The 55697-nt window shown below is 64.3% G+C and carries 53 protein-coding genes and 1 tRNA gene (1 of these 54 running past the window's edge); 27 read left to right on the top strand and 27 right to left on the bottom strand.

The window, feature by feature from the left end; translation table 11 throughout:
* The 4 genes in view from NTCA1_RS10380 to ispH are tightly spaced (at most 15 nt apart) and all read right to left on the bottom strand, a layout consistent with a single transcriptional unit that may run on beyond the window.
* Positions 1 to 341, bottom strand: the beginning of a protein-coding gene (locus tag NTCA1_RS10380; protein ID WP_236549222.1) for an FUSC family protein. Its footprint begins 832 nt before the window's first position; 341 of the gene's 1173 nt are visible here — the first part of the coding sequence; its start codon is at positions 339 to 341; its stop codon lies beyond the left edge, outside the window.
* Positions 316 to 753, bottom strand: coding sequence for a ribonuclease HI (rnhA, locus tag NTCA1_RS10375; protein ID WP_086492765.1), 438 nt, complete (start codon positions 751 to 753; stop codon positions 316 to 318). The genes NTCA1_RS10380 and rnhA overlap by 26 nt, the downstream gene beginning before the upstream one ends.
* Positions 750 to 1739, bottom strand: a complete 990-nt coding sequence (gene thrB / locus NTCA1_RS10370; RefSeq protein WP_159830411.1) for a homoserine kinase — start codon at positions 1737 to 1739, stop codon at positions 750 to 752. The genes rnhA and thrB overlap by 4 nt, the downstream gene beginning before the upstream one ends.
* A gap of 15 nt (positions 1740 to 1754) precedes the next feature.
* Positions 1755 to 2744 (bottom strand): 4-hydroxy-3-methylbut-2-enyl diphosphate reductase, encoded by a 990-nt coding sequence (gene ispH / locus NTCA1_RS10365; protein WP_159830410.1) that lies wholly within the window; start codon positions 2742 to 2744, stop codon positions 1755 to 1757.
* A 67-nt stretch (positions 2745 to 2811) separates the two neighbouring features.
* Between ispH and NTCA1_RS10360 the strand changes: the two genes are divergently transcribed.
* The gene (locus NTCA1_RS10360; RefSeq protein WP_086492768.1) at positions 2812 to 3474 is read left to right on the top strand and encodes a hypothetical protein; all 663 of its coding nucleotides are present in this window, start codon (positions 2812 to 2814) and stop codon (positions 3472 to 3474) included.
* A gap of 55 nt (positions 3475 to 3529) precedes the next feature.
* Here NTCA1_RS10360 and NTCA1_RS10355 read toward each other — a convergent pair whose 3' ends face one another.
* From NTCA1_RS10355 to NTCA1_RS10330, 6 genes are all read right to left on the bottom strand, one after another.
* The gene (locus tag NTCA1_RS10355) at positions 3530 to 4297 is read right to left on the bottom strand and encodes a 1-acyl-sn-glycerol-3-phosphate acyltransferase (protein ID WP_236549221.1); all 768 of its coding nucleotides are present in this window, start codon (positions 4295 to 4297) and stop codon (positions 3530 to 3532) included.
* Positions 4298 to 4326: 29 nt separating this feature from the next.
* Positions 4327 to 4764 carry a Fur family transcriptional regulator gene (locus NTCA1_RS10350; RefSeq protein WP_086492770.1) on the bottom strand — a complete coding sequence of 146 codons (438 nt, stop codon included), beginning with the start codon at positions 4762 to 4764 and terminating at the stop codon, positions 4327 to 4329.
* Between the two features lie 121 nt (positions 4765 to 4885).
* Complete coding sequence (locus NTCA1_RS10345; RefSeq protein ID WP_086492771.1) at positions 4886 to 5332, bottom strand: MucR family transcriptional regulator; 447 nt, start codon at positions 5330 to 5332, stop codon at positions 4886 to 4888.
* 185 nt (positions 5333 to 5517) lie between these two features.
* Positions 5518 to 5976, bottom strand: coding sequence for a GNAT family N-acetyltransferase (locus NTCA1_RS10340; RefSeq protein WP_086492841.1), 459 nt, complete (start codon positions 5974 to 5976; stop codon positions 5518 to 5520).
* 7 nt (positions 5977 to 5983) lie between these two features.
* Positions 5984 to 6646 carry a tRNA (adenosine(37)-N6)-threonylcarbamoyltransferase complex dimerization subunit type 1 TsaB gene (tsaB, locus tag NTCA1_RS10335; RefSeq protein WP_086492772.1) on the bottom strand — a complete coding sequence of 221 codons (663 nt, stop codon included), beginning with the start codon at positions 6644 to 6646 and terminating at the stop codon, positions 5984 to 5986.
* Between the two features lie 7 nt (positions 6647 to 6653).
* Positions 6654 to 7232, bottom strand: coding sequence for a NifU family protein (locus tag NTCA1_RS10330; RefSeq protein WP_086492773.1), 579 nt, complete (start codon positions 7230 to 7232; stop codon positions 6654 to 6656).
* Positions 7233 to 7579: 347 nt separating this feature from the next.
* On the opposite strand from NTCA1_RS10330, the gene NTCA1_RS10325 reads away from it, so the two are divergent.
* Both NTCA1_RS10325 and NTCA1_RS10320 read left to right on the top strand, forming a co-directional pair.
* Positions 7580 to 10510: a pitrilysin family protein gene (locus tag NTCA1_RS10325; protein WP_159830408.1), complete on the top strand. Its 2931-nt coding sequence runs from the start codon at positions 7580 to 7582 to the stop codon at positions 10508 to 10510.
* A 238-nt stretch (positions 10511 to 10748) separates the two neighbouring features.
* On the top strand, positions 10749 to 12122 hold the full coding sequence (locus NTCA1_RS10320; protein WP_159830407.1) for a class II 3-deoxy-7-phosphoheptulonate synthase: 1374 nt from the start codon (positions 10749 to 10751) through the stop codon (positions 12120 to 12122).
* 73 nt (positions 12123 to 12195) lie between these two features.
* Here the strand turns inward: NTCA1_RS10320 and NTCA1_RS10315 are convergent, their stop codons facing one another.
* Complete coding sequence (locus NTCA1_RS10315; RefSeq protein WP_159830406.1) at positions 12196 to 12390, bottom strand: hypothetical protein; 195 nt, start codon at positions 12388 to 12390, stop codon at positions 12196 to 12198.
* A 202-nt stretch (positions 12391 to 12592) separates the two neighbouring features.
* Between NTCA1_RS10315 and NTCA1_RS10310 the strand changes: the two genes are divergently transcribed.
* From NTCA1_RS10310 to NTCA1_RS10300, 3 genes are all read left to right on the top strand, one after another.
* Positions 12593 to 12865: a hypothetical protein gene (locus NTCA1_RS10310; protein ID WP_159830405.1), complete on the top strand. Its 273-nt coding sequence runs from the start codon at positions 12593 to 12595 to the stop codon at positions 12863 to 12865.
* Positions 12866 to 12940: 75 nt separating this feature from the next.
* A complete protein-coding gene (locus NTCA1_RS10305; protein WP_159830404.1) occupies positions 12941 to 14467 on the top strand; it encodes a class I SAM-dependent methyltransferase in 1527 nt (508 codons plus the stop codon).
* Between the two features lie 84 nt (positions 14468 to 14551).
* A complete protein-coding gene (locus NTCA1_RS10300; RefSeq protein ID WP_159830403.1) occupies positions 14552 to 16474 on the top strand; it encodes a CocE/NonD family hydrolase in 1923 nt (640 codons plus the stop codon).
* 206 nt (positions 16475 to 16680) lie between these two features.
* Here NTCA1_RS10300 and NTCA1_RS10295 read toward each other — a convergent pair whose 3' ends face one another.
* The 3 genes from NTCA1_RS10295 to NTCA1_RS10285 all read right to left on the bottom strand — a co-directional run bounded on the left by NTCA1_RS10295 (position 16681) and on the right by NTCA1_RS10285 (position 19955).
* The gene (locus NTCA1_RS10295; RefSeq protein ID WP_159830402.1) at positions 16681 to 18435 is read right to left on the bottom strand and encodes a chloride channel protein; all 1755 of its coding nucleotides are present in this window, start codon (positions 18433 to 18435) and stop codon (positions 16681 to 16683) included.
* Between the two features lie 74 nt (positions 18436 to 18509).
* A complete protein-coding gene (locus NTCA1_RS10290) occupies positions 18510 to 19088 on the bottom strand; it encodes an HD family hydrolase (protein ID WP_159830401.1) in 579 nt (192 codons plus the stop codon).
* A 72-nt stretch (positions 19089 to 19160) separates the two neighbouring features.
* Positions 19161 to 19955, bottom strand: a complete 795-nt coding sequence (locus tag NTCA1_RS10285; RefSeq protein WP_159830400.1) for an SDR family oxidoreductase — start codon at positions 19953 to 19955, stop codon at positions 19161 to 19163.
* A 238-nt stretch (positions 19956 to 20193) separates the two neighbouring features.
* On the opposite strand from NTCA1_RS10285, the gene NTCA1_RS10280 reads away from it, so the two are divergent.
* The gene (locus tag NTCA1_RS10280) at positions 20194 to 21372 is read left to right on the top strand and encodes a MaoC family dehydratase N-terminal domain-containing protein (RefSeq protein WP_159830399.1); all 1179 of its coding nucleotides are present in this window, start codon (positions 20194 to 20196) and stop codon (positions 21370 to 21372) included.
* 72 nt (positions 21373 to 21444) lie between these two features.
* On the opposite strand, the gene NTCA1_RS10275 is transcribed toward NTCA1_RS10280, so the two are convergent.
* The 5 genes from NTCA1_RS10275 to NTCA1_RS10255 all read right to left on the bottom strand — a co-directional run bounded on the left by NTCA1_RS10275 (position 21445) and on the right by NTCA1_RS10255 (position 28396).
* Positions 21445 to 22872, bottom strand: coding sequence for a globin-coupled sensor protein (locus NTCA1_RS10275; RefSeq protein ID WP_159830398.1), 1428 nt, complete (start codon positions 22870 to 22872; stop codon positions 21445 to 21447).
* 138 nt (positions 22873 to 23010) lie between these two features.
* Entirely contained in the window at positions 23011 to 23445 is a 435-nt protein-coding gene (locus NTCA1_RS10270; protein WP_159830397.1) for a response regulator, read from the bottom strand.
* Between the two features lie 40 nt (positions 23446 to 23485).
* Positions 23486 to 24622, bottom strand: coding sequence for an ATP-binding protein (locus NTCA1_RS10265; RefSeq protein ID WP_201282453.1), 1137 nt, complete (start codon positions 24620 to 24622; stop codon positions 23486 to 23488).
* The gene (locus tag NTCA1_RS10260) at positions 24615 to 25493 is read right to left on the bottom strand and encodes a protein-glutamate O-methyltransferase CheR (protein WP_159830396.1); all 879 of its coding nucleotides are present in this window, start codon (positions 25491 to 25493) and stop codon (positions 24615 to 24617) included. The genes NTCA1_RS10265 and NTCA1_RS10260 overlap by 8 nt, the downstream gene beginning before the upstream one ends.
* Entirely contained in the window at positions 25490 to 28396 is a 2907-nt protein-coding gene (locus tag NTCA1_RS10255) for a response regulator (RefSeq protein WP_159830394.1), read from the bottom strand. The genes NTCA1_RS10260 and NTCA1_RS10255 overlap by 4 nt, the downstream gene beginning before the upstream one ends.
* A gap of 144 nt (positions 28397 to 28540) precedes the next feature.
* Between NTCA1_RS10255 and NTCA1_RS10250 the strand changes: the two genes are divergently transcribed.
* The 3 genes from NTCA1_RS10250 to NTCA1_RS10240 all read left to right on the top strand — a co-directional run bounded on the left by NTCA1_RS10250 (position 28541) and on the right by NTCA1_RS10240 (position 32307).
* A complete protein-coding gene (locus NTCA1_RS10250; RefSeq protein WP_159830392.1) occupies positions 28541 to 30628 on the top strand; it encodes an AsmA family protein in 2088 nt (695 codons plus the stop codon).
* Positions 30629 to 30847: 219 nt separating this feature from the next.
* A complete protein-coding gene (locus tag NTCA1_RS10245) occupies positions 30848 to 31324 on the top strand; it encodes a hypothetical protein (RefSeq protein WP_236549220.1) in 477 nt (158 codons plus the stop codon).
* 56 nt (positions 31325 to 31380) lie between these two features.
* Complete coding sequence (locus NTCA1_RS10240) at positions 31381 to 32307, top strand: HAD family phosphatase (protein WP_159830390.1); 927 nt, start codon at positions 31381 to 31383, stop codon at positions 32305 to 32307.
* A gap of 32 nt (positions 32308 to 32339) precedes the next feature.
* On the opposite strand, the gene NTCA1_RS10235 is transcribed toward NTCA1_RS10240, so the two are convergent.
* A tRNA-Gln gene (locus NTCA1_RS10235) sits at positions 32340 to 32414 on the bottom strand.
* 86 nt (positions 32415 to 32500) lie between these two features.
* The gene (yghU, locus tag NTCA1_RS10230; protein WP_159830388.1) at positions 32501 to 33349 is read right to left on the bottom strand and encodes a glutathione-dependent disulfide-bond oxidoreductase; all 849 of its coding nucleotides are present in this window, start codon (positions 33347 to 33349) and stop codon (positions 32501 to 32503) included.
* Positions 33350 to 33553: 204 nt separating this feature from the next.
* Here yghU and NTCA1_RS10225 point away from each other — a divergent pair, with 204 nt between their 5' ends.
* The 3 genes from NTCA1_RS10225 to NTCA1_RS10215 all read left to right on the top strand — a co-directional run bounded on the left by NTCA1_RS10225 (position 33554) and on the right by NTCA1_RS10215 (position 35790).
* Positions 33554 to 34180, top strand: a complete 627-nt coding sequence (locus tag NTCA1_RS10225; RefSeq protein ID WP_236549219.1) for a TetR/AcrR family transcriptional regulator — start codon at positions 33554 to 33556, stop codon at positions 34178 to 34180.
* A 75-nt stretch (positions 34181 to 34255) separates the two neighbouring features.
* Entirely contained in the window at positions 34256 to 35455 is a 1200-nt protein-coding gene (locus NTCA1_RS10220) for an aromatic ring-hydroxylating dioxygenase subunit alpha (RefSeq protein ID WP_159830386.1), read from the top strand.
* On the top strand, positions 35452 to 35790 hold the full coding sequence (locus NTCA1_RS10215) for a hypothetical protein (RefSeq protein WP_159830384.1): 339 nt from the start codon (positions 35452 to 35454) through the stop codon (positions 35788 to 35790). Before NTCA1_RS10220 ends, NTCA1_RS10215 begins: the two co-directional genes overlap by 4 nt.
* Before the next feature lie 54 nt (positions 35791 to 35844).
* On the opposite strand, the gene NTCA1_RS10210 is transcribed toward NTCA1_RS10215, so the two are convergent.
* Both NTCA1_RS10210 and NTCA1_RS10205 read right to left on the bottom strand, forming a co-directional pair.
* A complete protein-coding gene (locus NTCA1_RS10210) occupies positions 35845 to 36945 on the bottom strand; it encodes a branched-chain amino acid aminotransferase (RefSeq protein WP_086492805.1) in 1101 nt (366 codons plus the stop codon).
* Positions 36946 to 37777: 832 nt separating this feature from the next.
* Complete coding sequence (locus NTCA1_RS10205; protein WP_159830382.1) at positions 37778 to 38338, bottom strand: hypothetical protein; 561 nt, start codon at positions 38336 to 38338, stop codon at positions 37778 to 37780.
* Positions 38339 to 38386: 48 nt separating this feature from the next.
* On the opposite strand from NTCA1_RS10205, the gene NTCA1_RS10200 reads away from it, so the two are divergent.
* From NTCA1_RS10200 to NTCA1_RS10165, 8 genes are all read left to right on the top strand, one after another.
* On the top strand, positions 38387 to 39178 hold the full coding sequence (locus NTCA1_RS10200) for a TlyA family RNA methyltransferase (RefSeq protein WP_374705173.1): 792 nt from the start codon (positions 38387 to 38389) through the stop codon (positions 39176 to 39178).
* A gap of 92 nt (positions 39179 to 39270) precedes the next feature.
* Positions 39271 to 39825 carry a TspO/MBR family protein gene (locus tag NTCA1_RS10195; protein WP_159830380.1) on the top strand — a complete coding sequence of 185 codons (555 nt, stop codon included), beginning with the start codon at positions 39271 to 39273 and terminating at the stop codon, positions 39823 to 39825.
* 56 nt (positions 39826 to 39881) lie between these two features.
* Entirely contained in the window at positions 39882 to 40130 is a 249-nt protein-coding gene (locus tag NTCA1_RS10190) for an accessory factor UbiK family protein (RefSeq protein WP_086492807.1), read from the top strand.
* A gap of 84 nt (positions 40131 to 40214) precedes the next feature.
* Positions 40215 to 40820 carry a DNA repair protein RecO gene (locus NTCA1_RS10185; protein ID WP_159830378.1) on the top strand — a complete coding sequence of 202 codons (606 nt, stop codon included), beginning with the start codon at positions 40215 to 40217 and terminating at the stop codon, positions 40818 to 40820.
* A gap of 19 nt (positions 40821 to 40839) precedes the next feature.
* Positions 40840 to 41883, top strand: coding sequence for a 3-isopropylmalate dehydrogenase (leuB, locus tag NTCA1_RS10180; RefSeq protein ID WP_159830441.1), 1044 nt, complete (start codon positions 40840 to 40842; stop codon positions 41881 to 41883).
* Between the two features lie 77 nt (positions 41884 to 41960).
* Complete coding sequence (locus NTCA1_RS10175; RefSeq protein ID WP_086492810.1) at positions 41961 to 43151, top strand: glycosyltransferase family 2 protein; 1191 nt, start codon at positions 41961 to 41963, stop codon at positions 43149 to 43151.
* A 4-nt stretch (positions 43152 to 43155) separates the two neighbouring features.
* Complete coding sequence (locus NTCA1_RS10170) at positions 43156 to 43785, top strand: DUF2238 domain-containing protein (RefSeq protein ID WP_159830376.1); 630 nt, start codon at positions 43156 to 43158, stop codon at positions 43783 to 43785.
* Positions 43786 to 43885: 100 nt separating this feature from the next.
* Positions 43886 to 44260: a hypothetical protein gene (locus NTCA1_RS10165; protein ID WP_159830374.1), complete on the top strand. Its 375-nt coding sequence runs from the start codon at positions 43886 to 43888 to the stop codon at positions 44258 to 44260.
* Between the two features lie 12 nt (positions 44261 to 44272).
* On the opposite strand, the gene NTCA1_RS10160 is transcribed toward NTCA1_RS10165, so the two are convergent.
* Entirely contained in the window at positions 44273 to 45505 is a 1233-nt protein-coding gene (locus NTCA1_RS10160; protein ID WP_236549218.1) for a phospholipid carrier-dependent glycosyltransferase, read from the bottom strand.
* Positions 45506 to 45699: 194 nt separating this feature from the next.
* Here NTCA1_RS10160 and NTCA1_RS10155 point away from each other — a divergent pair, with 194 nt between their 5' ends.
* The 4 genes from NTCA1_RS10155 to NTCA1_RS10140 all read left to right on the top strand — a co-directional run bounded on the left by NTCA1_RS10155 (position 45700) and on the right by NTCA1_RS10140 (position 49270).
* Positions 45700 to 46908 (top strand): PLP-dependent aspartate aminotransferase family protein, encoded by a 1209-nt coding sequence (locus NTCA1_RS10155; RefSeq protein WP_159830370.1) that lies wholly within the window; start codon positions 45700 to 45702, stop codon positions 46906 to 46908.
* A 168-nt stretch (positions 46909 to 47076) separates the two neighbouring features.
* The gene (gene apaG, locus NTCA1_RS10150) at positions 47077 to 47475 is read left to right on the top strand and encodes a Co2+/Mg2+ efflux protein ApaG (protein WP_159830368.1); all 399 of its coding nucleotides are present in this window, start codon (positions 47077 to 47079) and stop codon (positions 47473 to 47475) included.
* Positions 47476 to 47577: 102 nt separating this feature from the next.
* Positions 47578 to 48405: a LysR family transcriptional regulator gene (locus NTCA1_RS10145; RefSeq protein ID WP_159830366.1), complete on the top strand. Its 828-nt coding sequence runs from the start codon at positions 47578 to 47580 to the stop codon at positions 48403 to 48405.
* 103 nt (positions 48406 to 48508) lie between these two features.
* Positions 48509 to 49270, top strand: coding sequence for a carbonic anhydrase (locus NTCA1_RS10140; RefSeq protein WP_159830364.1), 762 nt, complete (start codon positions 48509 to 48511; stop codon positions 49268 to 49270).
* Between the two features lie 42 nt (positions 49271 to 49312).
* Here NTCA1_RS10140 and NTCA1_RS10135 read toward each other — a convergent pair whose 3' ends face one another.
* Both NTCA1_RS10135 and htpX read right to left on the bottom strand, forming a co-directional pair.
* Positions 49313 to 50728, bottom strand: coding sequence for an SRPBCC family protein (locus NTCA1_RS10135; protein ID WP_236549217.1), 1416 nt, complete (start codon positions 50726 to 50728; stop codon positions 49313 to 49315).
* 120 nt (positions 50729 to 50848) lie between these two features.
* Entirely contained in the window at positions 50849 to 51715 is an 867-nt protein-coding gene (gene htpX / locus NTCA1_RS10130) for a zinc metalloprotease HtpX (protein ID WP_236549216.1), read from the bottom strand.
* 161 nt (positions 51716 to 51876) lie between these two features.
* On the opposite strand from htpX, the gene NTCA1_RS10125 reads away from it, so the two are divergent.
* Together NTCA1_RS10125 and NTCA1_RS10120 are read left to right on the top strand one after the other, a co-directional pair.
* On the top strand, positions 51877 to 52857 hold the full coding sequence (locus NTCA1_RS10125) for a nitronate monooxygenase family protein (protein ID WP_159830360.1): 981 nt from the start codon (positions 51877 to 51879) through the stop codon (positions 52855 to 52857).
* Positions 52858 to 53183: 326 nt separating this feature from the next.
* The gene (locus NTCA1_RS10120; RefSeq protein WP_159830358.1) at positions 53184 to 54356 is read left to right on the top strand and encodes a hypothetical protein; all 1173 of its coding nucleotides are present in this window, start codon (positions 53184 to 53186) and stop codon (positions 54354 to 54356) included.
* A 79-nt stretch (positions 54357 to 54435) separates the two neighbouring features.
* On the opposite strand, the gene NTCA1_RS10115 is transcribed toward NTCA1_RS10120, so the two are convergent.
* Positions 54436 to 55686, bottom strand: coding sequence for a CaiB/BaiF CoA-transferase family protein (locus tag NTCA1_RS10115; RefSeq protein ID WP_159830356.1), 1251 nt, complete (start codon positions 55684 to 55686; stop codon positions 54436 to 54438).
* Between the last annotated feature and the right edge of the window lie 11 nt (positions 55687 to 55697).

The raw sequence follows: 55697 nt of genomic DNA, 5'->3' as shown, positions 1-55697 counted from the left end.
GCGGCGTAAGGCACGATCGCCAGGGCCAGCAGCGAGCCGATCGCGGTTCCGGCAATGCGCAGCACGCCGCGCAGGAACGTCTCTGCCGTCTCGCTCTTGAGCAGGACGAAGGCGGTGAATGCCGCCCAGGCCACCATCTGCGCGCCGATCCAGTGGGCGATCAGGATGGCCAGCATGACCGAGGCGACGCAGGCCCATTCGTCGGCCATGCGCGGGCCGGGTGTGATCAGCGCGCGGGCTTCCTCGCGCAGGCGGCTGCGGATGACGGAGAGGGGCGGCAGGCGCGGTTCGGAAGCGGGCAGGATCGCGCTCCCCTTACTTGCCGGCGGCGACCGCCGCATCGCTGGCGAGCTTGTCCACGCGCTCGTTCTCGACATGGCCGGAGTGGCCGCGCACCCATTCCCAGTGGACCTTGTGGCGGGCGACTGCCTCGATCAGGTCGTGCCAGAGATCGGCATTGCGCACCGGCTGCTTGCTGGCGTTGACCCAGCCCTTCTTCTTCCAGCCGTGGACCCACTTGGTGATCCCGTCGATCACGTACTTGCTGTCGGTCTGGAGCGTGATCTCGCAAGGCTCGGTCAGGGCATTGAGCCCCTTGATGACGGCGGTCATCTCCATGCGGTTGTTGGTGGTGTCCGGCTCACCGCCCGACATTTCCTTCTCGTGGACGCCCATGCGCAGCAGCACGCCCCAGCCGCCGGGGCCGGGATTGCCCTTGCAGGCGCCGTCGGTGAAGATTTCTACCTGTTTCATGCCGCGAATATGCCGGAATTGGCCGGATCGGCATAGAATTCGAGACGGCGGACGAAGGCCATCGGGTCTTTCGGCGTGACGAGTGCGTCTTCCGGCGTGTTGAGCCAGTCGTAGGCGCGGGTCGCCAGGAAGCGGATCGCGGCGCCGCGCGCGAGCAGCGGCAGGGCGGCGCGTTCGGCCTCGGAAAGCGGGCGCACGGCCTCGTAACCCTCGATCAGGGCGCGCGACAGATCGGGCAGGAAGCGTGTGCCGTCATTGCTGAAGCACCAGGCGGTGTGGGTCACGACGACGTCGTAGGCCAGAAGATCGGTGCAGGCGAAGTAGAAGTCGATCAGGCCGGTGACCTCACTGCCCAGCATCAGCACGTTGTCGGTGAAGAGATCGGCATGGATCACGCCGCTGGGCAGGTCGGACGGCCATTGACCGGCGAGGCCGGCCAGTTCGCGCTCGACCAGGGCGCCGAGATCGGAATCGATCGATTCCAGTCCTTCGCGCGTGCAGTCTCCCAGCAGCTTCTGCCATGCCGGAAGATCGAGCGAATTGACGCGCGACTTTCCGAAATCGGCCGAGGCGAGATGGATCTGCGCCAGCGCTGCACCCACGGCGCGGGTCTGCTGCGGGGTCGGCTCGGACACGGAAACGCCGGGCAGGAACTCGATCAGCGCGAGGGCCTTGCGGTTCTCGCCCTCGCCGATGAAGCGGTGGCTGGCGCCCTCGCGGTCATGCATGGTGCGCGGCACCGGGCAGTCGCGGGCGGCAAGATGGTCCAGCAGGTCCAGAAAGAACGGCAGGTCGGAAACGTCCGTCCGGCTCTCGTAGACGGTGAGGATGAAGCGGCGCGCTTCGTCGCCCTGCCGGGTTTCGATCAGCCAGTTGCTGTTGGACACGCCCTCGGCAATGCCCTTGGCCGAAACCAGGGTGCCGACGTCGAAAGTCTCGATGATCGCGGACATCTCTTCCGCGCCGAGCCGGGTATAGACTGCCATGACGGAGTGAAATCCTTAACGGGCGAGCTGGCGCGGCAGCTTGAAGGTGATCTTTTCCTCGGCGGTCACCCGCTCCTCGGATTCGACTTCACGCAGTTCCTTGATCCGCGCGATCACCTCGTTGACAAGTTCCTCGGGCGCCGAGGCCCCGGCAGTAAGGCCCAGCGTGGCGATGTCCGCCAGCCACTGCGGATCGATATCGGTGGCGCGCTGGATCATCTGCCCGCGCGAACCGGCGCGCTCGGCCACTTCGACGAGGCGCAACGAATTGGAGCTCTTGGGCGAGCCGATCACCAGCACCAGGTCGCAGTCCGGCGCGATCTGCTTTACCGCGCCTTGCCGGTTGGACGTGGCGTAGCAGATGTCTTCCTGCTTGGGCGCGACGACCGTGGGGAAGCGCGCGATGATCGCGTCGATGATCGCGGCGGTATCGTCCACCGAGAGGGTGGTCTGCGAAAGATAGGCGAGTTCGCGGTCTGCCGGGACATCGATCGCGGCGACGTCTTCGACGGTCTCGATCAGGGTCATGTTGCCTTCGGGGACCTGTCCGAAAGTGCCGATCACTTCCGGGTGCCCGGCATGGCCGATAAACAGGATGTGGCGTCCGTCCGCGATCTGGCGTTCGGCCTGGCGGTGGACTTTGCTGACCAGCGGGCAGGTCGCGTCCAGCCATTCGAGGCCCCGCGCGGTGGCCTTGGCCGGAACCGCCTTGGGCACGCCGTGGGCCGAAAAGATCACCGGCACGCCGTCCGGCACCTGGTCCACGCTTTCCACGAAGACCGCGCCCTTGGCCTTCAGGTTGTCTACCACGAACTTGTTGTGAACGATCTCGTGCCGCACGTAGACCGGCGCGCCGTAGAGTTCGAGCGCGCGCTCGACGATCTCGATGGCACGGTCCACCCCGGCGCAGAAGCCGCGCGGGGCTGCGATCAGGAGACGCAGGGGGGGCTTGCCGGAAGAGGGACCGGAAGCCGGCGGGTTCGGAGACGGAAAGGGCGCGTTCATGAATGGGCCTCTAGCGCTTTGCCGCTTGCGCCGCTAGGGCAAGCCGACGTCTTCGAGGAACCTCACGATGAATGCACGCCGCCTGACTGCCACTGTCCTCTGCTCCGCCGCTGCGGTGACCGCGCTGAGCGGCTGCGCCAAGAAGGGAGAGATCGTGGTCGATTCGGGCGTGGGTATCACCGCCGTGCGTTCGGCCTGCCCGGCCGTGGGTATCCCCGACTATACCGGCGACATGACTCTGTTCCGCGCGCCGAACGATCGCACGGCCGCCAATATCGACATGGAAGCGGCAATGACCAACGTGCGCACCGTCTGCAACGAGCAGGGCGGCGACAAGGTCTTCGCCAAAGTGGAATTCGACGTTCTCGCCCGCCGCAACGACAAGCAGGGCGCCCGCCAGGTGACGCTGCCGTTCTTCGTTTCCGTGCTTCAGGGCGGGACCGCAGTGGTTTCCAAGCGCGTCGGCCGCGTCACGCTCAATTTCGCGGACGGTCAGGATCGTGCGCAGGCCCATGCCACCGGCTCGGCCTTCATCGATCGCGCGGCGGCGACGCTGCCTGCCGATATTCGCGAGAAGATCACCCGCAAGCGCAAGGCCGGCGATGCCGATGCCGCTGTCGATCCGCTGTCGGATCCGGCGGTGAAGGCTGCCGTGGCGCGCTCCAGCTTCGAAGTGCTGGTCGGCTTCCAGCTCGACGAGGCGCAGCTGGCCTACAACGCCACGCGTTGATCGGTTTCGGGATCGGCAGCCGGAGAAAGCGCCGCTGCCGATCGCTGGCGGGCGGCTATGCCCTACTGTTTTCCATGGCGCCAGTTTCCATGGCATGCCGGATCGCCGCCTGCGCGCCGCGTGCCAGAGCCTTGCGATCGCGGCGGTCCTCGCCGGTCAGCGGGGCCAGGAAATGCACAGTGACCCGCACCGGCTTCGTCCGGGCGAGAATGCGCAAGGCATTGTCGAGGCCGGGCTCTTCGCCCACCCAGGCTATTTCCGCCGCATCGCTTCCATAATCGACCCAGACGGGCTGGGCGGCGACAGTATCGTCGTCGGTGCTGATGGCGGATAACAGGGACGACTTGAAAGGCAGCAGATCCGTTCCATCGGAAGTCGTGCCTTCGGGAAAGATCGTCAGCGCGCCGGTGTCTCGCAACGCGCTTCGAACTTGTTCCACTTGCTCGGAAACAGTGCTGCGGCGGTTGCGGGCGACGAAAACGGTATCGTTGAGCGTGCAGAGCCAGCGCAGCGGCGCAAAGTCGGCCAGGCCGGCATGCGCGATGAAGGCTGTTCCAGAGGCATGCGAAAGCGCCGGTACATCGAGCCAGCTGACATGATTGGCCAGAAAGAACGTGTCCGGCGCGGGGCTTGAGCCGCGCATGGTGACGCGAAGGCCCGAAATCCTGCCCACCGACGTCAGGAAGAAACGCGGCGCCGGGTTGCGGCGGGTGAGGGGCGCGAGCAGATAATAGGCAGGCACGCAGGCCAGCAGCAGGACGAGTAACGCGAAAAGGCGGATCGCGACCAAGGGCCAGGCCCAGGGCGCGATCCGCCTTTTCACGTCTGAAGCCTTGGCCGCAGCCCCGGCGTTCACTTGCGCTTTTCGCCTTCCTCGCGGTCGATCCGCACGCCAAACAGCTCCATGCGGTGATCGACGAGACGGAAGCCCAGCTTCTCCGCGATCTGGCGCTGGAGGGATTCGAGCTCCGGGTCGACGAATTCGATGACCTGACCGGATTCGACATCAATCATGTGGTCATGATGCGCTTCCGGCGCCGCTTCGTAGCGCGCGCGGCCATCGCCGAAGTCGTGACGGTCCAGGATACCGGCTTCCTCGAAGAGGCGCACGGTGCGGTAGACGGTGGCGATCGAGATGCCCGGATCGAGCGCGGTGGCGCGTTCGTGGAGCTTCTCGACGTCAGGATGGTCGGTACTCTCGGAAAGCACTCGGGCAATGATGCGGCGTTGTTCGGTGATCCGAAGGCCGCGTTCGGCGCAGAGAGCTTCGAGGTCGATAGGTTGATGCACGTTTGACCCGTATCAATGAAAAGGCACGGCAACCTAGATAGGCCGCCGTGCCCATAATCACAACCGCGGAACGTCGATTACGATAATCGGTGTCCCCGCTTGGTTGCCAGTTATCGTTGCCTCAGGCGGCGACGGTCTTGGGCTTGCGGCCGCGGCGCGCGTTGGGCTTGCGACCGAGGCCGATCTTCTTGGCCAGCTCGCGGCGCTTTTCGGCGTAGTTGGGGGCGACCATCGGATAGTCGGCGGGCAGGTTCCAGCGCGCGCGATACTCTTCCGGGGTCATGTTGTAGTGCGTCATCAGGTGGCGCTTCAGCATCTTGAGCTTCTTGCCGTCTTCAAGGCAGACGATGTAGTCCGGCTTTACGGAAGCGCGAACCGAAACGGCGGGTTCCGGCTTTTCTTCTTCGACGACGGGTGCGCCGCCAAGTCCGGCGAGGGCGCCGTAGACATTGGTGATGAGCGCGGGAAGATCTTCTACGCCGACGCTGTTGTTGCTGACATGCGCTGCGACGATGTCCGAAGTGAGCGTGATCAACGTCTCGTTGGCATCAGCCTGGATGTTTTCCATTATTTTACGACCTCTTTATTGCGACCATTTTTTGGAATCGGCGGCCATTTAAAGCCTGCTCATTGGCTGTGGACCATTTTGACCTCAAATTCAAGGTCGATTAAAAGTCGTCCCTAATTGCGACACTTGTAACATTACAAGATAATACAATTAGTCCGAGTACCTCTTAGCCCACGGAGAAACTCTTAACCAATGTCGCAAGCAAAGGTCAGGGCGTCGATCCTGTCTCCACAAGGCGTACGGTAGTATTCCTTGCGCTCACCGATCTGATAGAAGCCAAAGCTGGAATAGAGCGTTTGGGCCGGGTTGCCTCTTCTCATTTCAAGTAAAAGGCGTTTAGCGCCTCTGCCCGAAGCCGCAAGTTTAAGCGCATCCAGTATGGACCGGCCCAGTCCCAACCGGCGAAATTCGGGGTCCACTGCCAGAAGCAGCAGTTCTTCTTCTTCATATCCGGTGCGGGAGAGTGAAAAACCGGCGGCGCTTTCATCATCCGCGACCGGCTTTCCCTGCGCGGAAACGAGATAATAGTGACAGGAATCGAATGACAGCGCGTCTTCGACTTGGCGGCGGTTCCAGGCTTCGCCCCAGGCGGGGTCGAACGAACTGGCCATCACGGCCATGATCCTGTCAATATCGTCGATCATCGCGCGTTCAACCTTGCGGTCCGGGCAGGCCGCCCGGCAGGCGGGCATCGGGCGCACGGCCGTAGAGCGGCCGGGTATCGGCGGACAGCGCCGCCTGCGGCAGGAGAGGGAAGGCACGGGCGTCAGGCCAGAGGGCGAGCGCGGTTCCATCGGCCCGCAAGCCGACGAGCGCCTGGGCCTGGGTTCCCGCCACAACCTCTTCGATCATCCTCGCCGCCGCGTCGTCAGGCCGCATCGAGGCAAGCGGGCGGCTGGTGCTGCCGTCGGCGGCGAAGCCTTCGGTGAACCACTCGCCGTGGCCGCCGGTCATCGCCACGCCGACGGGAACGGCGCCGGCCTGGTCGCGCGCGATCGCGGCGATCATTGCCAAGGTGGAATAGCCAAGGACATTCGAGCCCCAGGCGAGGGCCAGAGCACGCGCCGCGGCGAGGCCCACGCGCACGCCCGTGAAGCTGCCTGGTCCAAGGGCGGCGACGATGCGCGGCGCGCGGCCGCGATCGGGCAGGGCGGCGATCATCGGCACCAAGGCTTCGGCATGGCCGCGGCCCAGCATGCGGAAATCCCCTGCAAGCAGGGTATCCCCATCGAAAAGCGCGACCGAGCAGGCCTCGGTCGCGCTATCGATCACCAGTGTCCGGCCGCTGAACGGCTCTGCAGTCGTCTCCGTCATGCGGCGGTCAGGCGGCGCGGACTTCGGTAACTTCGGGAACGTAGTGCTTCAGCAGGCTTTCGATGCCGTGCTTCAGCGTGGCGCTGGACGAAGGGCAGCCCGAGCAGGCACCCTGCATGGCGAGATAGACCACGCCGTCGCGGTAGCCGCGATAGACGATGTCGCCGCCGTCGTTGGCAACGGCCGGGCGCACGCGGGTTTCGATCAGGTCCTTGATCTGCTCCACGATGTCGGCATCGGCGGGATCGTCGCCGTAATCGGCATCGTCCTCGAGCGGGACGGAGAAGCCGCTGGCATCGCTTCCCGCGAAAAGCGGTGCTTCCGAAACGAAGTGGTCGAGCAGGATCGAGACGACCTGCGGCTTGAGATCGGACCATTCCACGCCGGGCGCGGCGGTTACCGAAACGAAGCCCTGGCCGAAGAACACGCCGGTGACATCGCCCAGATCGAACAGGGCCTGCGCCAGCGGAGAGACTTCCGCTTCTTCGGGCGAGGTGAATTCGCGGGTGCCGGCCGCCATGACCTGCCGTCCGGGCAGGAACTTGAGCGTGGCGGGATTGGGCGTGGCTTCGGTTTCGATGTACATGATCCAGGCGATTTAGGTGTTGCTCAGGTGGGGTCAAGTCCACAAGGCGCAATTGACTTTGCGCGAGGCGGGAACAAGGCTGCGCTCCGGCTCTTTTTACGCCGCGACTTTGCATGACCTCAGAGTCTGTTTGAAAATTCGCGGAATGCGAATTTTGCGGCACCGGCCCACGCCCCCACCCTACCACCCAACGGTAGTATCCTGCGGGTGGTAGGGTGGGGGCGTGGGCCGGTGCCGCAGTGAAAATGCCGATTTCGGCATTTTCCAAACAGACTCTAAACTCCCGCTCGCCATCCATCGGCGCTATTCACTGGCCCTTAATCGAACCGGAACCTATACCCCTCCCGATGACGAAATCTCCGCGCGCCGCCCGCTCGCTCGCCTGCCTGCTCCTGCTGGCTCCTCTTCCGGTTCAGTCCGTTCTTGCCCAGGTGCCGAACGCCCCGGCTCCGGCGGCGGAAACGCTGCCCGGCGATCGGGATCCCTGGCTCTATCGCGGCAGCGACATCCCGCGCGACCCGGAATGGCATTTCGGTGAGCTTTCCAACGGGTTGAAATATGCGGTGCGCCGCAACGGCGTGCCGCCGGGGCAGGTCTCGATCCGCATTCGCGTCGATGCCGGTTCACTTTACGAGACCGATTCGGAACGCGGCTATGCGCACTTGCTGGAGCACATGCTGTTCCGCCAGTCCAAGTACATCCCCGAGGGCACGGCCATCGCCGCGTTCCAACGCCTGGGTGCCACGTTCGGCAGCGACACCAATGCCGTGACCTCGACCACGCAGACCGTGTTCAAGCTCGACCTGCCCAATGCCACGCCGACCTCGCTGGACGAGACGTTCAAGCTCATGAGCGGCATGGTGACGGCGCCGACGCTCTCGGCCTCCAACCTCAAGTCCGACCTGCCGATCGTCCTGGCCGAAATGCGCGAGCGCGGCGGTGCCGCCAAGCGGGTGCAGGACGCCATGCAGAAGACACTCTATGCCGGGCAGCCGCTGTCCGTGCGCGAGCCGATCGGCACGGTCGAATCGCTGACGTCGGCGACGCCGAATTCGGTGCGCGCCTTCTATTCGCGCTGGTATCGGCCGGATAACGTCGCGGTGATCGTGGCAGGCGATGCCGATCCGGCGACGCTCGAAAGCTATGTGAAGAAGTGGTTTTCCGACTGGAAGGCCAGCGGCAAGCTGAGCCAGGCGCCCAGCTTCGGCGATCCGGTGGCGCCGCAGGGTGCCGATCCGAAGAATCCGGTGGGCGAAACCAAGGTTCTGGTCGAGCCCGACCTGCCGCCCTCGCTGATGTATGCGATCCTGCGCCCGTGGCGGCAGGTGACCGACAATATCGTCTACAACCAGGGCCTGATGGTCGATTCGATCGCGCAAGCCGTGATCAACCGCCGCTTGGAATCGAAGGCGCGGGCGGGCGGCAGCTTCCTCTCGGCCTCGGTCAACCAGGACGACGTCTCGCGTTCGGCGGACGCCACGTTCGTGTCGGTCACGCCTTTGGGTGACGACTGGCAGGCCGCCCTGCGCGACGTGCGCGGTGTGATCGCCGATGCCATGACCAAGCCGCCGACGCAGGCCGAGATCGACCGGGAGGTTGCCGAACTCGACGTCGCGTTCCAGGTGCCGGTCGAGCAGCAGCGCATCCTGCCGGGCTCGAAGCTGGCGGACGACATGGTCAATGCGCTCGATATCCGGGAAACGGTTGCCGCGCCGAACGACGTGCTGCGCATCTTCCGCGAGTCGAAGCACCTGTTCACCCCGGCCGATGTGCTGAAGCACACCCAGCAGCTGTTCAGCGGCACGGTAACGCGCGCGCTCTTCACCACCCAGAAGCAGGGCGGTGCAACCGACGAGGCGCTGCGCACGGCGCTGATCCAGCCGATCAAGCCCGACGCCTCGATCCGCACGGCGGGGAACGAGAAGCCCGTGTCCTTCGAGAAACTGCCCGCGATCGGCGCGCCTCACAAGGCGAGCGCGCAGACCCCCACCGGGCTGCTCGATATCGAACAGCTTATTTTCGCGAACGGCGTGAAGGCGATGCTCTGGCCGGTTCAGGAAGAGCCGGGCCGTGTCACCGTGAAGGTTCGCTTCGGCGGCGGCAAGCGTTCGATCGCGCCGCAGGATGCGCCCTATATCGCGCTGGGCGAATTCGCGCTGGTCGGTTCCGGGTTGGCCACTCTGGGCCAGGAAGACCTCGACCGGATCTCGACGGGCCGCAAGATGGGCTTCGATTTCGAGGTCCAGGACGCCAGCTTCCAGTTCCAGGCGGAAACACGCCCGCAGGACCTGGCCGATCAGCTCTACCTCTTCGCTGCCAAGCTGGACCTGCCGCGCTGGGATCCGCAGCCGCTGGTCCGTGCCAAGGCGGCGGCGAAGATCCAGTACGCGACCTATTCCACCTCGCCGCAGGGCGTGCTGAGCCGCGATCTGGAGTTCTACCAGCGCGGCAAGGATCCCCGTTTCGCGACGCCCACGCCTGAAGCGATCGAGAAGACCACGCCTGCCGGCTTCAAGAAAGTCTGGAGCAAGGCGCTGGCGAGCGGCCCGGTGGAAGTCCAGATCTACGGCGATTTCGACAAGGCATCGACGATCGCCGCGCTGGAAAAGACTTTCGGCGCGCTCAAGGCTCGCACGCCTGCGCCCTCCACCGCCAATGTCGCGGACGTGACCGTGCCGAAGCCGTCGGACACGCCGATCGTGCTCCAGCATCACGGCGATCCCGACCAGGCCGCCGCGGTCATCTCGTGGCCCACCGGCGGCGGTTCCATGGGCATCCGGGAATCGCGCCAGCTTGAGATCCTGACGCAGCTTTTCACCAATCGCCTGCTTGATGCGGTCCGCGAGAAACTGGGCGTGTCCTATGCGCCTTACGTCTATTCGCAGTGGCCGGTGGACATGGCGGCGGGCGGTTCGATCACCGCGATGGCGCAGCTTGACCCCAAGTCGACCACGGTGTTCTTCCAGACCGCCGACGAGATCGCCCAGAACCTGATCCAGAATCCGCCGACGGCGCAGGAGCTTGCTCTGGTGACCGAACCGATGCGCCAGCAGGTGACCCGCGCGGCTTCGAGCACCTCGTTCTTCATGGGCCAGCTCGAAGGCGCCACTTACGATCCTTCGCGGATCGGCACCGTTCGCACGATCCTTTACGATTACACCGCCACTACGCCGCAGCAGATGCAGGCGCTGGCTGCCCGCTATCTGGGCAAGAACAATTCGTGGCGGCTTGAGGTCATGCCGGAAGGCAAGGCCGTGGGAGCCGTCGCGGCCAAGTAGCAGCAGCAAGTCGAAGGGCGAAGTTGTTCGCAAGTTGCGCGCACGGCTTCGCTTGGGACACCATCTTTCGCATTGCCGGATCGCTGCGGCGCAATCGATCACGCTGATCGGCTAAACCGGCTTTGCAAAAATTGCTTCGAGAGGCTATGGCGCGCCCCTTGTTTGCGGTTCTTGCCGGTTTGGCCCCGCGCACTCGGTGCGGGGAGAGAAGGCGAAGGAACCGCCAGGAGTACGTAACGTGGCTAGCAATTGGACCCCGGAAAGCTGGAAGGCTCAGGAAGCCCGCCATCTTCCGGTATATGGCGATGCGGAGAAGCTGGGCGAGGTCGAGGCCACGCTTGCGAAGTTTCCGCCGCTGGTCTTTGCGGGCGAGGCGCGTGCTCTGAAGGCGGATCTCGCCGAAGTCGCCGCCGGTCGCGGTTTCCTGCTCCAGGGCGGGGACTGCGCGGAAAGCTTCGCCGAATTCAGCGCCGACAACATTCGCGATACCTTCCGCGTACTGCTGCAGATGGCGGTCGTGCTGACTTTCGCCAGCAAGCAGCCGGTGGTGAAGCTGGGCCGCATGGCGGGCCAGTTCGCCAAGCCGCGCTCGGCGCCGACCGAGATGGTGGGCGGCGTGGAGATGCCCAGCTACTTCGGTGACATCATCAACGGTATCGAGGGCAACGCCGATGCGCGTCGCAACGATCCCGAGCGCATGCTGCGCGCCTATACGCAGTCTTCCGCCACTCTGAACCTGCTGCGCGCTTTCGCGCATGGCGGTTATGCGAACCTGCGCCAGGTCCACCAGTGGACGATGGAGCATATCGGCCGCAGCCCCTGGGGCGAGAAGTTCGCGCAGATGGCCGACCGTATCGGCGAGGCGCTGGACTTCATGGCTGCCTGCGGCGTGGACCCAAGCTCGGTTCCGCAGCTTCAGGGCACGGAGTTCTACACCAGCCACGAAGCGCTGCTGCTCCCTTACGAACAGGCCCTCACGCGCCGCGATTCGCTGACCGGCGACTGGTACGACTGTTCGGCCCACATGCTGTGGATCGGCGATCGCACCCGCTTCGAAGGCTCCGCCCATGTCGAGTACCTGCGCGGCGTGGATAACCCGATCGGCATGAAGTGCGGGCCCAGCCTTGAGCCCGACGCGCTGCTGCGCATGCTCGACACGCTCAATCCGGGCCGCGAGCCGGGCCGCATGACCCTGATCAGCCGCTACGGCTACGACAAGGTCGAAGCGGGCCTGCCCAAGCTGGTGCGCGCGGTGAAGGCGGAAGGCCATCCGGTCGTGTGGTCGTGCGATCCGATGCACGGCAATGTCATCAAGACCGAGACCGGCTTCAAGACCCGTCCCTACGACCGCATCCTCGCCGAAGTGCGCGGCTTCTTCGCCGTTCACCGCGCCGAGGGCACCCATGCGGGCGGCATCCATATCGAGATGACCGGCCAGGACGTGACCGAATGCACCGGCGGTGCCATCGCCATCACCGACGAGGCGCTGAAGGACCGCTACCACACCCACTGCGACCCCCGTCTCAACGGTGCGCAGTCGATCGAGCTGGCGTTCGAACTGGCGGACCTGCTCAATCTGGAAGCGACCGAAAGGCAGAAGCAGGCGGCCTGATCCGCAGCTTCGAAAGGCAAACGAAACGGGCGGGGAAGCGAAGGCTTTCCTGCCCGTTTTGCGTTGAAGTCCGTCAGGTAAGCTGCCGGGGTGTTCCGGTGGCAAGGCGGGCGCGCTGCAGGGCTTCTATCTCGGCAGCCTGACGGCGGATTACGGCGGCAGCCTGAAACATGGCGGAGCCCCTCGTCGGCGCCTGCGGTTCGCAGCGGTCCAGCGCAGCCCACATCTCGAGCATCTGCGCCAGAGCCTCGACCTCCGCTTTGTCCACCGTCCTCTCCCCGTTGCCGCGGCGCCAATCTTCTAAAATCAAGTCTTCTAAAATGGATTGCAGCGCTGGCGGCCTCTCTTTTGCGGCCCGGTTTATCGATGCAATATCTACGAAATGCCGATAGGATCGGACGAACGACATTTCGTGTAATCGCGTTGTCCAGCCGGGCGGCGACTGTTCGGCAATCTATCGGAGGGGCAGCATGAAGAAGGTACTGTGGTTGGCCCTTTCTGCGGGACTTGTGTTTAGTGGCCCTGCACAGGCGAAGGAACCGCCGACGAATAGTCAAAGCGGTGCAGGCAGGCCAGGTATCGACCAGTCCGATCCGGTCGAGTGCCGCAAGTTTCAGGAAATCGGTTCGCGCCTGAAGATCAAGCGGGTCTGCCTCACCAAAAGCCAGTGGGAGGCGCAGGCCCGTGATGACCGGATGAATATCGAGCGTTCCCAGGTCGCCCGCGGGATCGGCCCCAACTGACCCATGGCGCACGCATGACTGTCACGGGAATGACGCAATTCCCGTCGAGATCCGTAGCTGCGACGGAACAGGCACATGCGGGGTTTTGTGATGGGCGACGGCCTTGGCGGCGAAACGCACGGTTACGATGTCTCTACGGGTTATACTTACGGGTTCTGCCGGGAAATGGCGCCGGGCTGGCTGGACTTCGCAGCGCGCGTTTCCGGTAAAGCCGTACCGATCGCGCGAGACGGTCGGCGGCTCCGTTTTCTCGAACTCGGTTGCGGACAGGGGCAGGGGCTTTGCCTGCTGGCAGCGGCGAACCCGCATATCGACTTCGTCGGCGTCGATTTCATGCCCGAACATGTCGCCCATGCCCGCAAAGTGGCGCAGGCGGCGGCGCTGACCAACCTGCGGATGGAGCGGGCGGACTTCGTCGCGCTTGCAGAGGCATGGCCTGACCATTTCGGCGCGTTCGACTATGTGGCGCTCCACGGCGTCTATAGCTGGGTCATCCCGCAAGTTCGCGAAGCGCTGGTGACATGCCTTGCCCATGCCACGGTGCCGGGCAGCCTTGTCTACATCGGCTACAACGGCCAGCCCGGCTGGGTGGCAAGCGGGCCGTTTCGCCACTTCGCGCAGCTTATCAAGCAGACCAGCGAACTGTCCGGGCTTGCCACCATCGATCATACGGCTGACCTGTTCGGTCGTCTGCAAAGCGCCGGGGCGGCAACCTTCAAGCTGCTGCCGGGCCTGGCGGCGAGCGTGAACGCCATGAAGACCCGAAATCGCGGCTATCTGGTCCACGAATATCTTCACGATAGCTGGCAGGCGATGTGGCATTCCGAGGTCGCGCAGGATCTGGCGCGGGCGGATCTGAGCTTCACCGGCACGGCAACCCTGGTGGAAGCGCTGTTGCCCGAACTCCTGCCGCCGCCCTTGCGCGATACCATTCTCGCGCAGGTCGATCCCCGCCTGCGCGCGGACGTGCAGGACTTCGTGATCAACCAGGCCTATCGGCGCGACCTTTTCGTGCGCGGAGAGGCCGTCGGCGGCGATGTCGCCGAAACGCGGGTGGCGCTCCTGGCGGCGCCGGGTGCGCGCGAAACGCTCAACGTGCGGACCACGTTCGGAGAGATGGCGCTGCAACCGCCCGCCCATGCCCCGATCTCCGCCGCGCTTTCGGGCGGCAGCCGGAGCGTCAGGGAACTGGCAGCCGCGCAGAACCGTCCGGTCGGGGAGACCGTGAAGCTGCTTCTGATGCTCATGCATGCGGGCACGCTTTTCCCGCTCGCAGCGAATGGAACGGATTCGGAAGGCGCGCACCGCCTCAACGCCGTCATTGCGCGCGGGGCAGCGGAGGGCATGCCTTACGATCACCTTGCTGCGCCCGTGATCGGGGCCGCGCTGCCGGTGACCGGGACTGACCTGCTGCTGCTGGACTGCTGGCTGCTTTCGGGCGAGCACGGCGACGTGGACAGCCTCGCGGAAGGGCTGCTCCAGCGCCTCGACAGGCTGGGTCGAAAGCCGGCGGAGGATCCCGACCGGGAAGCGAAGAAATGCGCCGGGATTTTCCTGGGGCAGAGGCTTGCCGAATGGCGCAGGCTCGGCGCAATCGGTTGAATTGCGGTTGGCTCCCCGACGCGGTGAAGATCGGCGTCACTTGGCGCTTGACCGCCGAAAATGCACGGGCCACCAATCGCGCCCATGAAAAGAAACATTCGGGCAAAGTCCCTTCGGATCGCCGCCAGCGTCGCCGTCGCGCCGCTCGCTCTTGCCGCAGCCTCGCAGCTTTCCGCGCGGGACGCGGCCACGCCTACCGATACGATGGCGAACGAGCAGGTCGCCGCCTATGACTGGGTGCGCCCGCAGGCGGACTATATCCGCCGCGAAGTGATGGTGCCGATGCGTGACGGCAAGAAGCTGTTCACCGTGATCGTCATGCGCAAGGGCACGAAGGACGCGCCGATCCTGCTCAGCCGCACGCCCTATAACGCGGGCGGCATGACCAGCCGCAACCGCAGCCAGAAGATCGAGGAAATCCTGCCCGTCATGGACGCGGATTTCGTCAACGACGGCTATATCCGCGTCTATCAGGACGTGCGCGGGCTGGATGGGTCCGAGGGCGATTACGTGATGAACCGGCCGCTGCGCGGGCCGCTCAACAAGACCAAGGTCGATCACGCTACCGACGCTTACGACACCATCGACTGGCTGGTGAAGAACCTGAAGGAAAGCAACGGCAAGGTCGGCATCACCGGCTCGTCCTACCTCGGCTTCACCTCGCTGATGGCGCTGATCGATCCGCATCCCGCGCTCAAGGCCGCCGTGCCGCAGAGCCCGATGGTCGACGGCTGGATGGGCGACGACTGGTTCCATAACGGCGCCTTCCGCATGTTCGGCTTCGATTACGATCTCGGGCAGACCGTGAAGAAGGGTGGCGGCGCCGTGCCCAAGGGGACGGGCGACGAGTACCAGTCCTATCTCGAAGCCGGTTCCGCCATGGAATATGCCAAGGCTTACGGCCTCCTCGACCTGCCGGTCGTGCGCAAGGTGCTGGAGCATCCGAGCTACGATGCCTGGTGGCAGGGGCAGGCCGTGGACAAGCTGCTGGGGCAACGCAAGCTGACCGTGCCGACGATGCTCGTCGTCGGACAATGGGACCAGGAGGACAGCTACGGCGCCCCCGCGGTCTATCAGGCGCTCAAGGCGAACGGCACGCCCAGCGACATGGTGAGCCTTGCCATCGGTCCCTGGCGCCATTCCCAGGTCAACTACGAGGCGCGCGAACTCGGCCCGCTCAAGTGGGAAGGCGATACCGGCGCGCAATTCCGCCGTGGCTACATGAAGCCCTTCCTCGACTGCCACCTCAAGACCGTCGCGCCGAAATGCGACACGCCGCCCGTGCTGACTTACGCGACCGGCGAGAACCGCTGGGAAGTCTCGCAGACCTGGCCTGCGGGCGCCTACACGCCGCTCTATCTGGCGGGCAACTACGGTCTTTCGTGGAGCAAGCCAGCGGCGGGCAGCGATAGCTACGTCTCCGATCCCGCCAAGCCGGTGCCGATGCTGCCGCGCCCGGTCCACATGCAGGGCGAGGAATGGAAGACCTGGCTCGTCCACGACCAGCGCTTCGTCGATGGCCGCCCGGACGTGCTCAGCTACACGACCGGCGTGCTCGACAAGCCGGTCCACATCAAGGGTGCGCCGAAGGTGGAACTCCACGCCTCCACCAGCGGACGCGACAGCGACTACGTGGTGAAGCTGATCGACGTCTACCCGCAGGAGAACTCCGCCAATCCGCAGCTGGCAGGCTATCAGCTCGGCATCGGCATCGAGATCTTCCGTGGACGCTATGTCCATGGCTTCGACAAGCCGCAGCCGCTCGAACCGGGCAAGGGCTATACCTTCCAATGGTCGCTGCCGAACGTCGACCACGTGTTCCTCCCGGGTCACAAGATCATGGTTCAGGTGCAGTCCAGCCTGTTCCCGCTCTACGACCGCAATCCGCAGTCGTGGGTGCCCTCGATCATGGAAGCCAAGGCGAGCGACTATGTAAAGGCGACCGAGACGGTGACCTATGGCGGCGATGCGGCGAGTGCCGTGTGGTTGCCGGTGGCCAGGGACTGAAGAACAAGAGGAAGTCCTGGGGGATGATCCCCCAGACCCTTGGAATGTCTACCTCGCGCACGACCTACCCGTTGTGCGCTCCTTGCGGCGCAGCCAATAAGTCTCCCGGCGCAGCCATGGGCGCGGGGCGGAGTTGGCCCGCGTGACCTAGACGGTAATGGGGGTGCAGGGGGGCTGTGCTCCCCTGCTTCTTCCTTTCCCTGACTTCAACTTTCCCCGAACAGTTCCCGCTGCGACGCTTCGATTTCCTCGAAGTAGCGCCGACGTGCATGACGCTCGGTCACGACGCCGACGACCTGCCCCACGCCGTCCACCACTGCCAGTTCGTCCGCCACGGCCACGTCGAAGGCCTTGATCATCGCGCGGATGTCGGTCGTGGGTGAAAGCGTCGTGCCTTTCAACGTCGCGAGCGAGCCGATCTCGCTGTCCTGCGGCAGTTCGGGGTTGTAGGCTGAGGAGGTGGTGACGATCCCGGCGTAGTGATCATCCGCATCGACCAGGATCGCCTTGCTCGCCGAGCCGAGCGGCACGCGCGCGCGGAAATCGGCAATGGAGAGCGTGGCCGGGGCGGAGATCCAGTCCTTGCGCATGATGCGTCCGGCGGTGAGGCTGAGCATCCAGCCGATATCGCGCGGGGATCGGATGATCGAGCCGCGAATGTGCAGGCGCCAGGTGGAGAAGGAATAGCCGAACATCTCGCGCGTGAACGCGCTGGAGACGAGCGAGGCGGCCAGCACCACACCCATCAGGGCGAAGTCGTGCGTGGTTTCCAGCATGAGCATGGCCAGCGTCATCGGGCCGCCGACGATGGAGACGGCCAGCGCGCTCATGCCGACGAGTGCGGACTGGGTGGGGTCAAGCTCGATGCCGAGCGGCAGCATCTGCACGGCGGCGGCGAATATCAGGCCGACCAGCGAGCCGAGGAACAGCGAGGCGAAGAACAGGCCGCCGCGAAAGCCGAAGCTGAGCGAGATCACCGAGGCGGCGATCTTGAGCGCCAGCACCATGAGCAGGAAATGGATCGCCGGTTGCATCGCCAGGTTGAGATGCATGGCGCCGTGGCCTGCCGAGAGCGACTGCGGCGAAACCCAGGCCAGCGGCATCAGCAGCAGGCCGCCGACCAGCGGTTTCCAGCGCGCGAACCGGGTGAAGCGCTGGACGTGCAGTTCGGTGAACGTCACCAGCCGCATGATGAGAATGCCGACAAGCGCGCAGAGCAGGCCCAGCACGGCGTAGATGAAATAGTCGCCGGTGGTGAGGTCGCGCGCGCTGGAGGCGGCGATGAGGTAGGGCTCCACGCCGAGTTCGCGGGTGATGAAGGCGGCGCCGAGCGCAGCGGCGATGACGGGGGCGATCGCGGAAGGCGTATAAGTGCCGATCACGATCTCGAAGGCGTAGAAGGCGCCCGCCAGCGGTGCGCCGAAGGCGGCGCCCACGGCTGCCCCGGCGCCTGCACCCACCAGCGTGCGCATGTCGGCGCGGCGCAGCTTGAACCATTGGCCCAGCACAGAGGCGACCCCGCCGCCCATCTGCGCATAAGCGGCCTCCAGCCCGACCGAAGCGCCTGCGCCGTTGGAAATGATGGTCTGTGCGGAGATGATGAGGTTGTCGATGAACGGGATGCGCCCGCTGTGCAGGGCATTGGCCTCCACGACGTCGATCGGTGCCCGGCGGCGGCGGCGGAGCAGATAGCCGATACCGATCAGCACCAGCCCGCCGAAGGGCAGGGCGAGCAGTCGCCAGGGATGGCGGATTTCGCCGAGCGCGCTCAGGCGATTGCCTTCGATCGAATAGAACAGCTGCTGCAGGGTGTGGGCAAGGAAACCCTGGAGGTTCGTCAGCCACCCCGCCGCGATGCCCGCCAGCACGGCGAGCACGATGAACGCCAGTTCGCTTTCGCGCATGCGCTGCCGCTGGCGGATGACCAGGGCTTTCAGGGCGTTAACGGCGGGACGTCGCATCGCTTGTCGATTGGCCCTCTGCGCGTGGGACTGTCAAGGCAGGTATCGGACGGTTGGACGGAAACAGGTCTATGTCAGGCGCCGAAGTAACCTTTGCCCTTGGCCGCTTCCAGTTCCTTTTCGAGATAGTCCCACAAGGCCGGCGCGCCGAGACTGATTTGCGGCTTCAGGCGCTTGAAGATACGGTCGTGGCTGATGCCGTTCTCGCGCCAGCTCTGGCCTTCGTTGCGCAAGTTCAGCAGGGCGGGCATGGCGCGGTCGATGGCGTGGGCGAAGCGGGCCTCCACGGTGCGCTCTTCCTCGAACTCGATCCAGAGGCCCCGAAGATAGTCTGCCTCGGTATCTGGGAGCATGCCGAAAATCCGGTCTATCGCGGCGCGTTCGGCCTTTTTCCGATCTGCGAGGCCTTCCTCGAAGAACACCATGACGTCGCCGGTTTCGATCTCGCCTATGTCGTGGACCAACAGCATCGCCATGACCCGGCCGATATCCGGCGCGCCCGAGGCATAGGGCGCCAGCGCCACAGCGAAGAGGGCGATCTGCCAGCTGTGCTCGGCCGAGTTCTCGTAGCGGTCGAGGCCGATGGGCTTGACCTTGCGGGTCACGGCCTTGAGCCGGTCCAGCTCCATCACGAAGTTGATGACGTCTTGCATTGTATGTGAGTCTCCAGATGCCAGGCGCTGTGGAGACTCGTCCGGGATTTCTCAAGCGGTCGTTCGGGGCAGCTACTTGGGCGGCATCCGAATGCCCCCATCGAGGCGAATGCACTGGCCGTTGAAGTAAGTGTTGCGGGTCAGTTCGAGCACCAGCGAAGCGAATTCCTCGGGATGGCCGAGGCGCTTGGGGAAGGGCACTGCACGCCCGAGCCCTTCGTAGACGGCCTCGTTCATCTCTTTCACACGCAGCATCGGCGGCGTGGCGAATGTTCCGGGCAGGATGGCGTTGACCCGGATGCCCAGGTCCATGAGGTCCCGCGCCATCGGCAGGACCATGGCATTGACCGCGCCCTTGCCGCCGCCATAGGCGACCTGGCCGATCTGCCCATCCTGCGATGCGGCGGAAGATGTAAGGATGATGCAGCCGCGCTCGCCGTCCTCGCCCAGAGGATCGGCGCCCGCCATCCCCAGGGCGGCGATCGAGGCGACGCGGTAGGAAGCGGTGAATACGCCCTCTGCCGTCCTGGCGATCTGCTCGGTGGCCATGCGCTTGTAGGCACCGGTGTTCTTGTCGAACGAGACGGTCTTGCCGCCTCCCGCCACGACGGCGCAGTGGACCACCACCCGTTCCTGGCCATGGGCCGCGCGCGCCTTTGCGAAACCGGCTTCCACGCTTTTCTCGTCAAGGATGTTCACCTTGCAGAAGGTGCCGCCGATCTCTGCGGCAAAAGCCTCTCCCGCTTCTTCGCTGATGTCGAACACGGCCACTTTGACACCCGCATCGGCCAAAGCCTTCGCGCTGGCACGGCCGAGGCCCGACGCCCCCCCGGTAACGACGGCGGCCAGGGTGTTGTCGATCTTCATGGCGAAGGGCTCTCCCGCATTTTCGAGTCGCCGGGCGATCTCTCCCGGCCTGGAAAGGCTCTAGCGGAGATATCGGCGCCCTTGCGCGTCAGGAATGCGGGAGAGGCCCAAGTATCGCTCCAGCGCATTGCCCGCTTCCTGCGCTTGCGCCGATTGCCCATGGTGCTGCACCTTTGGACAGGCGCGGCGCGGACGGTGGTGGGAGACCGTTCGGCAAAGAGCCTGGGGAGAGAAGGAAATGGCCGAAGGGGATCTTGCGCTGGATACCAGCGATGTCGACAAGTGGGTCGGAAAACCCGTCATCTTTGCGGAATTCTGGGATCCCTGCAATGCCACCGACATCCGGCGCTGGGTGCAGGCCATGGACTATGCCAATCCCTTGCATTGGGATGAGAACTTCGCCCGATCAAGCCGGTTTGGCGGCATCGTCGCACCGCAGAGCTTTACCGTCGCGATGGATTACGGGCACGGCTGCCACCCTTCCTGCGTCGGCCGCATTCCCGGCTCTCACCTTATCTTCGCGGGAGAGGAGTGGTGGTTCTACGGCGCTCCCGTCCGTCCGGGCGACAAGCTGACTCAGGAACGTACTTTCGCAGGCTATCGCATTGCCGAGACGGGTTTCGCCGGCCCGACCATGTTTGCTGATGGCGATACCATCCATCGCAATCAGCACGGCGCTATCGTCGCCAAGGAGCGCGCGACGTCCATCCGCTATCTCGTGGACGAGGCCAACAGGCGCAAGGTCTATGGCAAGGAGAGCCGCGAACCGAGGCTATGGAGCAAGGCCGAGCTGGACGAGGTAGCAAGGGTCAGGCTGGACTGGATCAAGTCGGGCAGGGCGGGCATTTCTCCGCGCTGGAGCGTCGTGAAGGTGGGTGACGTGCTGCCACGCCGCGTGATCGGTCCGCACAGCCGCGTTACTTTCGCGCTGGAATGCCGTGCGCACCGGCAGAATATCTGGGGCACCTGGCGTTGGAACGCGCCTGAGGGCATTCACGATCCGGCACAGGAAGACGCCGGTTTCGGCGGCGAAATGACCTATGACTTCGAGGCCCGCAAAATCGATCCGCGCCAAGGCGACGGACTCTTTCACGGACCCAGTTCCGGCCACATCAACCCGGACAAGGCCGAGAAGGTCGGCATGGGCGGGGCCTATGGCTATGGCTCGTCGATGAACGCGTGGCACCTCGATACCGTGGCCTATTGGGCAGGGCACGAGGGCTACATCTGGCATTCGAAGACCGAATTTCGCAGCCCGGCATTCGAAGGCGACATTACTTACGTGGACGCCAAAGTGCTCGACAAGCAGGACAACAGCGAATTCGGCATGCCCGTCGTCACGGTCGAAACCCGCATGACGACGCAGGATGGGGCGACGATCCTGAAAGGCACGGCGGTGGTTTCGCTGCCGTCATAGGGGAAGGTCCATGGCGGCAGATCGGTTTCCTGCGGTCAGCCCCAGGGACTGCCGGAGAGCATAGGAATATTCTCAGGCGACGCGCGTGCCGGGGATCGGCCGCTCCTCGATCTGGAAACGACCGGCCTGGTCTGCCAGCACCTTGGCATCCGAGATCAGCGTCCGCGCGGCGGCCGACGTCTGTTCGACCATGGCGGCATTCTGCTGGGTCGTGCGTTCCATGACGCCCACAGTCGAACTGACTTCGGAGATGGCGGTTGCCTGCGCGTCGTTGTCGCGGGCCATGGTTTCGACCAGGGAATGGACGCGCTCCACCTCACCGGCGATGGTTTCCAGCGAGCGATCGACGCGCGATACGATCGCCACGGCCTGATCGATTTCGGAACGTGTGGTCGAAAGACCGTCACGCGCCTTGCGGGCCTCTTCCTCGGCGCGCATGGCCAGCGAACTGACCAGATCGGCGACGACGGCAAAGCCGCGCCCGGCATTTCCGGCCCGGCCCGCTTCGACGGCGGCGTTCATGGCCAGGACGCGCGTCTGGAAGGCGATCTTGTCGACCCCCTCGATCACGGCGTCGATCCCGCGGGCGCATTCGTGAACGACATGCATGGCCTGCACCGCGTCCCCGGCGACACCGCGGCCCTGTCCGACGGCACCCAGGGCCTCGCCCGCGATGCCCAGGGTTTCCTGCGCACCGCTGGCGGTGGCCTTCACGCGTTCTTCGACCCGCACGAGGGTGGCTGCGGCTTCTTCCAGATTGGCGGCGCTGCTCTCGGTGCGCTGCGCAAGATCTTCCGAGGCCTGGGCGATGGCACCCGATTCCCCGTAGATCGCATCGGAAGCCTTCACCACCGAGCCGATGGTCTGCCGCAAGTTGGCAAGACTGCGATTGTACGAGTTCTTGAGCGAGAGGAACCCGGCCGGAAGATCGTCGATATCGTGGACCAGATCACCGGCGGCCAGGCGCGACATGGCGCGGTCCAGCGCCGAGATCGCCTGGTTGCGCTCGGCATCGGCTTCTTCGAAATAGATCGAGATGGACAAGTCCATGTCCAGCATGGCCGCTTTCATCAGCGCGCGGCTCAGCTTGCCGGGGTTGATACCACGCGAGAAAAGGCGCCACGGGCGGGCACTGCGTTCCACCGCCGCCATGATCTCTTCCAGGATCAGCGCATAGCCGCCGATGTACCAGCGCGGTTCCAGTCCGATCCGGGCGTGAACTTTGCCGATGCGGCTGACGGCCGCATAGTATTCGGCATCGAAGCGGCCGGTGGCTATGCCCATCCAGTGTCCGACTTGCGCGCTCTTGGCGGCATCGATGTGCGTGTCGCCGCCGAACATCCGCGCCATTTCGGGCGTGGCGCGCACACGGCGATAGAAACGGTCCAGCGCCGGCGGGATGGCCTTGCGAAGAAGCGGTTGCGCGGCGGCGAGGAGACGGCGCTGCGCGGCATCGAATTCGAGAAACTCGAGACGTTCCTCGACGGTCTTGACTGACAATTTGAACTCCTGCGCGGCGGCTCGTATCCGACCGGATGAAATCGTTTTATCCAGCTATTATAGAACGGCCGACCGGCATTCTGGTCTTTCGGCGGCGCATTTTCGCGATAGGCTTAGTGGCGGTTTGCCCACGCCCGTTCAATTCGGCAGGCGGCTGGTGGTGCTCCAGAAATTCACCACCTCATGCAGGGCCTGGGCATATTTCTTGCCGTTGAACGGTTTCACCACATAGCAGCTCGCGTGGCGCTCGTAGCATTCGCGGATGTCGTTGGGAGATTCCGAGGAGGTGAACATCACCACCGGAATATGGCGCAGTCTCGCGTCCGACTTGACCACTTCCAGCAGTTCCTTGCCGTCCATCCGCGGCATGTTGATGTCGAGGAGGATGAGGTGCGGCGGATGGACCTTGCTGTCCGGTTTGCCGTCCTGTTCGGGGCGAAGGATTTCGAGGGCATGGACGCCGTCGTGGGCGACCGTCAACGAACAGGGCGGTTCGGCGGTCTTGAAGGCGCGCAGGGTCATTTCCACGTCGCCTTCATTGTCTTCCACGAGCAGGATCTGGAACGGTTTCATCGTGTTCGGGCTCCTCCGGCAAATCTCTCCTGGTCGGCCTTCAGGCCGGTAGCGTGAAATGGAAGGTGCTGCCCTGGCCCGGCACCGAGGTGAAGTCGATGTCGCCGCCGCATAGCTGCACGAACTTGCGGCAGGTCGAGAGGCCGATCCCGGTGCCGGGGTAGTTTTCCTTGCGGTGAAGGCGCTGGAAGATCGTGAAGATGCGCGTGCGAAAGCTGTCGTCGATGCCGATGCCGTTGTCCTTGACGGCAAAGCGCCAGAACTTCCCGCGTTGCTCGGCGGCGATGGCGATGACGGGAGGGTGGTCTCCATCCTGGAACTTGAGCGCATTGCCGATGAGGTTCTGGAACAGGACCCGCACCAGGGTCGAACTGGTTTCGAGGCAGGGCAGGCGCGCGTAGGTTACTTCGGCTTGGGTCTTGCGGATGGTGTCATCGAATTCCGAGAGTATTTCGCTTAAAATTTCCTCGCAATCGACGGTTTCGAGCGTGATTTCTTCCCGGCCGATCCGTGAAAATGTCAGGATGTCGCCGATCATCTTCTGCATCCTGCGGGCATTGTCGAGGATGAAGGAAAGGTAACGCCTGCCGTCATCGTCCAGCCGGTCTTCCGCACTTTCCGCGAGCAGGCCGGCGAAGGCGTTCATCATCCGCACGGGCTCCTGCATGTCGTGCGAGCAGATATAGGCGAAGCGTTCGAGTTCCTCGTTCGATTGGGACAAGGTCGCGTTCAGGCGCATGATCTGCGCGCGCTGGACATGGAGGTCGAGGTAGACCTTGACCTTGCTCTTGAGGATATCGGGGTTGATCGGCTTGAAGATGTAGTCGACCGCACCGATCTCGGCGGCTTTCGAGGCGTACTTTTCCTCCTTGGACAGGGCCGTGACGAAGATGATCGGAACGCCGGCCATGCTTTCGTGCTCCTGCATCAGCAGGGCGGTCTCGAAGCCGTCCATGTCGGGCATCTGCACGTCGAGGAGGACGATGGCGAAGGCATGCCGCAGGACGAGCGACAGGGCCTCGTTGCCCGACGCGGCCTTGAAGATATCGGCCTCTAGCGGCCTCAGCACTTTCTCCGTGGCGAGAAGGTTTTCCCAGCGATCGTCCACCAGCAGGATCTTCGGCCGATCCAGGACCGGATCGGCGCATGGCGGAAACGCCATCCTGCTCTCAGCCATGGGCAGGAACTCCCCGTTTCCGGTAGATCTTCTGTCGGCGGTCCTGCACCTCGAAAAGAGGGGCGATTGCCGAAAACAGGAGGGTTTCCCTGGCACCCAGGCAAAGAAAGCCCCCATGGCGCAGGGAGTCCGAGAACAGCCGCAGCGCGCGTTCCTGAAGCGGTTTGTCGAAGTAGATCAGGACATTGCGGCAGGTAACGAGGTTCATTTCTCCGAAGACGCCGTCGGTCACGAGGTTGTGATGGGAGAACACGATCCGTTCGCGCAGGAATTCCTTCATCCTCACGAAATCGTAGCTTGAACTGTAATAATCGGAGAGTTCCGCCCGCGCGCCGGACTGACGGTAGTTTTCTGCATAGCGCTCGATCAGCCGCCTTGGGTATATTCCCTTTTCGCCAATATCGAGCGAATGCCTGTTGAAATCGGTAGCGTAAAGTCTGGCGCGCTCCAGATAGCCTTCTTCGTGCAGCAGGATCGCCAGCGAATAGACTTCCTCTCCGGTTGCACAGCCTGCGCACCAGATCTTGACGAAGGGGAAGGTCTTGAAGACGGGGATCAACTGTTCGCGCAGCGCGCGGAAGCATGGCGGATCGCGGAACAGCTCGGTCACGGTGACCGAAATGGCGCCGAGCAGCCGATCGAAGAAGCTCTCGTCATGAAGGACATGCGAAAGCACTTCGCTGAAATGGGCAAGCCCGGCCGCGCGGCGGGCCTGATCCAGGCGGCGGCGGATCGAGGCCTGCGAATACTGCGTGAAGTCATAGCTCCAGCGGCGCCGGATGGCTTCGAGGAGCAGCGATATCTCGATGGCTTCGATGTCCTCGGCAAGGCGCCCGGGGATTGGAGCAGAGGCGTTGAGGGCGGTTCTCATGCCGCTTCCTCACGCTGGAACAGCCAGACCCGCAGGAGCGCAAGAAGCCGGTCGATATCGACAGGCTTCGTCATGTAGTCGTTCGCTCCGGCCGCCATGCAGCGCTCCACGTCCTCCGGCATGGCCCGGGCTGTGAGGGCGATGATGGGCAGGTCGGCCCAGTCGGGGTTGCGGCGGATTTCCCGCATGGCCTGATAGCCGTCCATGACCGGCATCATCACATCCATGATGACCAGTTCTATTCCGCCGCTTTCCTTCAGCTTTTCCAGCGCCATCTGCCCATTGTCGGCAATGACGAGATTGAGGCTGTGCTTCTTGAGGACCTTGGACAGCGCGAAGGTATTGCGCATATCGTCATCGACCAGCAGCACGGTGCGGTTGTTCAGGGTCTGGTCGGGATCGTGATGCCCGAGCGACTGTACCCGGCCCGGCAGCTTTGCCTCGACGCTGTGCAGGAATAGCGTGACTTCTTCCAGCAGTCGCTCCGAGGAGGCGCTTCCCTTGATCACGATGCTCTCTGTGTGGTTGCCGAGGATCCGGTTCTCTTCTTCGGTCAGTTCGCGCGCGGTGTGAACGATGATCGGCGGGCTGTCGCCTTGGTTTCCCGAGCGTGCCTCCGCCAGCTTCAGCCATTCGAAACCGGTCATGTCGGGCAGGTTGAGGTCCAGAATGACGCAGTCGAACCGCTCGCTTTCGATCCGTTCGAGCGCCGCTGAACCCGTCTCCGCAACAGTCATCGCGAGGTCCTTCCGCTTGAGGAGACTGCGGATGGCGGTCTGGGTCAGGCGGTCGTCCTCGATCAGCAGCACAGACTTGATCTCGCCGCTGCGGCCCTTCTCGATGCGGGCGAAGGCGGATTGGATATCCTCTTCCGTCACCGGCTTGCGCAGGATTCCCACAGCGCCCTTGCGCATGGGCGCCTGCGCTTCGGCACCCTCCGTGGCCGAAATGATATGCACCGGAATGGGCCGCGTGGCGGCTTGCCGTTTCAGCTGGTCGAGGACGTGCAACCCGTCGATGTCGGGCAGGCGGAGGTCGAGGAGGATGGCGGTGACGGGATATTCGGCGGCGAGCGCGAGGCCGCTCCGGCCATCCCCCGCAGCCAGCACTTTATAGCCGCGGCGGCGGGCGGTTCTCGCGAGCGTCGCGGCGAAGGCGGCATCGTCTTCGATGACCAGCGCCACGCGGTCGCCCGGAGTGATCGCTTCGCGGTCGTCCGCGATGAAAGGCAAGCGCGCCGAGCCTTTCGATGGGGTGCCGGTCCGGCCGAAAGGCAGGAAGAGGGTGAAAGTCGATCCCTCTCCCTTGATGCTCTCGACATGGATTTCGCCGCCAAGGATCTGCGCGAACTTGCGGGCTATGGTCAGCCCCAGCCCGGTGCCGCCGTAGTGGCGCTCGGTCGAGCCGTCTTCCTGCTGGAACGCCTCGAAGATGTCCTGAAACTTGTCCTCGCTTATGCCGACGCCGGTGTCCGAGACCGCGAGGGCAATGGCCCTGCCGGGATCGAGATCGGCGCGCTGAAGGGCGTCGCTGCCTGTGGCTGGACGCAGCGTCAGGGTGACCGAGCCTCTCGCGGTGAACTTGAACGCGTTGGACAGGAGGTTCTTCACGATCTGTTCGAGGCGCTGGATGTCGGTTTCGATATGCCCGGGCAGGGCCGGATCGCGCAGGACGTGGAAGGCCACGCCCTTGTCTTTCGCCACGGGGGCGAAGCTCTGCTGCAGATGGCCGATGATGACGTCCAGCGGAGCATCCTCGCTCAGCACATGGATCTTCCCCGCCTCCACTTTCGAAAGATCGAGGATGTCGTTGATCAGGTTCAGCAGTTCCATCCCGCCGTTGTGGATCACGCGCGCTTCCTCGACCTGTTCCGCAGTCAGGTTGCCCGTTTCGTTGGCGGCCAGCCCGCGCGAGAGGATAAGCAGCGCATTGAGCGGGGTGCGCAGTTCATGGCTCATGTTGGCGAGAAATTCGGACTTGTACTTCGAAGACTGCTCGACTTCGCACGCCTTTTCCTCGACCAACCGCTTGGCCTCCTCCAGGTCGCGCGACTGGGCCAGGATGCGCTCGTTCTGTTCTTCCAGCGCACTGGTCTTTTCCTCGAGTTCCTCGTTCGAAGCTTCGATTTCCTCGTTGGAGGCCTTGAGTTCCTCCTGCTGCATCTTCAGCTCTTCCTCGCGCCGTTCCAGCTCCTGCGTGTAGAGGCGCTGCTGGGCCGCCGAACGGGCGCGGCTGCGCTGATAGAGCCATACGGCGAGGACGATGCCGAAGTAGGAGAGCAGGGTGACGATCGCGGTCAGCCGGGTGCTGTGATCGAGATTGGCCGCATCGACCTGCCGCCGCTGTCGCAGCAGGTGCTCCTCCTCGGCCGACATCACGGAGAGCTGCTCGCGCACGCGTTCGATCAGTGTCCTGGTGCGCGTGAGGGCGGCTTCCCTGTCGCTGATGCCATCGAGCTGCTGGGTCGCAAGATGCTCCAGCAAGGCCCGGTTCCTGATCTCCAGTTCGTCTAGATTCGCCTGTTGGGACGGATTGTCGGACGTCAGGTTTCGCAGCAGCATCAGTTCCTGCCGGATCGAGCGGTGCATGGGCGTTGCAGGGTCGGCTTTCGCCGCACCTTTGCCGTCGCGCAGAGCATCGCGGTAGTCCTGCAGGAAATCCGGGTTGCGGGTCAGCAGATAGCCTGATTGCCCCGTAGCAGCGCGTTCGTAGAGGCCGCCCAGAAGCGAGATGTGGCGGCGAACCATATAGGTGTGGTCCACCCAGCCGCGCGCCCGCGACAGTCCGGCGCCCTGATCCACGAACATGAGCGCCGCGATCGCGAAGGCGGCGGTGATCACGCCTATCGCGATTGCAGTGGCATGGCGGACGAACGGGTTTTCCCTTGGCGGCGCGAGCGTCATGCGAGAACTTCCGGGGACATTGCACCAGAAGATCACCCGGAAACCGCTGCTTATCGCCTAACGCGGGCCTCGGTTTTCCTACTTATGCCATGCCCCCGGCTTGATCCGGCAACCAAATGGCACCTTCGCGCGATCTTACCCATCATGGATGCCGCGGTAACATCGAAGGGCTCCAGGCCCGGCAAGCGTGCCAGTACCGACCCGGCGGTTCGCCGCCGCAGGCTGCACATCGTCCGCAATGCGGTCCTCATCGTTGTGGGAACGATCTTCGCGATCTGGCTGGTGCTGTTTATCACCAAGGGACGCTTCCTGAAGCATCCTTTCGAGAACGTCGCCCAGTCGCTCTCCGGCAGGGACATCAAGGTCGGCGGGGATTTCCAGCTCTACTTCGCGCCGCTGCGGATCAAGTTCCTGGCGGAGCGCATCGATGTCGCGAACCCGCAATGGGCGGACCGGAAAAGCCTGTTTTCGGCCAAGCGGGTCGAGGCGCGTATCGCGCCGCTTTCGCTCCTGTTCGGGCGGAAGCGCGCTTATGCTCTCGATCTGGAGGAGGGCCGGGTCAATCTCGAATGGGATGCGCAGCATCGACGCAATACATGGACTTTCGGAGACGGCAGCGACGGCAAGCCCTTCGAGATGCCGCGCATAGACCGCGCCGCGATTTCCGGCACGCGGCTGCGCTATGTCGATCCCCAGATGCCGCTCATGGTGGATCTGGCGATCGATCCCATCGTCGCCCGTGATACCCGCATCGGCAAGGCGGTGGGCCTCAAGGGAGAGGGGCGTTTTCGCACCACGCCGTTCCGTCTGACCGCACAGTTGCTGTCCCCCGATGCGAGCGTCAGTGGGGGTGAAAACAGGCTGACCTTGCGGGCCTGGGCGGCGGACAGCGTGATCGACGTGGCCGGTACATTGCCCTCCCTGACGGAAGTGGAGGGCGTGCCTCTCAAAGTGGCGGCGCAAGGGAGCGATCTCTCGGATCTGCTGAACGTGATCGACGTCGCCATTCCGCAGACCCGGCGCTACGACCTGAAGGCACAACTCGTGAAGGAGGGCACGGCCTATCGCTTTACCGGCATGAACGGGACTTTCGGACAGTCGGATCTTTCCGGGCGCTTTACGGTGACCAATGCCGAGCGGCTGCGCCTTGATGCGGTGCTGACCACCCGACGGCTCGACATCGTCGATGCGGCGCCGTTCATCGGCTACAACCCCGATATCGTTGCGGCAAAGGGCGCCGTTGCCGCGGCTGCTGCCACCGGCGCGGGCGCGCAGCGCGTACTTCCCGATGCCGAGCTTCCCGTCGCCACGATGCAGCGCTTCGATGCCGGGCTCGACTGGAAGATCGGCGTGGTCCGTTCGCGCAACGTGCCGATTTCCAACATCGCCATGAAGCTCTCGCTCGAGCGCGGCCGTCTGGCGCTGGAACCCTTGACGTTTTCGATGGCGCGGGGCGACGTGATTTCGGACCTGGTCTTCGATACGCGCCAGCGGCCTTCCGCCATCAGCTACGATATCCGCCTCGCACCGACGCCGATGGGCCGCCTGCTTGCGGGATACGGTGTCGCGGACTCGGGAACGACCGGCACGATCAAGGGGCGTATCCGTCTGGAAGGGCGCGGGGATACGATCCACGATTCCCTGGCGACATCGAGCGGCCGCATTGCCTTCGTCATGCCGAAGGGTACTTTGTGGACCAGGAATGCCCAGCTTGCCGAACTCGACCTGGGAACTTTCGTCTCCAAGATGTTCCAGGGCAAGTTGAAGAAGCCGATCGAGGTGAACTGCGGCCTTCTGGCGTTCACGGTGCGCAGCGGCATGGCTGCCACCGATCCGATCCTGATCGATACCAGCAAGAACGTGGTGACCGGAAACGGCGGCTTCAGCTTCGCCACGGAAGACGTCGATATTGCCATCCGGGCGGACGGAAAGAAGTTCAGCCTGTTTTCCGGCCAATCGCCGGTAGGCATCGGCGGGCATTTCGCCAGCCCTTCGCTGAAGGTCATCAGCCCCGAACTTGTCGGGCGGGCAGGAGCGGGGATCGGACTGGCGGCGATCGTCACGCCGGTGGCGGGGCTGCTGGCTTTCGTCGACGTCGGCGATGCCAAGTCCGCCGCCTGCGATCCGGTCCTGTCCGGCGCCCGCGCGGCGGCGCAGCGGACCAGCAAAGGCAAGCCGCGCGACGATGTCGGCAAGGGCAAGGGTCGGGAAAAGGCCGCGAACAACGAGTGAGAGCGCCAGCCACCTACGACATGGACTGGACGACGGACAGCGTTCCCTGCCTCGCCTCCATTGTGGCGGCATCGCGTGTCGCCCGGCAATGATCGGGTGGGGGAGCTGCGCGGTCAGGGTTGATCCCGGAAAATGGGCGCGCAATTCCCGAGATATCGGCTCGCAAGGCGCTGGTAGACTTCCCGGGCGGCCAGATCGGCCGCGCCGGGAGTGTCATCTATGCGCAGATCATGCGTTTTTGTCGCGGCTGTCCTTGCCCCCGTCCTTGCGCTTGCCGGACGTCCGGCCCTGGCCGACGAGGCCTATATCGAAGGGACGGGCGGCGTCAGCTGGACCAGTGAGGAAACCGATGCCATCGCGGGTCTGGCGATGGGTTATGACGTCGATCTGGACGAGACGTTTTTCGTCGGCGTCGAGGGAACCGCCGAGAAGCTGCTGACCGGCGGAACCCGCGTCGCCTGGGGCATCGGCGGGCGCGTGGGTGCCGAAGTCCTGCCGAGGAGCAAGATCTTCACCGGCGTGAACTGGCAGTCGAAGGATTGCCGGGAATGCGGCAATGCCGTTGGTTTGGGCGTGGGCTGGGAGCAGAACCTGAGCGAGAAGATCTACGCCAAGCTCGAGTTCAAGCACCTCTTCGTGGAGAACGGCGAGCCTGACGCAAACGTGGGCATCGTCGGGCTGGGCATGATGTTCTGAGCGGCGGCTTTTGAGTGGGGGCCGCACTTCTCACATTGATTCCATCGGAGAATAAGATGAGCGCCGAATCCCTTGCATCCTGGCGTGACGGCAAGATCAAGTCCGCCATCGTGCGCTTCGTGGAGCGCATCACCGCGCCGGGCAGCCCCGATTTCCTCCCGCCTGCCGATCGCGTGGCCACCTTCGACAACGACGGCACCTTGTGGTGCGAGCGCCCGCTTCAGGCCCAGCTCTACTTCGCGCACGATCGCCTCGAAAAGCTGGCCGCCGCCGACCCTTCGCTGCGGGAGCGGGAATCGTTCCGGGCCTGTCTCGACGTGGATGTGCCGGCCATCAAGCGTCTCGGCAAACAGGGTATTTTCGAAGCGATCGCAGCGGCTCATGCCGGGATCACGCAGGACGCGTTCGACAGCCTCGCGCGGGACTGGATCAATTCCGCGCAGAATCCGAAACTGGGCCGACGGTTCCGGGATCTGGCCTATGGGCCGCAGCTCGAATTGCTCGCCTATCTGCGCGCGCACGATTTTCGGATATTCGTGGTATCCGCAGGCGGCACCGACCTGATGCGCAGTTTTTCGGAAGAAGTGTACGGCATCCCGCGCGCCAACATCATCGGCTCCTACATGAAGACCCGCGTGGAGCAGCGCGGCGGGGTGACGCAGCTCATCAAGCTGGCCGAACTGGGCTGCTTCAACGACCGCGAGGCAAAACCGCAAAGCATCGACGTGATGGTGGGGCGCAGACCCATCCTGGCCTTCGGGAATTCCGACGGGGACCTTGCGATGCTGCGCTATACGGTTTCCGGCGAGGGCCCGCGCCTCGCGTTATTGCTGCATCACGACGACGCGGAACGCGAGTTCGCCTACGACCGTGATTTCGTACTCAGCCCGCTTGCCGAAGCGTTGGACCGTGCAGCGGAACTCGGCATCCACGTCGTCAGCATGAAGCACGATTGGTCCGGGGTGTTCACCGATCCGACCTAGCGGCACCGATACATGGAATGTCTGGATTTCCCTGGCTGGGGCGGCAGGATTCGAACCTGCGAATGCCGGTACCAAAAACCGGTGCCTTACCACTTGGCGACGCCCCAGCAGGGATTGCGCGCTTAGCGGCTAATGCCGGCGCTGAAAAGCCCCTATCACAGAGTTTTCCCGCACCGGCATCAACTTGCCCCGATCAGTCCTTGATGACCGCGTCGATGTCTGCGGCGCTGTGGCGTTCGCGGACGAAACCGTCGCCCTTGCGGTTGACGATGCGGCCCCGCTGGACCGGCTCACGGGCGCCGATTTCCTCGCCCCAACGCACCAGATTCTTGTAGCTCGGCACGTCGAGGAACGTCGCTGCGTCGCCGTAGGCGTCACCGCGCACGAAGGCGCCGAACCAGCCATAGGCTGCAATGTCCGCGATCGTGTATTCCTCGCCCGCCAGGTAGCGCGTCTGGCCGAGGCGCTTGTCGGCGACGTCGAGCAGGCGCTTGGTTTCCATGGCGTAGCGATTGATGGGATATTCGAACTTTTCCGGCGCATAGGCATAGAAGTGGCCGAAACCGCCGCCGATCAGGGGCGCCGTGGACATCTGCCACATCAGCCAGGAAAGGCATTCGGCGCGCTCGGGATAGCTGGCGGGGACGAACTTTCCGAACTTCTCCGCAAGGTAAAGCAGAATGGCGCCCGATTCGAACACGCGGACCGGCGCCTCGCCGGAATAGTCCAGCAGGGCGGGGATCTTGGAGTTCGGGTTGACCGAGACGAAGCCGGACCCGAACTGGTCGCCCTCGCCGATGTCGATCAGCCAGGCATCGTATTCCGCTTCGGCAATTCCTGCCGCCAGCAATTCCTCCAGCATGATCGTGACCTTCTGCCCATTGGGAGTACCCAGCGAGTAGAGTTGCAGCGGGTGCTTCCCGCGTGGCAGTTCCTTGTCGTGCGTGGCGCCGGAGACGGGCCGGTTGATATTGGCCCATTCGCCGCCATTGCCCTTGTCCCAGGTCCAGACTTTGGGCGGCGTGTACGTGAGATCGGCCATGAGCAACTCCTTGATGTATCGCGCTCCGATCTAGGAAGCGGGTAGGGGAGGGACAAGGCCGGGCACGACAGACTTCCGAAATCCGCAGCAAGCGACATATTCCTCTTTCGAGCACTCGACTTTTTGCGAATCCCATTTTAAATCAATGCTATAGATCACGGTGTGCGGCCTCTTTCGGTCGCGCGGGAATACAGGCAGAAGCGAATGAGCAAGATGATCGAGGCGCCGGCAGCTTCAGCGGGCCGACGGCAACCTTCGCGTCGACGCAACAAGGGGTTTCAGGAAACGCACGAAGTGCTGATCGATACGGCGGTCAGGCTCATGTCGGAAAAAGGCACGGAGGCGCTCTCGCTCTCCGAAGTCGCGCGAGAGGCGGGCGTCAACCGGACGACCGTGTACTATCATTTCGACAGCCGCGAGGCCTTGCTCGCCGCCGTGCGCGAATGGTCGGCCAATCAGCTTGCAGCGGCTTTTGCCCCCTCGGACACGGCCGAGAATCGCACGCGATTCATCACCCGCTTCGTGATCGAGCAACCCGAAGTGATCGCCTTGTGGACCGAAGAGTTTCTCGCTTCGGGCAATATCGGCCAGCGCTACCCGCATTGGGATGCTCTGGTCGAAGGGCTGCGTACCCAGTTGCGGGAGAGTGAGGATACGGCGGAGATCGATGCCGAAGGCTTTGCCACATTCCTTTTGACCTGGGCGATGATCGGTCCGCGCGTCTATCGCAGCAGCGTGAGGCCGGACCTTTCGCTGGAAGAGACCGTCGATCGGCTGTCCCGCACGCAGATCGCGATGCTGCGATTGATCGGTGTTACGCCGGGGCGATAGATTTCCAACAGTGCTGTTGTAATTTGAGGCAGCGGCTTAGCCTGTTTCCATAACGAGGAAATGGGAGATGCCCTTATGAACGCTGAGGCGACTGCGTTCGCGCCGGTCGGCAAGGACGAGCTGGCCTGGCTCGGCACCGCGCCGGTTCCGGCCGCGCCCTATTACGATAGCGACTGGTTCGAGCGCGAGCGGGAAGCGGTGTTTCGGCAAAGCTGGATGCAGTTGGGCCACGTCTGCGAGTTGCCTGAGCGCGGAAGTTTCATGCGCCGCGAGATCGAGGTGCTGAAAGCTTCCATCCTCATCGTGAGGGGCAGGGATGACGAGATCCGTGCTTTCCACAATGTCTGCACGCATCGCGGAACGCAGCTGGTGGATGCCGCGGATGGGCGTCGCAGCACTTTCAGCTGTCCCTATCACATGTGGACTTTCGGCCTGGACGGAGCGCTGGTCTCGGCGCCCGATTTCGAATCCTTTCACGTCGCCAAGGCAGACTGCGCGCTGCCGCCCGTCCGCTGCGAGGTAATAGCGGGGCTCATCTTCGTTCACTGCGGAGAGCCGGGCGTCAGTCTGCGCGAGGAATTGGGGCCGCTGGCCGAAAAGCTGGAGGCGATGCCGGTGGCGGCGGCGACGACCTTCTCCGAATATGTCTACGAGATCGATGCGAACTGGAAGCTGACGTTCGACAACTTCCAGGAAAACTACCATCTGCGCTTCATTCATCCGGCTGCGGCCCAGCCGGTCTGCAGTGCGGACAACCCTTTCGGTTACCCCGTTTCCTATGGTTTTCACGGGGCTCATCGTACGCAGCGGATTTGGAGCAATCCGCGCATGCCGGCGCCTGCACCGATCCAGGGTGAAGCGTTCCGGCGGGGCGGCGCCTCGGCCATGGCGGACGGCCTTTTGGGAAGCGATACAGTGAAAGACTACCTCGCGCTTTTTCCGAACTTCTTCCTGTTCGGCTCACCCGTGCAGCATTTTTCGCACATGGTCATGCCGATCGCTCCAGACCGTTCGCGCGGTGTGATCCGGCTCTACTGGATTGGTGAGGATGAGAGCGCCAGCGAGCGCTTTTCCCGAGAATACGTGATGGCCACGGCGCGGGATGTCCATGCCGAAGATCGCTCGGTGATCGAGCGCGGGCATAAGGGGCTCGCCAGTGGGGCGCTGCGTCACATCCATTTCCAGGCGCAGGAATCCCTCTGTCGGCACTTGTTCAACGAGGTCGATCGCAAAGTGCGAGGGCATCGTGGCGGGCAACCGGAGGCGGCGCGATGAGCGATCTTCTGCCTGCCGGTTTTGCCGCGCTGGAACCTTTCGTTGCCCAATGGGCCCTGGCCGGATCGGCTGCCCGCGCGGTCCGGCGCGGCACCTCTTCCAGGGAAGAGCGGGAAGCGTTTTACGCGGCGGGCCGCGATCTGCTGGACGCAGCGCTCGATCATCTCGACAGGCGGGGACTGGACGCGTTCGATGCCGCCGACGAGCGCCTGATGAATCTGCTGCTCAGCCTTGCCCATGTATCGCTGGCGGTTGAGCTTCAGAAGGATGCCGAGCCCGTACACGCCGATTTTCGGCGCTTCATGCGGATTACCAGGACCCCGGCAGGCGCATGAAAAAAGTCCGGGGTTGATGCCCCGGACTCTCGGAAAACCGATGGACGCGCGTGGTCAGGCGACCTTGCGGATCCAGTTGTGGGTATCCGCCGCTTCGCCGCGCTGGATCGAGACGAGGCGATTTTTCAGCTTTGCCGTCAGCTGACCGGGACCGCCGGAGCCGATGGTGAATTCACCGTCGCGGCCGGAAACCTTGCCTACCGACGTGACCACCGCAGCGGTTCCGCAGGCGAAAGTCTCGATCAGCTTGCCCGACTGCGAATCCTCGCGCCACTGGTCCAGGCTGTACTTGCCCTCCACGACGTTGAGGCCTTCCTCGCGCGCCAGCTGCAGCAGGCTGTCGCGGGTGATGCCGGGCAGGATCGTGCCGGTGAGGGCAGGCGTCAGCAAGGTGCCGTCCTCGAACACGAAGTAGAGGTTCATGCCGCCCAGTTCCTCGATCCACTTGTGCTCGGCGGCATCGAGGAAGACGACCTGGTCATGGCCGCGCGAGATGGCTTCGGCCTGCGGCACGAGGCTGGCGGCATAGTTGCCGCCGCACTTGGCCGCGCCGGTGCCGCCGGGGGCGGCGCGGGTATAGTCCGAAACCCAGATCGAGACGGCCGGGGCGCCGGACTTGAAGTAGTTACCCGCCGGGCTGGCGATGACGATGAACTTGTACTGCTTGGCCGGACGCACGCCGAGGAAGGCCTCGGTGGCGATCATGAAGGGGCGCAGATAGAGCGAGGCGCCTTCTCCGGCGGGGATCCAGGCCCGGTCAAGCTTCACGAGGCGTTCGATGGCTTCCACGAAAACCGCTTCGGGCAGTTCGGGCATGGCGAGGCGCTGCGCGGACTGGTTGAAGCGGGCCGCGTTCGCTTCGGGACGGAACAGGGCGACGGAGCCGTCGGCCTGGACGTAGGCCTTGAGACCCTCGAAGATTTCCTGTGCGTAGTGGAGCACCGAAGCTGCCGGGTCGAGCGCGATCGGCTGGCGCGGACCGATGACGGCATCGTGCCATCCCTGTCCTTCGGTCCATTCGATGGTCACCATGTGATCGGAGAAGTTCGTGCCGAATCCGGGATTGGCAAGCACGGACTCGCGCTGCTCGGCGCTGACGGGCGAGGGATGGGGGAGGGTGGTGAAAGTCAGGCCGGCATCGGCGATCGTCGCCATCTAACGAAGTCCTCTTGTATGCGTTTCCGGGCGCTGTTGAATGAAAATTACAACAATGGCAACCGAAAAGTAATTTTGATACTTGCGCTGCCAAGCGCTCTAGCCGTGCCTCTGAAGGCTCCGGCGCGCACGCGAAGGCGTTCCAGCGAGGGCTTTAGCCTTTACGGTCGGGGCAGGGCCAGTGCGAAATTTGCCGGTCGCTGTTGCGTGGATGCGCCAGGGATCGTGCAGCATGACCTCCGGTACACCAAAACCAATGGAAGACCCAAAATGAGAAGGGCCGCCCCGGTTGCCCGGTGCGGCCCTTCGCATGGTCAGCGGCCGGAAGTGCCGCCAGCGAAAGCCTTTATCGCCAGATCAGAATTGGCGATAATGCCTCGCGACGGAAATTGCCGACCTCTCTGCTGAACCATGAGACATCGGATCACCTCCTTTCGCGCTGTTGAGCCAAGGTTGCCGCCCTGGATATTGCACCGAAGCGGCTGGACTTCGGAAACTCCTGGGCGCGTTTCCCGGGGCCGTCGTCCTGAGCAAATTTGTGTCCGATTCCGCAGCGCACAACAAGCCTTGCAATCATCTTTTTTGCGGTCATTATCGAGGCTTCGGCAAGTTTTCCCCAGCCCGTTCGCCCGTTAAAAGGGTCGCTTCTGGGGGCTGGAAAATGCGGCCTACAAACCTTTGAAATTGGCGGAATTTACGGGCGAATCGGCTGGGATTCGGAGTTGTGCGGCAGGACGAGTCCCGTGCGCTTTTGTACGCAGAGGCTTCGAGCCCGGAACAACGGGCGCACCGGCATTCGTACAGGGCATGCACGAATGCCGGTTATTCGGCCTTAGCGGCAGTCTTCGATGACTCGGGAAATCTCGGTCCAGCTCGGGATGTAGAGCGGCTGCATGCCCTGGGCCAGCACGGCAAACCGGCCGCGGCTGAACGCCATCGAATCAAGGATGCGGTCCCGCGCGGGCAGGTCCACCTGAACGCCGCCGCTCACCGGCCTTGCCGCAAGCGCGCGAGTCGTATCCGAGGTGGTGATGGAGAGTGTGGTCTGGCCCGCTGCCGTTCCGGCGCGGAACAGCGAGATCGTGGAAGAGGCGCGATTGCAGCGGATGCCGAAGGCGCCATCGGCGAAGCTGGCGATGCCGGGGCTGGTGATGCGCCAGTCGCCAGGAGTCTGCGGCGCGTCCCGCCAGTCGGCTGGCGGGGGCGGGGCGGGCTGCGGCGGCGGGGCCGGCGTTGCCGGGGCGGGGCGCGGTGCCTGCACGGGGGGCTTGGTCGCCGGAACGCAGGCGGCGACGAGCACCAGAGCGGTCAGGGGAGCGGTTGCCAGCAGCCTGCGGGACAAGATGCGGGGGAACGAAAGGGCGTCGGTGCGCCGGCGCGGATTTGCCTTCATCCCTCTGGTATGGAATGAGGCGCCGCCCATCTCAAGTATGCAAAAGCCATGACCGACCCGATCGAACCCCACCCCGTCGAAAAGAAAACAGCCCCGGCCCCCAAGACTGGTAAGGCGCGGGTCGACCAGATGCTGGTCGATCGCGGGCTGGCGGAAAGCCGTACCCGCGCGCAGGCGCTGGTGCTGGCGGGGCTGGTATTTTCCGGCGAGACCAAGATCGCCAAACCCGGCCAGAGCATCAAGGCAGACGCTCCGCTGGAGGTGCGCGGACGGGATCATCCCTGGGTCTCGCGCGGCGGCATCAAGCTGGCCCATGCCATCGAGCACTTTCAGCTCGACCCCGCCGGTGCCGTCGCCATGGACATTGGCAGTTCGACCGGCGGCTTCACCGACGTTCTCCTGAGCAATGGCGCTGAACGCGTCTTCGCGGTGGATTCCGGCACCAATCAGCTGGCGTGGAAGCTGCGGCAGGACCCGCGCGTGACCGTGCTGGAGCAAACCAGCGCCCGCATTCTCACCCCTGCGCAGATCGATGCCGCGTGCAACTGGGTGGTCTGCGACGCCAGCTTCATCGGCCTTGCCAAGGTTCTGGAGGTGCCGCTTCGTCTGGCGGCGCGCGAATGCCGCCTCGTGGCGCTGATCAAGCCGCAGTTCGAGGTGGGGCGCAGCGAAGTGGGCAAGGGCGGAGTCGTGCGCGATCCTGCCTTGCACGAGCGGGTTTGCAACGAAGTGCGCGACTGGCTGGAAGCAGATGGCTGGGTCATCCAGGGCATAGTCGAAAGTCCGATCAAGGGCCCGGAGGGCAATGTAGAGTTCCTCGTTTCGGCGCAGCGCGGATGAATTTCCCGCCGGCGGACGATTGCGCGCGGGGCAAGCTCGTTACACAACTCGCGCACCATCGCGGTTTTTCCTGATTCGGGAGTGCCAAGGGAATGAACCTGATCGCCTCGTCCGGCCAGTTGCGAGCCAGCCTGCTGCGCTGGGCACTCGTGCTCGTTCCCCTGGTCGTGCTCATGGGCTTCGTGTCCGGCCGGATGGCGCAGAGCGGGCCGGGCAATCCCTGGTTCGATGCGCTGGTAAAGCCGGGCATCTATCCGCCGCCGATCACTTTCGCGGTGGTGTGGACGCTGCTCTACGTGCTGATGGGTATTTCGCTCGCGATGATCTGCGCGGCGCGCGGGGCAAGGGGGCGGGCGCTGGCGGTGACCGTCTTCGCCGTGCAGTTCGCGCTGAACCTGGCCTGGAGCCCGGTGTTCTTCGGCGCGCACCAGATGACGAGCGCGCTGATCGTGATCGGCGTGCTCGACCTGGCCGTTGTGCTGACGATCGCGCTCTTCGCAAGGATCCGCCCGGTCGCGGCCCTGCTGCTGCTGCCCTATCTCGTCTGGATCTGCTTTGCGACCTACCTGAACTATGCCTTCCTTCAGGCCAATCCCGCACTGGACGGTGCGGAAGGTCCGCGCGCGGTGGAGCGTTTCGAGATCTGAGCGGAAAATCGCGGCGCCCTCTTGCGCGGTTTCGCGCAAACTACCAAATAGGCGCCATGCAAAGCGAAAACCCCTTCGTCGCCGATTTCGTCAAGATGATGAACAGTGCTGCCGGCACGCTCGCCGGCATGGGCCGCGAGGCGCGCGACAATGCGCGTGAGCGTTTCAAGGAACTGATGGGCGACATGGATTATGTCACCCGCGAGGAATTCGAAGCGGTGAAGGAACTCGCCGCCACCGCACGCGGCGAAGTGGAAACGCTCAAGGCGCGTATCGAGGCTCTGGAAGCCAAATCCGGCCAGTAAAGGCCATTTCCTGGTGAAGCCAACTACAACGCGGGGGATTTCTCCCGCGTTTTGCGTTTTCCCTGAGCGTCGTTAAATCCGCCCATGCAGCTTCGCGCCTCCGCCATCGTCTGTGCCGCCCGCCCCCACGGCGAAACGGCGGTCATCGCGCGGGTGCTTACGGCCGAGGCGGGCGTGGTCGCTGCCTATGTCGCAGGCGGTCGGGGGCGGGAATTGCGGCCGGTGCTGATCCCCGGCAATCTCGTCGAAGCGGATATTCGTTCGAAAAGCGACAGTCAGCTTCCTTTCGCGCGGATCGAACTGGTCACCAGTCGCGGCCCCTGGCTCGGTGAGCCGCTCCCCGCCGCGGCGATCGCCTGGGTCACGGCGCTCACGGCGATGGCCTTGCCCGAGCGGCAGCCGTTTCCTGCGCTTTACGACGCGCTCGGCGCCCTGCTGGATGCCATATGCTTCGCGCCCTCCGCGCGGGGCTGGGCCTTGCCGCTGCTTTCCTATGAGGTGCTGTTGCTGCGGGAACTGGGCTACGGCGTGCCTGTCGGCCGCCCGGAGGACGACGATTGGGGTGCCATCCTGACCACTTTCGACCGGCTCGGACAGGAACTTGCGCGCTATCCGCTTGCCGATCGGCGCGGAGACGTTATGGGGTCGCGCGTCCTGCTGCGCGAGCGGCTGGCACGGATTCATGGCTGAGAAGCAAGCGGAGAACGACATGCGTATCGCGGTTTTTGCAGGAGACGGGATCGGTCCCGAGGTCACCGAGCAGGCGGTGCGCGTCCTCGAAAAGCTTGAACTTCCCGGCCTGGAACTGGTCGAGGGCGACGTCGGCGGTGCCGCCTACTACAAGCACGGCCATCCGCTTCCTGCCGAAACGCTGGATGTTGCCCGCTCCGCGCAGGCGATCCTGTTCGGTGCCGTGGGCGACTTCTCGTGCGACCACCTGGAGCGCCATCTGCGCCCGGAACAGGCGATTCTTGGCCTGCGCAAGGAACTCGGCCTGTTCGCGAACCTGCGCCCGGCGCAAGTCTTCGCAGGCCTTGAGGACCTGACCACGCTGCGCCCGGAAGTGGCCAGCAAGATCGACTTGCTGATCGTGCGCGAACTCAACGGCGACGTCTACTTCGGCGAGAAGGGCATGCGCACGCTCGAAGACGGGCGCCGTCAGGGCTGGGACATGATGTCCTATGCCGAAGACGAAGTGCGCCGCATCGCCCATGTCGGCTTCAAGGCCGCGATGGGGCGTTCGAAAAAGCTCTGCTCGGTCGACAAGGCCAATGTGCTGGAGACCTCGCAGCTCTGGCGCGACGTGATGATCGAGGTTTCCAAGGAATACCCCGAAGTCGAACTCAGCCACATGTACGTCGACAATGCGGCGATGCAGCTGGTTAAGAACCCGGGCCAGTTCGACGTGATCGTCACCGGCAACCTGTTCGGCGACATCCTTTCCGACCAGGCTTCGATGTGCGTGGGCTCGATCGGCCTGCTCGCTTCGGCCAGCCTTGCCGAAGGCACGCTTGGCCTCTATGAGCCGATCCACGGTTCGGCGCCGGACATCGCGGGCAAGGGGCTTGCCAATCCGATGGCGACGATCCTCTCGGCGGCGATGCTGCTGCGCCATTCGTTCGGCCTGGAAGTGGAAGCGGCCCGGATCGAGGCGGCGGTCGCCAAGGCGCTGGCCGACGGCATCAAGGGCGGCGATCTCGGCGGCACGGCAGGCACGCGTGAAATCGGTGACGCCGTCGTCGAACGTTTGTAAGATCTCGTCGCCGGAAAGGCCCTCGGGCCTTTTCGAGCGATAATGTTTATTCAGATTTACTACCTATCACGGGGCGCATGAGCATTACTGGTTCGGATCTTGCAGGAATGGACGGGGCTGGAGCGGTGGAAGTTACCGCCAGGCCGCTGGAGCTGGCGGTCGTCCTGCCCACCTATAACGAACGCAAGAACATCGCGACGATGATCGAACGCCTCGATGTCGCGCTCAAGGGTGTGGCCTGGGAAGCCGTCTTCGTGGACGACAACAGCCCCGACGGCACGTCCGACGAGGCGCGCCGCCTGTCGCTGGTCGATCCGCGCGTGCGCTGCATCCAGCGTATCGGGCGGCGCGGCCTTGCCAGTGCGGCGATCGAGGGCATGTGCTCCACCGCCGCGCCGGTCGTGGCGGTGATGGATGCCGACCACCAGCACGATCCCGCGCTGCTGCCGGGCATGCTCAAGGCGATCACTTCGGGTGAGTACGACCTTGCCTATGCCTCGCGCTTTGCCGAGGGCGCCAGCACCGAGGCCTGGGGCCGACCCGACCGCGTCAAGGCTTCGGGCCTCGCCAACCGCATCGCCAACAAGGTGACCGGCGTCGAGTTGACCGACCCGATGAGCGGGTTCTTCATGCTGCGCACCGAAACCCTGCGTGCCGATGCGCACCGCCTTTCCGGCGTGGGCTTCAAGATCCTGCTCGATATTCTCGCAACCGTCGACCGTCCGCTTCGCGTGAAGGAGTTCCCGCTCCATTTCGCGGCACGTGCGGAAGGCGAAAGCAAACTGGACCAGACCGTCGTGTTCGAATTCCTCGTGGGCCTTTACGACAAGTGGCTTGGCCGGATCATTCCGACCCGTTTCGCGCTGTTCGGCACCGTCGGTGCGCTGGGCGTGCTCGTGCAGTTGAGCGTGCTGTGGGTGATGCTTCACCTGGTGTTCGCCGAGCGCTTCGTTTACGGAAACTGGTCCGAGAGCGCGACGTTCAACATCTCGAACACGATCGCCGCTGTCGTGGCGATGACGTTCAACTTCGTTCTCAACAACGAACTGACCTATTCGGACAAGCGCCTGCGCGGCTTCGTTCCGCTGATGCGCGGTTGGGCACAGTTCGCGCTGACCTGCTCGCTGGGCCTGCTCACCAACATCGGCTCGGCTGCGGTGCTCAAGACGATCGGCATCCACGATGTCCTCGCGGTCATCACCGGCGTGCTGCTGGCCTCGGTGTTCAACTTCGCGCTTTCTTCGAAGTTCGTCTGGGGCAAGTACTGAACCCATGACGATGCGGCATGGCCTGCCGCGCGGACAGATCCTTTTGCTCGTATTGACGGGCATGGCGGCGTTGTTCAGCTTGCTGGACACGCCGTTTCCGCGTCTGGCGCCGATGCAGAACCTGCCGACGCTGGCGATCCTGGCCGGTATCGGCGCCTCGCTGCGCCGCTGGCCGATGCCGACGAGCGCGGTGTCCTGCGTCTGCCTGTTCCTGGCGCTCCATACGATCGGTGGGCGCTACATCTACTCCTACGTTCCTTACGAGGACTGGGTACGGGCGCTGGGACTGCCTTCCCCCGCGGCCCTGCTGGGTCTGGAGAGAAATTCGTGGGATCGCCTGGTCCATTTCGCGTTCGGCGCGCTCTGGGTTCATCCGATCTCGTGCTGGCTGGTCCGGTACAAGGCGCTGTCGCCGACTTTTGCGGCATGTATCGCGGTCGGCTTTGTGCTCGCCGCAAGCGCGCTCTATGAGATCTTCGAATGGCTGCTCACGGTGTTCATGGCCGGGCCTGATGCGCTTGCCTACAACGGCCAGCAGGGCGATCCGTGGGATCCGCAGAAGGACATGGCGATTGCCGGACTGGGCGGGCTGGTAGCCGCGCTGGTCCTGCGCGTGAGAACGCGCTTTAGCTGAAACGACCTTCGACGGCGCGGATGCGTCGTTCGGCGGTTTCCCTTTGCACGGGGAGGCGCGATCCTGTCTTCGCCTGCTACCGACAGGGCAGGGCGACATCATGATACTACGCGTTTCCATAAACGCCCGCGACCCGCGCCATGTGGCGGAGGTACTGGCGCAGATCCTCGACTGCCGGATCGTCGCGGCGCCGGGGGGCTGGACCTTGCGCGGCGCCAACGGACCCGATCTCGAGATCACCTCGCGGCACGAGACGTCGCCGCTTGCCGACGAAAGCCGCGTCGCCCTCTCGACGTCACGGACGATCGCGGAAGTCTTCGCCGTTGCCGGAAGGGAGGGTTGGCCCGCGCGCTACCGCAGGTCCCAGGGCAGCGCGGGAACGATCGAACTGCTGATCGAGGGCGACCGCATCGTCGAAGTGCTGACGGCGGAGATGCAGGCGGACTATCGGGAAAAGATGCAGGCTGCTGACTGAGAGGGGTCGGTTTCAGCGCCAGTTCGGGAACCACATCCAGAAATTGTAGAATTCCTTGGTCGGCAGCGGCGCGCCCGAGATGATCGGGTAGAACACCACGAAAATGCCCACCGATGCGACCATGGTGACCGTCGCCAGATGGCGCCAGCGATCGCGCCGGTTCCACAGCGTGTCGAGTGCGAAGCCGAGGATCGCCATCAGGAAAGCGCCGGGCAGCAGGTAGTGATAGTAGAACTGGATCGGCTTGCCGTTGACAATCCAGATGCCCAGTGTTCCGGCATAGAGCAGCACCACGGTCAGCACATCGCGCCGGGCGCGGCAGATCGATGCCCAAACGCCCCAGACCAGCGCGAAAAGGCCGGCGATCATGGAGAAGGGATTGCCTAGCATCACGATGCCGTGCTGGTGCCCGTCGATATTCTCGAACTGGTACCAGATCGGGCGCCAGTCGACCATCCACTGGTACCAGTAGCTGCGATAGGGATGCGGCTTTTTCACGCTGTCCTGCAGCGCGATCATGTGTCTGTGCTGTTCGATGAAGTCCCAAGGCGCGATCGGCCGGACCGTGTAGAACATGGCTGGGGCATATGTCGCCCAGTAGACCATGAGCGGCAGCAGCCCGAGCCAGAAGGCAGCTTCCACCAGCGAGATGCCGGGGATCGGTCCGGCGCCCTTGTGGCCCAGGAACTTCCACCCGGTTTCACGGATGCGCAGCGCGAGGAACCAGAGGCCCGGCACTGCCAGCGCCGGAGCGCTGCTCCATTTCGCGCCGAGCGACAGGCCGAGCGCAATGCCTGCCGCCGCAAGGTGCGCGCGCGCGCCGCTGCGGGTCTTCGTGCGCAAGGCGGCCGTGAACTGCCAGAGCCCGATCATGCAGAGCGACGCCTCGATCATGTCGAGCATCGAGATGCGGCTCTGGACGAACCACATGAAATTGGTGGCGAGCAGCACCGTGGCCGTGATCGTGGCGCGGCGGCGGCCGGACAGGTGCCAGACGAACCGCGCGAAGGCGAGCAGGCCCATGGCGCCGAACAGCAGGGGGCCGATGCGCCAGGCGACGGGACGATCACCGATGAGCCAGATGAAGCCGGCGATCACTTCCTTCCCGAACATCGGATGTTCGCGATTGGCCGGGATCAGTTCCAGCAGCTTGAGCGCGGCGGGAACGTAATGAACTTCATCGAAATAATAGCGGTTCGGCTCCGCCAGACGGAACAGGGCGAGGGCCAGGAACAGGCCCGTCACGATCAGGCTCCAGCCGATCGGATCTCGGTCATTGCGCGAAGCGTTCGGCATCGGAGGGGCGGAATAAGGGCGAAGTGAGAGGACTGCAAGACTGGCTGAAACGTGCTCCACCGATGCCGCTGGCGACGGAAGGTTGCATGGGAAGAGGATTGCTGCCTTGCACTGGCGCTTTCGCGATCCTAGAGGCTTGGCCCATGAAACGCACCACCGGACAGGACCGCTCGAAGACCCGCAACTGGCGCCCGGCCACCCGCGCGATTCGCGGGGGAACCTGGCGCTCGGAAATGGGGGAGACCAGCGAAGCGCTGTTCCTGACCTCCGGCTACAGCTATGACGATGCCGCCACGGTCGCCGCCCGCTTCATGGGCGAGGACGACGGGATGACCTATTCGCGTCTCCAGAACCCGACCGTGCAGATGCTGGAAGAGCGCATTGCCCTGCTCGAAGGCGCGGAAGCGTGCCGCACGCAGGCTTCGGGCATGGCGGCGATGACCGCGGCGCTGCTCTGCCAGCTTTCGGCGGGCGATCACATGGTTTCGGCCCGCGCCGCCTTCGGTTCGTGCCGCTGGCTGGGCGACAGCCTGCTGCCGCGCTTCGGGATCGAAGTGACGGTGATCGATGCCACCGACCTCGCAGCCTGGGAAGCGGCGATCCGCCCCAATACCAAGGTCTTCTTCTTCGAATCGCCCGCCAATCCGACCATGGACGTCGCGGACATCGAGGGTATCTGCAACATCGCCAAGGCGCACGGCATCACCACCGTGGTCGACAATGCCTTCTGCTCGCCCGCGCTGCAGCGTCCGATGGAATTCGGCGTGGACGTGGTCGCCTATTCCGCGACCAAGCTGATGGACGGGCAGGGCCGTGTCCTGGCAGGCGCGGTATGCGGCAGCGAGGAATTCATCAACGACACGCTTCTTCCGTTCCAGCGCAACACCGGGCCGAACCTTTCGCCCTTCAATGCCTGGGTCGTGCTGAAGGGGCTGGAAACGCTGGACCTTCGCGCCAAAAAGCAGAGCGAGAACGCGCTCCGACTGGGTGAATTCGTGGCCGGGCGCGTGCCGAAGATCCTGCACCCCTGGCTGGACAGCCATCCGCAGCAGGCGCTGGCGCAGAAGCAGATGGATGCCTGCGGGCCGATCTTCAGCTTCGTGCTCGACGGTGGCCGCCAGCAGGCGCACGCCCTGCTGGATGCGCTGGAACTGATCGACATTTCCAACAACATCGGCGATTCGCGTTCGCTGATGTGCCATCCGGCGTCGACCACGCACCATAACATGGGCCCGGAAGGGCGCGAGGCCATGGGCATTTCCGAAGGAATGCTGCGCATCAACGTGGGCCTTGAGGATGCCGACGATCTTATCGAGGACCTCGACCAGGCGCTGACCAAGGCCGGTCTCTGACACCCGGTCCTTGCGGCGAAGTCAGCCGGGGCATGGCCTGATCCCTGCAGTCGGGATCGCCCGTGGCCCGGAGGCCACGCTCTGGCTGGAATCGGTACAAGTGACGCGGAACGGGTTTCCGCTGCGCAGTTGTCGCGCGGGCAATTCCTCGTTAGGCTGGCGGGCGTTATGAAGGAATTCTTCCAACATACCGCGATGACGGACGGCGTGACCGTGAGGGTCGCCGTCAATTTCCTGCCCGAGCAATCGCGCATCGAGGCGGGCAAATGGTTCTGGGTCTACCATATCCGCATCGAGAACGATTCCGACGAGACGCTCCAGCTCATGACGCGTCACTGGCGGATTACCGACGGCAACGGCGATGTCAGCACGGTGGACGGCGAAGGTGTCGTGGGCGAGCAGCCCGTGATCGCGCCCGGCCGCAGCCATGACTACGTGTCCGGCTGTCCCTTGCCGACCCCGCAGGGATCGATGGAAGGCCGCTATACCTTCCTGCGCGACGACGGCACCGAGGTGGAGGCCGCGATCCCGTTTTTCCCTCTGGCGGCGCCTGCTACGGCGCGTTGATGTCTTCCGGCTTTCCGGTTCGGGAGCGTGCAGCGCGCATTCGATATCGTCCCGGGCCAGTTCTCCATTGCCCGCGCGCAAGCCAGCGCATAGGGAACGGCCATGAAGCGCACGCACCTGCCCCTCAATGCCCTGCGCGTGTTCGATGCAGCGGCCCGTCACCTTTCCTTCACCCGTGCCGCCGACGAGCTGGCGGTGACCCCGGCCGCAGTCGGCCAGCAGATCCGCGCGCTGGAGGATCTGCTCGGCGTCGTGCTGTTCCGCCGCACGAGCAAGGGGCTGGAACTGACCGACGAAGCGGGCGCAGGCCTTGCCGCCCTGCGCACCGGCTTCCTGCATTTCGAGGATGCGGTGCAGGCCATGCAGGCGGGCCAGTCGAGCCATGTCTACACCATCGCCGCGCCGCGCGAGTTCTTCGCCGCCTGGCTGGCGCCCCGTCTGGCCGCGTTCCGGGCGGATAATCCGCAAGTGCGCTACGTCATCGTCGATGGTGAGCTGACCGACTTCACCGAAGCCAACCTCGACCTTGCGGTACGCTGGACCGACGGTCCCGGCGAACTGGAAGGGTCTGCGCTGGGATCGGCGGAATGGGTCGAAGTGGGAGAGGGCGACTGGATCGGATGGCCCGGCGATCCCACGCCCGGCGCCGAAGAGGGTGAGGACGGCGAGGAGGCCAAGCCCGCGATCGCCGTCAGCGATGCCGGGCAAGCCATAGCCGCCGCTCGCTCGGGCCTTGGCCGCGCTCGCGTTCCCAGCCTGCTGGCAGAAGGCCTGATCGGCGAGAACGAGCGGGACGTGATCCGCGCGACGACGCCGTCGCGCCGGGGCTACTGGCTGGTCGCACCTTTGCCGCAATGGCGGCAGAAGAAGGTGAAGGCGCTTGTCGGCGCCTTGACCGAGGCATTGTCGGCAGAACCCGGCCTCGGCTGACTCAGGATAACGACCCGGCGAAACGACGGATTTTGCCGGATTTCGACAAGCGCGGTGCGGGTGGCGGCATTTAGCCTTCGCAGCACCTCAGCCGGAGCTTGTCATGTCGTCGAACCAGAGCCTGACCGAAAACCCAGCCAAGTGCAGCAAGACCTCGCGCCGCGAATTGCTGGAAACTTTGGCCGCGACCGGCGCGGTCGCCGCAATCGGCCTTGGCGCGACCGCCCCAGCCCTTGCTGCGGCGCCCGAAGCGGGGCCGGACAACACGCTGACCCCCGAGCAGGCCCTCAAGGAAGTCATGGACGGCAATGCGCGCTTCGTGGCGGGGGCGCCGACCGCGCACTTGAAGGATCTCGCGATCATCAAGGCCCGCGCGGCCGAGGGCCAATGGCCTGTCGTCGGTGTGCTGTCCTGCGCGGATTCGCGCGTTCCCGTGGAAATGGTGTTCGACGAGCCCATCGGCCGCCTCTTCGTCACCCGCGTCGCGGGCAATATCACGACGCCGGAAATCATCGCCAGCCTCGAATACGGCGTTGCGGTTCTGGGCATCAAGGCGGTGGTGGTGATGGGCCACTCCAGCTGCGGCGCCGTGAAGGCGGCGATCGAGAACCCGGAAGTGCCGGGCCAGATCAGCGCCTTGTTCCCGGCTCTGCTTCCTGCGGTCTACATGAGCGCCAGCAGCGATCCCATGGTCGTCACGCGCCAGAATGCGGTGATCCAGGCGGCGACGCTGATCAACTCTTCACCGGTCGTGGAAGCGAAAGTGAAGGCCGGAGAGCTCAAGGTCGTTCCGGCCGTCTACGATGTCGCCACCGGCAGAGTGGAGATGTTGCCGATCCCGCCGGCCATGCGCGTTGGCAAGTAAGCGGGCCGGGAGTTTTTAGAAGCATCCTCGGCCGCGCGTGTTTCAGAAGCCGAGATCCTCGATCGGCCCGTCGAAGTTGCCTCCCAACTTGTGGATGGCCTTGGCGAGCTGGTCCTGCGGCAGGCCCTTCAGATAGCCGTCGATAATCCGCTCGTAATTGCTGATCAGCCCTTCGACGTCCTTGGAAAGGCGCATGAATTCGAATCCGGTCGCGTGCAGGCCCTTCTGCTGGATCGGGATGTTCGAATAGTCCTGCCGCGGGATCGGCGGGAATTCCGGGCTGTTGTAGGGCAGGACCACCGGCTCCATCACCGTTTCGAAGTCCTCGTCTTCGGGCACGTAGGTCAACGACCAGATCTCGAAGAAGCAGCTTTCCGGTCCGGTCGGGCGGATGCGATAGGCCGACATCGAGGTGAAGTAGGGCAGCAGGAAGTAGTGGGGGAACAGGAACTCCACCGCCTTCACCGGGTGCGTCTGCGCCACGGTGCAGAGGTCCGGCACCGGCTCTCCGCGCGCGGAAAGTTGTGAGGAGATCTGGTGCATGACGATGCCCAGCCAATGGAACATCGCCATGTTCTGGTCTTCCGGCAGCCCCTCCTCGATACCGATCAGGCCGCGCGCGATCTCGACTTCCTTCTCGTGGACCATGCCCGCCATGCCCTCGCTGAGGAGGGCCATGGAGTTGACCTGCAGTTCCTGGTTCTCGCGGTAGGAGAGGTGCTGCTCGGCCATGATCGGCACGGGGCCGCGCGGGGTCTTGTACATCGAATCGTACATCATCGGCGCGGCGTGCTGGAGCTGGGGGTGCGTCTGCATGACGTGGTAGCCTTCCATGAAGGCCTCCATCGCCACCTTCCAGTTGGCCGGCAGTTCGGCGCCGTAGCACCATTCTGCACGCATCTTGTCCAGATTGCGGGCTTCGAGGTTGCCTGCCACAGAGCCGAGCGTCTCCCGTACCGAAGGCGCATCGTCGTCATGATTGATCCAGACGCAGCCGATGAAGGTCTCGGCGCGGCAGGGGATCAGGTTGATGTCGTCTTCCTGAAGCTGCCGCTCCGAGAACATGTGCTTGCCGTAGACCTGCGTGGATTCGCCGTCCATGTTCCAGCGCCAGCCGTGGAAAGGGCAGACGAACCCGGACTTCCTGCAGTTGCCGTGGGCATGACCCGTGCCGCCGGCGAAAGGCACGCCGCGGTGGCGGCAGGCGTTGTGGAAGGCCTTCACGCCGCTGGCGGTACGCACGACGATCACGGACTTGCCGACATTCTCGTACTCGATCCAGTCGCCCACCTCGGGGATCTGCTCCTCGCGGCAGGCCATCTGCCAGACGTGCGGCCAGAGGTGATCCAGCTCGGCCTGATAGAACTCGGCATCGTAGTAGCGCTTGACCGGGATCCGTTCGGGATCGTCGATCGGATAGGGGACGGACCGCAGTCCGCCGTCGACTGATTTCAGCACTCCGACACCTCTCGGGTTATTCTTCATTCGTGTTGAACGAATGTACAACCCTGCGCCGGGCAGGCAATGGCGGCGCGCCGTGGGAACATCGCAGGCGCGCTTTTTGGGAGAAGGCGGGCCTTACTTGCGCGCCGGATCGAGCGCGGATGCGGCGCGTCGCGGCGGCCCGGCATCCATCGCCATCAGTGCCTCGATCCGCTTTTCGGTGGCCGGATGCGTCGAGAACAGATTCGAGACCGCGGTGGGTACGATATAGAGCTGTGCGGCGGCGGGATTGCGCTCCGACGCCGCGCTGGGCACTGCCTGCGCCGGACCTGCGATCTTGGCGAGGGCAGAGGCGAGGGCCCTGGGGTTTCCGCTGATCTCGGCACCGGTGCGATCGGCTCCGAACTCACGGGTGCGGCTGATTGCCATCTGGACGATCATGGCAGCGAAGGGGGCCATGAACACGGCCGCCATCGCGGCGATCGGATTGGGGCGATCCTCGCCATGCCCACCAAAGAACAGCCCGAAGTTGGCGATCATCGAGATGGCGCCGGCGATCGTGGCGACCATGGTCATGATCAGCGTGTCGCGATTCTTCACATGGCCCAGTTCATGCGCCATCACGGCCGCCACTTCATCGCGGTTCAGCCGGTCGAGCAGGCCGGTCGTCGCGGCCACGGCGGCATGCTCGGGATTGCGCCCGGTGGCAAAGGCATTGGGATTGGCGCTCTCCACAAGATAGACGCGCGGCATGGGAAGCTGTGCGCGCCGGGCTAGCTCGGCCACGAGGTTGTAGAAATCGGGGGCAGTACGCTCGTCCACCTCGCGCGCATTGTGCATCCTGAGCACGATGCTGTCGGCGTTCCAGAAGGTGAACAGGTTCATGCCCGCCGCCACGATCAGCGCGATCACCGCGCCGGCGCTGCCGCCGAACATATAGCCCAGCCCCATGAACAGCGCCGTCAGCGCCGCCAGCAGCATGGCCGTTTTCATCCCGTTCACTTCCTTAAACTCCTTGAATTGGTCGAATATGGAATCTGGGTATCACATCGCGGCTTTCAATATGCTGCATCGCCAGCGCGAATTGCGATCCGGGGGTGTCCCCAAGCGCATCAATCCCCCCTAGGACCGCCGGAAAGAGGCTTTTGGGGAGTGTACAGGCAATGGCGTTCAAGACCCGCGTCACCGAGATGCTCGGCATCGAACATCCGATCGTGCAGGGCGGCATGCAGGGCGTGGGCCTGGCCGAACTGGCCAGCGCCGTGTCCAACGCGGGCGGGCTCGGCACGCTGACCGCGCTCACCCAGCCCAGCCCGGAGGCGCTGCGCGAGGAAATCGAGCGCTGCCGGTCGATGACCGACAAGCCCTTCGCCGTGAACATCACCGTGTTCCCCACGCTGTTGCCGCCCGACTACAAGGCCTATGCGCGGGCCGCCATCGACGGCGGCGTGAAGATCATCGAGACCGCCGGCACCCAGCAGGTGCGCGAGATCTGGGAAATGGTGAAGCCGCACGGCATCACCGTGGTCCATAAATGCACGGCCGTCCGCCACGCGCTTTCGGCGGAGAAGCATGGCTGCGACATCATCTCCATCGACGGTTTCGAATGTGCCGGGCATCCGGGCGAGGACGATATTCCCGGCCTGATCCTGATCCCCACGGCGGCGGACAAAGTGAAGATCCCGATGCTGGCGAGCGGCGGCTTCGGCGACGGACGCGGCCTTGCCGCCGCGCTGGCGCTGGGCGCGGAGGGCATCAACATGGGCACCCGCTTCTGTGCCACGAAGGAAGCGCCGATCCACGACAACGTGAAGGCCAGGTACATCGAGAACGACGAACGCGGCACCAACCTGATCTTCCGCAAGTTCAAGAACACTGCCCGCGTCGGCAAGAACGGGGTGTCTGACGAAGTGGTGGAGATCTCCGCCCGCCCCGATTCGACTTTCGACGACATCAAGCACCTTGTTGCCGGTGCCGTGGGCCGGGAACTGCTCCAGTCGGGCGATCTGACCAGGGGCATCTTCTGGGCCGGCATGGTGCAGGGCCTGATCCACGACCTGCCCACTTGCAAGGAACTGATCGAGCGGATCGTCGCTGATGCGGAAGAGATCGTGAAAGGCCGGTTGGGCGCGATGCTGGCCTGAGGGGAGGCAGGGTGCTGATCTCAGACACAAGGTGACAGTTCGCTTGACACAGTTGACACGGTCCAGAGGAAAACTGTCACCTTGTGCGGAAAGTGTCACTTTGCGCCGAGTGTAGCGGCGGCGTTTGTGGTTGCAACGAGGAGGCCGTAACAGCATCGGGCTCAGTATAGCGGATGGGCGGGATGTAGGAAAACGCGGCCTGCCTTCGTGCAACCGCTAAGGTCGGCACCAGAGGCACCTGCGGGTTTCTCCCGATTTCGGGCGGAGGGCGGGATCTGGATAGTCGCAGGCTCCCCGCATTCGATGCGCCAGCGGCAAGGTCTTCCATGCACGATCTCGAAGAACTGTTCCGGCTGGGGCCACCCAGACGACTGGCCCGCTTCGTTCGCGCCAGTCGCCCGCCTTTCGTCAAGCCGATGCCCCGCGTTCTGCTGGTGCTTGCGGCCGGGTGGCTGCCGCTCTTCGTGCTGACGGCCTTGCGCGCGCCGGAGCAGATGCAGGACCTCGTTCGCGATATTGCCGTCCATGCGCGCTATGCCGTGGCGACGCCGCTGCTGGTGGTCGCCTATTCCTCCTGCGGCAGGCGTCTGGGGGTGATCGTCGGCAATTTCGCGCGGGCAGGCCTGCTGGATGCGGCGGGGCGGCAGATCCTGGCCGAACAGATTGCCGTAAGTCGCAGGCTGCTCCAGTCCCGCGCGGCCGAAGTGGTGGCCGTCGTGCTGGCAGTCGCGTCGGCAGCAGCGACGCTGAGCGGCCTTTCGATTTCCGAGGAAATGGCGGCATGGACGCGCAATTCCGGGGCGAACGCCCTTTCGATGGCGGGGCTCTGGCAATTCGCGATCAGTCTGCCCTTGCTGTTGACGCTGTGGTTCGGCTGGCTCTGGCGCATCGCCGTCTGGGCACGGCTGCTGATACGTATTTCCAGGCTGGATCTCGATTTGATCGCGTCGCATCCCGACCAGTGCGGCGGGCTTGGATTTCTGGGCCAGTCGCTCCGCGCCTTTTCGACGTTCGCCATGGCGCTGGGCGCGATTTCGGCGGGGCGGCTGGGGCACAATCATCTGGCCGGAACGTCGAGCACCTTCACCGATGGCGTGCTTGCCGGGGGGACCGTGGCTGTCGTCGTCCTGCTGTGCGTCGCCCCGCTTTGCGCCTTTTCGGATCGCATGATGCAGACCTGGCGCCGGGGTTCGATGGCCTATGGCGCGCTGGCGACGCAGCTGGGCATGCGGCTGGAGGCGGCGTGGATCGATCGCGGTGATGGGCGGGGCGATGGGCGGGGCGATGGACGGCCGCCGATACTCGAAGCGCCCGATTTCTCGGCGGCGGCGGACTTGTTTGCCGTTGTGGGCAGTGTCCAGACCATGCGCTTCATTCCCGTGGATACGCGCAGCCTGGTCATGCTCGTGACGGCGACCCTGCTGCCGTTCGTGGCGGCACTGTTCCTGACGATGCCGTTCGATGTGGTGCTGGAAACCCTGAAGAACCTGTTGATTTGATGGAAAGGCGTCGCCCCGATCATCGCCGCTTCGCGCGGCCGACGATGCGCAGTTGGGCCGAGCTTTGGGCTAGCGGGACTTATACGGCCCCGGCTTCGCGCAATTCCGCCAGTCCGGCCTCGTCGATCCCGATCTCGGCCAGCACTTCGGCGGTGTGCTCGCCCAGCATCGGCGGGGCCATGCGGATGGTCGCCGGGCTGGCGGACATCCTGGCGAGCGGGCTGGCGATCAGGTCCACCGAGCCGCTCTCCGCCCAGGCGTGGGGCGTGGTGGCCCGCAGCTCGCGGTGCTTGACCTGCTCATCCTCCCACACGTCCGCCAGTTCGTTGTAGCGCGCGGCGGGAATGCCGACGCCGTCCAGCATGTCCTGCATCTGCGTGACGGTGAAGCCCTCGCTCCAGCGGTTTATGATGTCCATCAGTTCGGCGCGGTTGGTCTTGCCGCGCTTGAGGTTGCTGTCGAAGCGCGGGTCGGTGAAGAGTTCTGGCCGTTCCATCAGCACGGTCAGGCGGCGATAGTGTTCGTCGGTGCCTGCGGTGAGGTAGATTATGCCGTCCGCGCAGCGCATCAGGTCTGCCGGGCCGCCGCCGTTGCCGCCGTTGCCGAGGCGGGGAGGGGCCTGCCCGCTGATCAGGTAGTCCTGCATGATGTGGCTGACCATCGCCACCGAACTGTCGAGCAGGGCGATGTCGATGAACTGCCCCTCTCCGGTCCGATTGCGGTATTGCAGCGCGCCCAGGATGGCGAGGGCGGTGTTGTGGCCGGTCACGAAGTCGACCAGGCTGGGGCCGGTCTTCAGCGGACCATTGCCGGGCAGGCCCTCGGGAATGCCGGTCACGGCCATCATGCCGCCGGTTGCCTGAAACAGCCCGTCATAGCCCGGGCGCGCCGCCATCGGGCCGGTCTGGCCGAAGCCGGTGACCGAGCAGTAGATCAGGCGCGGGTTGATGGCCCTGAGGCTCTCGTAATCGAGGCCGAAGCGGGCCAGATCGCCCACTTTGTAGTTCTCGATCAGCACGTCCGCCGTCTTCACCAGTTCCTTGAGGACCTGCTGACCCTCCGGCCTGGAATGGTTGAGCGTGATGGAGCGCTTGTTGCGGTTGGAAACGGTGAAGAAGCTGGAATGGCGGGTCTCGATCCCGTCCTTGCCGGGCACCCACGAGAAGCCGTAGCCGCGCCCGTCGTCGCCCACGCCGGGGCGCTCGATCTTGATGACGTCCGCGCCAAGGTCGCCAAGGATCTGCGCGCCTACGGGGGCGGCGAAGACGCGGCTCATGTCGATGACGCGGATGCCGGCCAATGCGGCTTTATCGTTCTGGTTCGTGCTCATGATGGGAAAAG

It is taken from the genome of Novosphingobium sp. TCA1 (assembly GCF_009811895.1).
In the GTDB taxonomy this organism is placed as follows: domain Bacteria; phylum Pseudomonadota; class Alphaproteobacteria; order Sphingomonadales; family Sphingomonadaceae; genus Novosphingobium; species Novosphingobium panipatense_A.
This window is presented reverse-complemented; position numbering and strand designations above follow the sequence as displayed.

Excerpts from the sequence above, each read along its gene's own strand:
- NTCA1_RS10330 (WP_086492773.1), bottom strand. The coding sequence starts at position 7,232 with ATGTACATCGAAACCGAAGCCACGCCCAATCCCGCCACGCTCAAGTTC.
- NTCA1_RS10220 (WP_159830386.1), top strand. The coding sequence starts at position 34,256 with ATGAACGCTGAGGCGACTGCGTTCGCGCCGGTCGGCAAGGACGAGCTG.
- NTCA1_RS10285 (WP_159830400.1), bottom strand. The coding sequence starts at position 19,955 with ATGAAGATCGACAACACCCTGGCCGCCGTCGTTACCGGGGGGGCGTCG.
- NTCA1_RS10270 (WP_159830397.1), bottom strand. The coding sequence starts at position 23,445 with ATGAAACCGTTCCAGATCCTGCTCGTGGAAGACAATGAAGGCGACGTG.
- NTCA1_RS10310 (WP_159830405.1), top strand. The coding sequence starts at position 12,593 with ATGAAGAAGGTACTGTGGTTGGCCCTTTCTGCGGGACTTGTGTTTAGT.
- NTCA1_RS10155 (WP_159830370.1), top strand. The coding sequence starts at position 45,700 with ATGAAACGCACCACCGGACAGGACCGCTCGAAGACCCGCAACTGGCGC.
- NTCA1_RS10360 (WP_086492768.1), top strand. The coding sequence starts at position 2,812 with ATGAATGCACGCCGCCTGACTGCCACTGTCCTCTGCTCCGCCGCTGCG.
- apaG (WP_159830368.1), top strand. The coding sequence starts at position 47,077 with ATGAAGGAATTCTTCCAACATACCGCGATGACGGACGGCGTGACCGTG.
- NTCA1_RS10260 (WP_159830396.1), bottom strand. The coding sequence starts at position 25,493 with ATGAGAACCGCCCTCAACGCCTCTGCTCCAATCCCCGGGCGCCTTGCC.
- NTCA1_RS10120 (WP_159830358.1), top strand. The coding sequence starts at position 53,184 with ATGCACGATCTCGAAGAACTGTTCCGGCTGGGGCCACCCAGACGACTG.
- NTCA1_RS10290 (WP_159830401.1), bottom strand. The coding sequence starts at position 19,088 with ATGCAAGACGTCATCAACTTCGTGATGGAGCTGGACCGGCTCAAGGCC.
- NTCA1_RS10200 (WP_374705173.1), top strand. The coding sequence starts at position 38,387 with ATGACCGACCCGATCGAACCCCACCCCGTCGAAAAGAAAACAGCCCCG.
- NTCA1_RS10325 (WP_159830408.1), top strand. The coding sequence starts at position 7,580 with ATGACGAAATCTCCGCGCGCCGCCCGCTCGCTCGCCTGCCTGCTCCTG.
- NTCA1_RS10255 (WP_159830394.1), bottom strand. The coding sequence starts at position 28,396 with ATGACGCTCGCGCCGCCAAGGGAAAACCCGTTCGTCCGCCATGCCACT.
- NTCA1_RS10190 (WP_086492807.1), top strand. The coding sequence starts at position 39,882 with ATGCAAAGCGAAAACCCCTTCGTCGCCGATTTCGTCAAGATGATGAAC.
- NTCA1_RS10240 (WP_159830390.1), top strand. The coding sequence starts at position 31,381 with ATGAGCGCCGAATCCCTTGCATCCTGGCGTGACGGCAAGATCAAGTCC.
- NTCA1_RS10195 (WP_159830380.1), top strand. The coding sequence starts at position 39,271 with ATGAACCTGATCGCCTCGTCCGGCCAGTTGCGAGCCAGCCTGCTGCGC.
- NTCA1_RS10175 (WP_086492810.1), top strand. The coding sequence starts at position 41,961 with ATGAGCATTACTGGTTCGGATCTTGCAGGAATGGACGGGGCTGGAGCG.
- NTCA1_RS10265 (WP_201282453.1), bottom strand. The coding sequence starts at position 24,622 with ATGGCTGAGAGCAGGATGGCGTTTCCGCCATGCGCCGATCCGGTCCTG.
- ispH (WP_159830410.1), bottom strand. The coding sequence starts at position 2,744 with ATGAACGCGCCCTTTCCGTCTCCGAACCCGCCGGCTTCCGGTCCCTCT.
- NTCA1_RS10140 (WP_159830364.1), top strand. The coding sequence starts at position 48,509 with ATGTCGTCGAACCAGAGCCTGACCGAAAACCCAGCCAAGTGCAGCAAG.
- NTCA1_RS10280 (WP_159830399.1), top strand. The coding sequence starts at position 20,194 with ATGGCCGAAGGGGATCTTGCGCTGGATACCAGCGATGTCGACAAGTGG.
- leuB (WP_159830441.1), top strand. The coding sequence starts at position 40,840 with ATGCGTATCGCGGTTTTTGCAGGAGACGGGATCGGTCCCGAGGTCACC.
- NTCA1_RS10225 (WP_236549219.1), top strand. The coding sequence starts at position 33,554 with ATGAGCAAGATGATCGAGGCGCCGGCAGCTTCAGCGGGCCGACGGCAA.
- NTCA1_RS10165 (WP_159830374.1), top strand. The coding sequence starts at position 43,886 with ATGATACTACGCGTTTCCATAAACGCCCGCGACCCGCGCCATGTGGCG.
- NTCA1_RS10215 (WP_159830384.1), top strand. The coding sequence starts at position 35,452 with ATGAGCGATCTTCTGCCTGCCGGTTTTGCCGCGCTGGAACCTTTCGTT.
- NTCA1_RS10300 (WP_159830403.1), top strand. The coding sequence starts at position 14,552 with ATGAAAAGAAACATTCGGGCAAAGTCCCTTCGGATCGCCGCCAGCGTC.
- NTCA1_RS10305 (WP_159830404.1), top strand. The coding sequence starts at position 12,941 with ATGCGGGGTTTTGTGATGGGCGACGGCCTTGGCGGCGAAACGCACGGT.
- NTCA1_RS10145 (WP_159830366.1), top strand. The coding sequence starts at position 47,578 with ATGAAGCGCACGCACCTGCCCCTCAATGCCCTGCGCGTGTTCGATGCA.
- NTCA1_RS10185 (WP_159830378.1), top strand. The coding sequence starts at position 40,215 with ATGCAGCTTCGCGCCTCCGCCATCGTCTGTGCCGCCCGCCCCCACGGC.
- NTCA1_RS10170 (WP_159830376.1), top strand. The coding sequence starts at position 43,156 with ATGACGATGCGGCATGGCCTGCCGCGCGGACAGATCCTTTTGCTCGTA.
- NTCA1_RS10295 (WP_159830402.1), bottom strand. The coding sequence starts at position 18,435 with ATGCGACGTCCCGCCGTTAACGCCCTGAAAGCCCTGGTCATCCGCCAG.
- yghU (WP_159830388.1), bottom strand. The coding sequence starts at position 33,349 with ATGGCCGATCTCACGTACACGCCGCCCAAAGTCTGGACCTGGGACAAG.
- NTCA1_RS10205 (WP_159830382.1), bottom strand. The coding sequence starts at position 38,338 with ATGAAGGCAAATCCGCGCCGGCGCACCGACGCCCTTTCGTTCCCCCGC.
- NTCA1_RS10125 (WP_159830360.1), top strand. The coding sequence starts at position 51,877 with ATGGCGTTCAAGACCCGCGTCACCGAGATGCTCGGCATCGAACATCCG.
- thrB (WP_159830411.1), bottom strand. The coding sequence starts at position 1,739 with ATGGCAGTCTATACCCGGCTCGGCGCGGAAGAGATGTCCGCGATCATC.
- NTCA1_RS10250 (WP_159830392.1), top strand. The coding sequence starts at position 28,541 with ATGGATGCCGCGGTAACATCGAAGGGCTCCAGGCCCGGCAAGCGTGCC.
- NTCA1_RS10345 (WP_086492771.1), bottom strand. The coding sequence starts at position 5,332 with ATGGAAAACATCCAGGCTGATGCCAACGAGACGTTGATCACGCTCACT.
- NTCA1_RS10210 (WP_086492805.1), bottom strand. The coding sequence starts at position 36,945 with ATGGCGACGATCGCCGATGCCGGCCTGACTTTCACCACCCTCCCCCAT.
- rnhA (WP_086492765.1), bottom strand. The coding sequence starts at position 753 with ATGAAACAGGTAGAAATCTTCACCGACGGCGCCTGCAAGGGCAATCCC.
- NTCA1_RS10340 (WP_086492841.1), bottom strand. The coding sequence starts at position 5,976 with ATGATCGACGATATTGACAGGATCATGGCCGTGATGGCCAGTTCGTTC.
- tsaB (WP_086492772.1), bottom strand. The coding sequence starts at position 6,646 with ATGACGGAGACGACTGCAGAGCCGTTCAGCGGCCGGACACTGGTGATC.
- NTCA1_RS10115 (WP_159830356.1), bottom strand. The coding sequence starts at position 55,686 with ATGAGCACGAACCAGAACGATAAAGCCGCATTGGCCGGCATCCGCGTC.
- NTCA1_RS10245 (WP_236549220.1), top strand. The coding sequence starts at position 30,848 with ATGCGCAGATCATGCGTTTTTGTCGCGGCTGTCCTTGCCCCCGTCCTT.